This window comes from Lysinibacillus antri (genome assembly GCF_003977595.1).
Lineage (GTDB): Bacteria > Bacillota > Bacilli > Bacillales_A > Planococcaceae > Ureibacillus > Ureibacillus antri.
Genome location: NZ_RYYR01000003.1, coordinates 1 through 57,671, shown reverse-complemented (window position 1 = coordinate 57,671; position 57,671 = coordinate 1). Strand labels below are relative to the sequence as shown.

Genomic DNA, 57,671 nt, shown 5'->3' with positions numbered 1-57,671 from the left:
GGTGATGTATGTAAAATCCATGTTCATTCAGCCAAAAACGGTCATCAAGAAATTTTAGCTGAAGTTGTCGGGTTTAATAATGAATATGTCGTGCTTATGCCTTTTACATCAGTACGTGAGATTTCAATTGGCTGTTTAGTTGAAGGTACTGGTAAACCGCTAGAAATAAAAGTAGGACCAGAATTAATTGGTAAAGTATTAGATTCAATGGGCAACCCATTTGATGGTTCATCACTTCCAAAAGGTCTCGTAACAGTACAAACGGATAAAGAACCACCCAATCCTCTTAAAAGACCACCAATAAGCGATCAGCTTGAAGTAGGCGTAAAGGCAATTGATGGCATGCTTACAGTTGGTAGTGGACAACGTGTTGGGATTTTTGCCGGCTCCGGAGTAGGGAAAAGTACGCTTCTTGGAATGATTGCTCGAAATACCCGCGCAGATCTAAACGTAATTGCATTAATCGGTGAGCGCGGCCGTGAAGTTCGTGAATTTATTGAACGGGATTTAGGTCCAGAAGGATTAAGTCGTTCCATTGTCATTGCTGCTACAGGTGACCAACCTGCACTAATGCGCATTAAAGGTGCGTTTACTGCAACAGCAATTGCGGAGTACTTTAGGGATAAAGGTCTCAATGTGATGTTAATGATGGATTCGGTAACTCGCGTTGCACTTGCCCAACGAGAAATTGGTTTAGCAACAGGTGAACCACCAGCTCAAAAAGGGTTCACACCTTCCGTATTTTCAATTTTGCCAAAGCTATTAGAACGTACTGGGACAAATTTAAAAGGTACGATTACAGCTTTCTATACAGTCTTGGTTGATGGCGACGATATGAACGAACCAATTGCCGATACTGTTCGAGGTATTTTGGATGGTCATATAGTTCTAGATCGAACACTTGCAAATAAAGGGCAATATCCAGCAATTAACGTGTTAAGAAGTGTAAGTCGTTTAATGAATCATATTTCAACACCAGAGCACGTCAAGGCAGCAGAAAGACTACGTGAACTTTATTATACTTACGCAAAATCAGAAGACCTAATCAATATCGGTGCATATAAAAGAGGGACTTCAAAAGAAATTGATGAGGCGATTCACTATGAACCACTGATTACTTCATTTTTAAAACAAGGTTATAAGGATAAAGTTTCGTTACAAGATACTGTAAATGAATTAATAACATTGTCCAATGGTGGTGGTAAATAATGGTTCATTATACATATAGATTTGAGAAAATCCTCACGATTCGTGAACAGGAAAAGCAGCAAACTGAAATTGCCTATAAAGAATCGGTACGTGCTTTTGAAGAAGTAGCAACAAAACTTTACGAAATGTTAAAGAAAAAAGAAGATTTAATTGCTTACCAAAATGAACGGTTAACGATTGGTGCAACAATTGATCGAATTCATCATTTCGCTACATTTATCGATAGTTTGGAAAAAACAATTGCTGAACTACAAACAAAGGTAATTCAGGCTCGTGCGAAAATGCAATGGCATGAACAAAAAATGTTAGAAAAAAGTCTTGAAGTTCGTAAATTTGAAAAAATGAAAGAAAAAGATTTACAAAGTTTTAGAGTGGAACAAGATCGAATCGAATCACTGTATTTAGATGAACTATCGACCTTAATGTATAACAAAAAAGAAATCAGGTGATTTCATGGCAAAAAATAGAATTAAAGAAGAACTGAATATTGAAGAAGTGGCTGAAGGAAAATCACCGGGAATATTTCAAAAGCTTTTCTTTTGGGTATTAATTCCGTTATTATTTGTAATCGCAATTCTACTCGTCATTGCATCTTTTACAAATATTAATGTATTTGAAAAAGCTTCAACTATAACAGATTCCTTACCTTTCATTTCCGATAAATCAGCTAAGGAAGAACCAGCTATTGACTTTGACCAAAAAGTAGTGGAGCTTCAAGCAGAAATAAAAGAAAAAGAAGCTGAAATTGAGCAACTAAAATCCCAGCTTGAAAAAGCAAGTGCGGAAAGTGAAAATAACTTAGCTGTCCAACAAAATTTGAAAAATGAAATAGAAAAACTCCAACAGCAACAAGAAGGAGCGAAAAAGGAATTTGATGATATTTTATCAACCTTTAAACAAATGTCAGCAAAAAGTGCAGCTCCTATCATAATGGAAATGAGTGACGAAGAGGCCGTGAAAATTTTATCCAATATGGATCCTGAAGCCCTTTCAGCAATATTCTCTAAAATGGACCCAGCAACAGCAGCACGTTATACAGAGCTAATTTCACAATAAATCTTGAAGGAGGTGAAAAAAGTGAATATCGGAACTATGCCATTAGCAAACATTCAGCCGAAATCAAATGCAACTACTCAAAGTACACAAACGAATTCAAAAGAAAATAATTTTGGGCATATTTTCAATCAAATTACGACAATTCAAAATAATAGTGTTTCACATATTGAAGAAGCTGCACTTATAGAGGATGCGATTAACTTAAAAGAACTCGAGTCATTATTAAATGCAAGCTCACTTGAGGATGTATTGGATTTATTAGGCGTACCTCATAATGAAGGGCTTTCTCTAATTGGTACTGGTGAAGAGGTCGTTGCTGTTGATGAAGTAATGAATAGTATGAATGAATTATTATTAATCTTAAATATAAAACCAGAAGAACTAGAACAGACAATGAAAGAATTACTTGAGGAAGAGAACATAGAAGTTAACAACATTTGGGATGTCATTCAATCGATTAACGATCAAGCATCTGAGTTGATGTTGTTTGCATTAAACGGAGAACATCATGTAACCCCAAAAGCGGCCGAAAAATTACTTCAAGTATTAAAGTTAGCTCAAGTTATTGGAAATAATACGGATTTGTTAAATGAGCAACAAGACCAATTAATTCAGCTAAAAGAAGTACTGAAATTTATCTCAAATGAATTAACAACTAGTAAAGATAAGTTTCAAACTAAATCAGCCGATAGATTATTGTTTGCAAACATTATTCATGGTCAAATGGTACAGAATAGTAACGGCAAGAAACTTGTGTCAAATAATGAAGAAAAAGCTTCTTTACTTCAAAGTAATATAAATAGTATAACTAATTTAGGCGATATATTAAACACTGGTTCGACCAACGTAACAAAAATCTCGTCTTTTACATTACCAGCTGAAAAGGGTGCACAAGGTGAAGCTCTTGCTAAGGATATACAAAATTTAATAAATCGTAGTCAAATTTCTAATACACAAGGTACAATGAAGCTATTAGTGAAATTATATCCTGAAAACCTTGGTTCGATTCGTATAGAAATTTTCCAAAAAAATGGATTGCTTTCTGCTAGATTACTAGCTTCAACACCTCAAGCTAAAGAATTATTAGATAGTCAAATCCAACAATTAAAATCTACTTTTGCCCAACAAAACATTCAAATGGATCGAATTGACGTGGCACAAAGCTTACAAGAAACAGATCGAAATAACCGCGATCAAAGTCAATTTAATAATTTATTCAAGCAACAGCAATCTGAAAAAGAAGAGGATGAGCATGAAAATCAAGACGATGAAGATGCCATATCCTTTAGTGAATATTTGTTAAATGAGGAGGTGTAGTAATGACAAATACCAATGCTATATCAAATGATTACTATTTATCTAATTATAAAAAAACAACGAAACAAACGGGAACAAATGAGCTGGGAAAGGATGCATTTTTACAAATTTTAATTACCCAACTTCAAAATCAGGACCCAACTCAACCAATGGACGATAAAGAGTTTATCGCACAAATGGCTCAGTTCTCTTCTTTAGAGCAAATGCAAAATATGACAACTGCAATGAAAAATTTACTAGAATCGCAACAACAATCTCAGTTAATGAACTATACAACGTTTGTAGGTAAAGAAGTGAAGTGGCATGAATTGACAGATAAGTTAGATGAAAAAGGGAATCCCATTGTAAATAATGGTACTGGTGTAATTAATGAATTGAAATTTGTGGATGGTGAACCAGTATTTATTCTTGAAGGTGGTAAGGAAATTTCACCTGGGAATATTTCATCTATTCTTAATAGTCCTAGTACATCTCCAACGAACCCTATTCCTGAGAATCCGCTTGTTACAGCAAGTCAATTAATTGGACAAACTGTACAATATCAACTTGATGGAAAGACGGTTCAAGAAGTGATTCAATCTATTAAAACAAATAATAGTTTAATTGAATATATATTAGAGAGTGGAAAGAGCCTAACAAAGGATCAATTCGAATTAATGAGTAAATAAGGTTGGTGATCCACATGCACAGAATTGGAATTGGGCACGTGCCATTGCAACCCACAAGTATTCAATCACAATTAAATAATCGACCAATACAAACAAAACAATCGTTTATTGCCCATTTGCAACAGGCTACAGAAAATCAAGAATTAAAAATTAGTAAACATGCAAATGAAAGAATACTAGAACGGAATATTTCAATTTCCGATCAAGAATGGCAAATTGTGACGGATAAAGTATTTGAAGCACGATCAAAAGGAGTCAATCAACCATTAGTATTAATGGATCAAGCCGCGTTGATTGTGAGTGCTAAAAATGCAACTGTAATTACAGCGATGGAACGCACTGAAGCAAAAGAACAAATTTTCACTAATATTGACGGCACAATTGTGTTATAGGCAGGACCGTATAGGATGCCTTGTATTGCGGAATGAAAGAAGCAATACACTACAAATAATTTTAAGAAGTGAAGGGAGAACGATTAACTATGTTACGTTCAATGTACTCAGGTATTTCAGGCTTAAAAAACCATCAAACTAAATTAGATGTAATCGGGAACAATATCTCAAACGTAAATACCTATGGATTTAAGAAAAGTCGTGTTGTTTTTAAAGATTTAGTATCACAATCGATTTCAGGTGCTTCAGCAGCAACAGCTACTCAAGGGGGGATTAATCCAAAGCAGGTTGGATTAGGGTCTCAAATGGCTGCAATTGATATCATTCACGGAACAGGTTCATTACAAACAACATCTCGTACACTTGACTTAGCTATTTCAGGGGATGGTTTCTTTATGGTAGCAAATTCAACTGAAGCACCTGATGAAGAGGGTAATATTGCAGCTGATAGCGGTTTTTCAAACTATTTATATACAAGAGCTGGAAACTTTTATATGGACAGAAATGGTTATTTAGTTAATACAGATGGTAAATATGTTGTCGGTGTTGCTAACGGAACTTTATATCAGGATGTTGAAGAAGATGCTACTAGTGAAGCAGAAAGTGATAAAATTGATTTAGGTACTGATAATTTATACCAAGAAGGTGCGTTAGAAGCAGACGGTTTAAATCCAATTAAAATCCCTACAAATGCTCAATCTATGAGTATCGGAGCAGATGGTACTGTTAACTATGTTGATGTAAATGGGAAACTTCAATATGCTGGTCAGTTACTACTTGCAAAATTCCCAAATACAGGTGGTCTTGAAAAAACAGGAAGTAACTACTACCAAGTTACGACAAACTCTGGTGATCCAACAGTGCAAGTAGCTACACAGTCTGGTATTGGTAAAATCGAATCAGGCTTCCTAGAAATGTCTAACGTTGACCTTTCAGAAGAATTCACAGAGATGATCGTTGCGCAACGTGGTTTCCAAGCGAACTCTCGTATTATTACAACTTCAGATTCTATTCTTGAAGAACTTGTTAATTTAAAACGTTAATTTTTAATAAAATAGAAATGGTGATATTTGGAATTGGAAATTTTCTTAACTTCAATACTCTGCCCAAAAAATCACAATCTCTTGGATTCAACGGATTGTCGAAGATAGCAGGGTACACAGCTTTTCTTATTCCATAACTTCATTGCAAAGGAGGGTCGGGCCGGCTCTCGAGAGACTCGACCCGGCCCTATTTCAATGATAGAACTTACACGTTTAAACGGTAAATCGTTTTCCTTAAATGCCTTATACATAGAGATTGTTGAGTCCTTTCCAGACACTACCATTACCTTAACGAATGGTCGGAAATATATAGTGTTAGAAAGTGAAAAAGAAGTGCATAAGAGAATTACGCAATTTTATAAAAATATTCAAGTGTTATCAAACCCGCACATTCGAGGTGATGAAGATGAAGAAGAATAAATTATTAACCATTATGCTCATCATTTTAGTTACAATTACATTAATTGGTGTTGTAATTTTTGTATTATTAACACAATTTAATAAACAAGCTTCTACAGATGAACCGTCAATTGACGAAATTCTTGAGGCTTCTGTAGATGTTCCAGAACTTACAACAAATTTAGCTGATAATAATTTTGTGAAATTAACATTAAAAATTCAAACAGATAGTAAAGAAGCTGGAGAAGAATTAGCAAAACGTGATTTCCAAACAAAGAATATTGTCATTGAAGAGCTGTCAGAGATGACAAAAGCTGATTTAGAAGGTAAGCAAGGCAAAATATTGTTTGAATCTACAATTAAGTCGAAGTTAAACGAATTGATGCAAGAGGGTGAAGTACAACAAGTTTACATAACCTCCTACATCATTCAATAAAAGAAACATCTTGAAATGGAGGTGGGCAAATGGCTGGAGATGTATTATCCCAATCCGAGATTGATGCGTTGCTTTCTGCAATCTCAACAGGGGAAATGTCAGCTGACGACATAAAAAAGGAAGACGAAACAAGGAAAGTCAAAGTTTATGACTTTAAACGTGCACTTCGTTTTTCAAAGGATCAAATCCGAAGTTTGACCCGTATACACGAAAATTTTGCTAGATTATTAACAACTTTTTTCTCTGCACAATTAAGAACGTATGTTCAAATTACAGTTGCCTCGGTAGATCAAATACCATTTGAAGAATTTGTACGGTCGATTCCAAATATGACCTTAATAAATGTATTTGAAGTACCGCCATTAGATGGTAATATTTTAATGGAGATTAATCCAAACATTGCCTATTCAATGTTAGACAGATTAATGGGTGGTAGCGGTGCAAGCTATAGCAACGTAGATAATTTAACTGAAATCGAACAGAAAATTATGACAAATTTATTTGAACGTTCATTTGATAATTTACGAGAAGCATGGGACTCAATCGCAGAAATTGACCCAATGCTTGTAGAATTAGAGGTAAATCCACAATTTTTACAAATGATTTCGCCGAATGAAACAGTTGTCGTTATTTCATTAAATACAATAATCGGGGATACTACAGGTATGATTAATATTTGTATCCCGCATGTAGTCCTTGAACCAATTATTCATAATTTATCTGTTCAATATTGGATGCAATCGAATACAAAGGAAGCATCCCCAGAGCAAACAAAAATGTTAGAAAAAAGGGTTAAACAAGCAGAATTACCCATCATTGCACAACTTGGAACGACGGATATTACAATTGAGGACTTCCTATATATGTCCATTGGTGATTGCTTACAATTAGATCAAAAAATTGATGAGCCCCTTATTATTAATGTAGGTGGATTACCTAAGTTTACTGCACAGCCTGGTAAACGTAATAAAAAGATGGCGATTCAGATTATTAACCCTTTGAAAGGAGGAGACGAAGATGAGTGATGATATGCTCTCCCAAGAAGAAATTGAAGCTCTGTTAAGGGGCGAACCATTAGAAGATAGAATCAACCAACTAGAAAATGAATCTGCTGATCACGACGATATTCCTCTTCGTGTTGAAGATTACCTTGATGCTATGGAACAGGATGCATTAGGTGAGGTAGGAAATATTTCATTCGGGAGCTCGGCTACTGCTCTTTCTGCACTTTTAGGTCAGAAGGTAGATATTACAACACCGGTAGTTTCAATGATAAATCGTAATCGATTAGAGGAAGAATTTCCACAACCATATGTTGCAATCCAAGTTGAATATACTACTGGTTTAACTGGAGCGAATTTACTTGTTATTAAGCAATCCGATGCAGCGATTATCGCGGATTTAATGCTTGGGGGGGATGGATTAAATCCTAGTCCCGATTTAGGCGAAATTCAACTAAGCGCTGTACAAGAGGCAATGAATCAAATGATGGGATCCGCGGCAACATCTATGTCAACGATTTTCAATAAAAAAGTAGATATTTCTCCACCTTCCATTGATTTATTAAATATTTCTCAAAATGAAGGTAAAGACAGTATACCGGATGAGGATTTATTAGTTAAAATTTCATTTAGATTAAAAATTGGTGAGTTAATTGACTCAAACTTAATGCAATTATTACCTTTACAGTTTGGTAAAAAAATAGTTAAATCATTGTTAGGTGAGCCGGAAGATGAACCAGCCCTACCTCCTTCTCAACCAGTACAACAACAAGTGCAACAACCAATTGCGCCACAACCTGTAGCACCACCAGTTGCACCTCAACCGGTTATGCAGCAACCTGTGCAACAACCGGTTTATCAACAACAGGCTGCAACAACATATGCGGAACCGCCAATGTATGCTATGCCGCAGTATCAAGCGCCACCACAACCGGTGAATGTACAACAAGCGCAATTTGCATCCTTCGAAAATGCAAATATAACACAGGCAGAAGCACGAAATTTAAATATGTTATTAGACATTCCACTACAGGTAACAGTTGAGCTTGGCAGAACAAAGCATTCTGTTAAAGATATTTTACAGCTAGCTTCTGGTTCTATTATTGAATTGGACAAACTTGCAGGTGAACCGGTGGATATTTTAGTCAATAGTCGACTAATAGCAAAGGGTGAAGTTGTTGTTATTGATGAGAACTTCGGTGTTCGAATTACTGACATCATTAGTAAGGCAGAACGCTTAAATAATTTACGATAGTTAACAATTGGAGGAATCTACCATGTCAAGAAGAATTTTAGTAGTTGACGATGCTGCTTTTATGCGCATGATGATTAAAGATATTCTAACGAAAAATGGATTTGAAGTAGTTGGTGAGGCTGCTGATGGGCTTCAAGCGGTTGAAAAGTATAATGAATTACGCCCAGACTTAGTGACAATGGACATTACGATGCCTGAAATGGATGGTATTGCAGCATTAAAAGCCATTAAATCTACTGATCCGAATGCAACAGTTATTATGTGTTCTGCAATGGGGCAACAAGCAATGGTTATTGATGCAATTCAAGCTGGTGCAAAGGATTTTATTGTTAAACCATTCCAAGCAGATCGTGTAATTGAAGCTATTCAAAAAGCTTTAGGTTGATTAATAAAAATGAATTTAATAAAGTTTGCAAGAATTTCAATTCTTTTGGCATTCATTGTGGCAATGTTGTCTATTACACCAACGAATATTGCTCTTGCAAATATTAAGAGTAATCAAATGATCTCGGAAGATTGCTTGCAAAATCCCGAAACTTGTGAAGATTCCCAGCCCGCTGCCGATGCAGAAAAATCGGCAGCTATTGGATTTGGATTGTGGGATTACATGAAAATGTTCTTTTCTTTAGTATTAGTACTGGCTCTTTTAATTTTGATCCTTAAATTTATTAATAAAAGAAGTACAAGCTATCAACAAAATAGTGTAGTTCGAAATATTGGTGGAATTTCTGTTGGTCCTCAGAAGTCAGTGCAACTACTGCATATTGGAGACACGTTATATATCGTTGGTGTAGGAGAAGATGTGCAGTTAATTAAGGAAATTAAACATCCCGATGAAGTGAAGCAGTTGCTGGAATATTACAATGAAAAACAAACCTTTGTTACATCTACTACACCATACATTGTAGATTTGTTTAATAAAATTAAGTGGAATACGAACACTACGAAAATTGAAGATAATGACTCGAATTTCGGTGATCTTTTAAATAAAAAAATTACTGATATTAAAGCAGAAAGAAAAAGTGAGCTGGAGAAGTGGAAAGAAAAGGAGAGGGATAAGTAATGGAACAATTTATCTCATTCTTTTCTGAAAATGATCCAACAAATGTTTCAACATCAGTAAAATTGTTACTCCTATTAACAGTACTATCATTAGCACCAAGTATACTTATTTTAATGACTTCGTTTGCACGAATAGTTATTGTATTATCCTTTGCACGAACAGCCTTAGCGACAAATCAAATGCCGCCTAATCAAGTTATTATCGGGCTAGCATTATTCCTTACATTTTTTATTATGGCGCCTACTTTACAAGAGGTGAATGAGGATGCTTTACAACCTCTATTTAATGAAGAGATCGGGTTAGAAGAGGCATATTCGAGAGCGTCCTTACCATTTAAAGAATTTATGTCACAACATACGAGGCAAAAGGATTTAGAATTGTTTTTAAATTATAATCAAGCAGAACGGCCTGCATCTATAGAAGAAATTCCTTTGACTATGTTAGTCCCTGCTTTTGCGTTAAGTGAAATTAAAACTGCTTTTCAAATGGGCTTTATGATCTTTATTCCATTTTTAGTGATTGATATGGTTGTAGCAAGTGTCTTGATGTCGATGGGGATGATGATGTTACCACCTGTTATGATTTCACTACCATTTAAAATCTTATTATTTGTATTAGTAGATGGTTGGTATTTAGTAATCAAATCATTACTTTCAAGTTTTTAGGGGATGATACAACATGACACCTGAGATGGTTATTGCGATTGCAGAAAGAGCTATATGGGTTATCCTCGTGGTTTCAGGACCGTTATTACTTGTTGCATTAGTAACAGGTTTGGCTGTAAGTATTTTTCAAGCAACAACTTCAATTCAGGAACAAACATTGGCTTTTGTTCCGAAAATAGTTGCAGTTTTAGTTGCGCTTATATTTTTTGGACCATGGATGATTTCACAAATGATTAATTATGTATCAGATATTTTAGATAATTTAACACGGTATATAGGGTGATTCAATGACTGAACTGATCCCTGAAATATCGATATTATTATTAATCATTGTTCGAGTCTCGGCTTTTTTTGTATCGATCCCCCTTTTTTCTTATAGAACAATTCCTCCTCAATTGAAAATAGGTTTAGCAATTATTTTATCTTGGATGATGTATTATTCCTTAGATGCTCAAGCTATTCCAATTGATGGCAATTACATATTATTAGTATTAAAAGAAGCGATTATTGGATTAATGATTGGGCTAACTGCAAATATTGTCCTCTCTGCAGTGGCGATTGCTGGTGGATTTATCGATTTTGAAATGGGATTTGCCATGGCAAATATTATTGATCCACAAACAGGTACACAAACGCCACTTATGGGTCAGTTCTTTAACTTTTTAATACTGTTCGTATTGCTCGCAATAAATGGACACCATCTCATTCTAGATGGAATATTTTATAGTTATCAATTTATGCCAATCGATCAATTTTCTCCTAAATTTGGTGATCCAAATACAGTAGAATTTATTATCAAATTATTTGCTACTGTTTTTGCAATCGCTTTTCAAATGTCGGCTCCAATCGTTGCAACCTTATTTTTAGTAACCGTTGCATTGGGTATTACAGCTAAAACTGTCCCACAGTTAAACATTTTTGTTATCGGTTTTCCTATCAAAATAGCGGTTGGTTTTCTTGTGTTAATTATTTCAATGGGTGTTATGGTTGAGGTAATGGAAAAATTAATCGAATTGATGATTCTCTCCATGCGAGATTTAATGCAATTATTAGGTGGTGCTTAAGATGAAGTTACTACTAACTCTTGATTTGCAGTTTTTTTCTGGTGATAAGACAGAAAAAGCAACACCTAAAAAACGTACAGATGCCCGGAAGAAAGGACAAGTTTTAAAAAGTCAGGATGTTTCGGCAGCTATCGTTTTATTACTCCTTTTTATGTTTTTGTTTATGTTTGCACCATTTATGCAAGAAGGATTATTTGGGTTTTTGCTACAATCATTTCAAAAGAATATACTAATTGAGACATTGACCGTGGATACCGTAATGAAGATGTATACAGATTCTCTTAAAGAGATGGGATTCATCTTACTACCTATTATGCTTATTGCTGTTGTTGCAGGCGTTGGTGCGAACTTTATGCAATTCGGTTTATTATTTACGACAGAAACAATGAAGTTGGATTTGAAAAAAATGGATCCAATTAAAGGTATAAAAAAAATTATTTCAGTACGTGCTATTGTCAACCTTATAAAATCGTTACTGAAAATTTCATTTATCGGAACTGTAACCTTTGTCATTATTTGGATGAATTTAGAAGAAGTACTTTCTCTTTCATTCCAGAGTCCTTGGGATACACTTTCTACTGTAGCAAGATTAACAGGGATTATGGGTATTGCAGCTGCATTTACCCTTGTATTTATTGCTCTTTTTGATTATATCTATGAAAAATTTGAGTATGAAAAACAATTGAAAATGTCAAAACAAGATATAAAAGATGAGTATAAAAACGCTGAAGGTGACCCGAAGATTAAGTCTAAAATAAAGCAACGTCAGAGAGAAATGGCTATGAGACGTATGATGCAAGAAATTCCGAATGCGGATGTTGTCATTACAAACCCTACCCACTATGCAATTGCTTTAAAATATGATGATCAAAGTATGGATGCACCTAAAGTTATTGCTAAAGGAACCGATTTTATCGCACAAAAGATTAAGTTAATTGCGAAAGAAAATGATGTAGTAATGGTAGAGAATCGTCCGTTAGCAAGAGCGATGTATGACCAAGTTGAAATTGGTCAACAAGTACCAGAAGAATTTTTTAAAGCAATAGCTGAAATTCTTGCTTATGTTTATCGAATTAAACGAAAAATCTAAACCATTAGTAGGAGGGAGCAAACATGAAATTTCGCGATTTAGGGGTTTTAGCTGCAGTTATATTAATTGTGGCCATGCTCATCATCCCTCTACCGACATGGTTATTAAGCTTTTTAATTATCATAAATATTACACTGTCCCTTTTAGTTTTATTAGTAGCAATGAATATGAAAGAAGCGCTAGACTTTGCAATATTTCCTTCAGTTATCTTGCTACTTACATTGTTCCGTTTAGGGTTAAGTATTTCCACTACTCGAGCCATTTTATCACAAGGGGATGCTGGGGATGTCGTTGAAACGTTCGGTCAATTTGTTACGGGCGGAAATGTTTTAGTCGGTTTAGTAATTTTCATGTTATTAGTTATTATAAACTTTATCGTTATTACAAAAGGTTCCGAACGTGTCGCTGAAGTTGCAGCTCGATTTACTTTAGATGCAATGCCAGGGAAACAAATGAGTATAGATGCGGATTTAAACGCAGGGATTATTTCTGAAAAAGATGCAAAAGAACGCCGAGAAAAAGTATCAAGAGAATCAGATTTTTATGGAGCAATGGATGGTGCCACTAAATTTGTAAAAGGTGATGCAATTGCTTCTATCATCATGGTATTTATTAACCTATTATTCGGTATTATTATTGGTATGTTACAACTTGATTATGCTATAGCAGATGCTGCTATGCATTTCTCAACACTAACAGTCGGGGATGGTCTAGTAGCACAAATTCCTGCACTACTAGTATCTACTGCTACTGGTATCGTTGTAACACGTGCAGCTTCAGATGGTAACTTAGGGGAAGATATTACAAGACAATTATTTGCACAATCTAAGTTACTATATATTGCAGGTGGAACAATATTTTTATTAGGATTATTCACGCCAATTCCTGAATGGATTACAATCCCAATAGCTGGTGTTCTGATTGGAGGCGCTTATATGACAAGCCGCAAAGATACAGAAGATCCCGAGGAATTATTGGAGATTGAAGAAGAGGTGGCAACAGATACGATTAAAAGCCCTGAAAATGTTGTTAACTTATTAAATGTTGATCCGATTGAATTTGAGTTTGGTTATGGTTTAATCCCTCTCGTTGATGCTGCACAGGGTGGGGATTTACTGGATCGAGTTGTAATGATCCGGCGCCAACTTGCACTTGAACTTGGCCTTGTTATACCAGTCGTTAGAATTCGAGATAACATTCAATTACAACCAAATGAATACCGAATTAAAGTAAAAGGTAATGAGATGGCAAGAGGTGAACTGTTACTCGATCATTATTTAGCAATGAGCCCTGGTGACGATGACTCCATTGAAGGAATTGATACAATTGAGCCGTCATTTGGTTTACCTGCAAAATGGATAACGGAAAAAACAAAAGAGGATGCAGAAATGCTAGGCTATACAGTAGTTGATCCTCCAAGTGTTGTATCCACTCATTTAACAGAAATTATTCGTGCAAATGCTCATGAGTTGTTAGGTCGACAAGAAACGAAACAATTAATCGATCATTTACACGAGAATTATCCGATTTTGGTTGATGAATTAACACCTACACCACTTTCGATTGGTGAAATTCAAAAAGTTTTAGCAAGATTGCTAAAAGAAAATGTATCAATCCGAAATTTACCAATTATATTTGAAACATTAGCGGATTATTCTAAGTTAACAAGCGATCCTGATATTTTAACTGAGTATGTACGTCAAGCATTAGCTAGACAAATTACTTCTCAATATGTTTCTGGGCAACCTACACTAAAGGTGATTACAATTCCCGGGAAATTGGAAAAGATAATTGCGGATAGTGTACAACAAACAGATCATGGAAATTATTTAGCTATGAACCCTCAAGATTCTCAATCTGTTCTTGAGGCCATTGCAAAGGAAGTTGAGAGAGTTTCATTTATGGAACAGTCACCAATTATACTTTGCTCTCCAGGTATACGTATGTATTTAAGGCAGTTAACCGAACGTTATTTTCCACAAATTCCAATTTTGTCCTATAATGAATTAGACGCTAATGTTGAAATCCAAAGTGTTGGGGTGGTGAATGTAGAATGAAGATGAAAAAGTATATTGCACCTTCGATAGCAGAAGCAATGAAACAAATCCGTGCTGAACTTGGGGAAGATGCTGTCATCATTAATTCGAAAGTTGTTATTACAAAAAAATTATTCGGTTTAATTAAACATAAAAATTTTGAAGTGCTTGCAGGAGTAGATCGTGTGGAGACAGCTAGCATGTCTCCACAATTTACTGACATGCTGGCTAATTCTGTTGTGACTGCTCCTAAAATCGAGCAACAGCAATCAGAAGTACATAATGTAGAATTAACAAATGAATTGAAAAGTGAATTAGCTGATTTAAAATCAATGTTGCAGTCGATGCAAAGACATAATATTCAATCCGAATTACCAAAAGAAATAGTACCTTTTATTGATTTCTTGAGACGTCAGGAGCTTAATGAAGAGCTCATCACGGCAATAAGTGATGAGCTTTTTGTGCATTATAAAAATACTGAAGAGTCAATATCTTTGATTAAAATAAAAGAAATTGCTAGCAAAGTGTTAAAAGAAGCACTTTTTAACTATCCAATGGGTGGTCTTTCATATCATAAAAAATATATTAATGTATTAGGACCAACAGGAGTAGGGAAAACAACGACTATTGCCAAGATGGCTGCGCGATCTGTATTGGAGAAAAAGAAAAAAATAGGGTTTATTACTACCGATACTTACCGGATTGCTGCTATTGAACAATTGAAAACATATGCCAATTTATTGCAAGCACCTGTTGAAATTGTTTATAGCGCAGATGACTATAAAAATGCATTAAATAAGTTTGAACATTTAGATTTAATTTTTATTGATACTGCCGGCAGAAATTATAAAGAAGCAAAGTATGTTGACGATTTAAAAAAGATCATTAATTTTGATGAGGATGTCGAATCTTTTTTAGTTTTATCTCTAACTTCGAAAGAACAAGATATGGAAGCGATTATTCAACAATTTAATGAAATTCCGATCGAAAAATTTATCTTTACAAAGGTAGATGAAACAAATTCTATTGGCACGATGTATAATTTAATGATTAAATATAATAAAGGACTTGCTTACTATACGAATGGACAAGAAGTACCAGAAGATATAGAAGAAGCAAATTTAGATAAAGTAATTGAATTGTTCTTTCAAGGAGAATTTCAATGAGAGATCAAGCTGAAAATTTAAGAATGAAAATGTTGAAAAATCAGGGTTCATTGGGTAGATCGATTGCAGTAGTTAGTGGTAAAGGTGGCGTTGGCAAAAGTAATTTTACAACCAACTTTGCCATTAATTTAGCTAAACTCGGAAAAAGAGTTGTTGTGTTAGATATGGATATTGGAATGGGAAATGTTCATATATTAATAGGAAAAACTGCCCAATTTAGTTTGAAGGACTATTTAGCAGGTGAGGTTACTTTAAAAGAAGTAATGTATGATGGACCGAATAATTTGCAATATATTTCAGGAGGCTCCGGGCTATCTTCTGTAATGGAATGGTCAAAACAAATGTTTGACTTGTTAATACAAGCATTTGAAGAGTTACAAAAGTCGTTTGATTATATTTTATTCGATATGGGGGCAGGTGCAGCAAATTGGTCACTTGATTTACTCACTTCCATAGATGAAATCATTGTCATTTCAACTGCCGAACCAACCTCTATAACGGATGCTTATTCCATGATGAAGTATATTCACATGAGAGATCAAGGAAAAGCCTTTTATTTATTGTGTAACAGAGCGTATACAAAAGAAGAAGGGCAAGAAACTTTAGACCGACTAAAAAACACAATGGTAAAATTTTTAGCTAAAGATGTGACGCTTTTAGGTTCACTACCGGAAGATCCTGTTGTCAGGAATGCTGTTCGGGAACAAGTACCTTTTTCGATTGCGTATCCCGAGGCACCAATTTCTAAAACATTAAAAGTAATTGTTAACAACTTTATACATCATGATATAGAAGAAGTACATGCAGATACTAATACAAATACATTTTTAAGTAAATTAAGAAGAATTTTTTCGAAAGGGCGTGGTTAGTTGGAGTTCTCAAAAAAAAGCAAGCTATTAATAGTGGATGATTCTGCTTTTATGAGAAAGCTGATTAGTGACTTTTTTGAAGGAAATTCATATGTAGAAGTAATCGGTACAGCGAGAAATGGTAAAGATGCAATTTCTAAGATTCAACAACTGGAACCCGACGTTGTAACAATGGATGTTGAAATGCCTGAAATGAATGGTTTAGAGGCGTTAAAAAGGATCATGGAGATTTGTCCAGTGCCGGTTATTATGTTGTCTAGTACGACAGTTAGTGGTGCTGAAAATACGTTAAGTGCAATGGAAAGCGGTGCAGTAGATTTTGTTGCCAAGCCGAGTGGAACAATTTCTCTTGATTTACACAAAATCAAAGAAGAATTAGTACATAAAGTGAAGCATGCTGCCAAAGTTCCTGTATCAAAACTTAAGCGTGTAGAACAAGCTGTCAAACAACCTACAAAAATAACGAATTTTAGTTCGATTAAACGTGAAACTATTTCAACAAACCACAAATTATTTCAACATAGATCTAACAAGGAGAGCAGTGAAATCAATATATCTAAAAGAAATTGGAGTAATACCTCTAAGAAAATTGTATTAATAGGAACTTCTACAGGAGGTCCTCGTGCATTACAAGAAGTGATTACAAAACTACCAAAAACGATAAAAGCACCTATTTTAATTGTTCAACATATGCCTGCTGGATTTACAAAATCTCTTGCAGACCGATTAAATCAGCTAAGTAAAATAGATGTGAAAGAAGCTGAGCATGGCGATATACTTCAAGATGGAAAAGCGTATATCGCACCTGGTGGCAGCCATTTAAAAATAAAGAAAGTAAATATGAATTTTCAAGTAGTATTAGATCAAACAGAACCACCTCGTTCAGGACATCGCCCAGCAGTTGATGTACTTTTTGAAAATGTAAGTACTTTTAATGATTTTGATAAAATTGCTGTTATTATGACCGGAATGGGGTACGATGGTTCAAAAGGTTTGAAAAATTTGAAAGAAAATGGAAATGTCATTGCAATTGCAGAATCAGCTGATACATGTATTGTCTATGGAATGCCTAAAGCCGCTGTTGAAACTCAACTGGTTGATGAAGTAGTAGATGTTGACGACATAGCGCAAACGATTATGAAATATTTGCCTTGAAAAGGAGTGTTGTCGTATGGAAGTGAACCAATATTTAGAAATGTTCATTGAGGAAAGTAAAGAACATTTACAAAGCTGTAGCGATAATCTATTAGAACTTGAAAAGAACCCTACTGATCTAGCCATCGTAAATGAAATTTTCCGTTCAGCTCATACGTTAAAAGGTATGTCTGCAACGATGGGATATGAAGATTTAGCTGATTTGACTCATAAAATGGAAAATGTTCTTGATGCAATTCGGAATGATAAAATTCATGTATCTCCAGAAATACTTGACGTTGTATTTGAATCAGTAGATCACCTAGAAGAGATGGTAATGGATATTGCGGATGGTGGAGATGGAAAAAGAAATGTATCGGAAACAGTAGCTAAATTAAAACGCATCGAATCAGGAGAACCAATACAAGCAGCTACAACCGTACAGATGGCTGAAAGTGAAGTAGCTGCAGGTGTTGCAGAACTTTCTTCAAATTTAGAATACGATGATTTTGAAAAAACAATTTTACTTCAATCAAGTGAACAAGGTTTTAATGCATTTGAAATAGCGATTACATTAAGAGCAGATTGTTTATTGAAAGCTGCGCGTGTTTATATGGTCTTTGATATTTTGGAGAAGAATGGTGATGTTGTTAAATCATCGCCTACAGTTGATCGTTTAGAAGAAGAACAATTTGATCAAGATTTCCAAGTTGCATATATTACAAAAATTCCAGCCGAAGAACTTCAAAGTAAAATTATGAAAGTTTCAGAGGTGGATAGAGTTATAATTACACAGCTTTCAAAAGAACAATTTATTCAATCTACTACGCAAGAAACTGTGAATCCAACCGTTGTAACTGTAGTTGAACCAGAACAAGTAGAGGCACAATTGCCGGTAGCAAAGCCAACTGAAGAAGTAGCAAATCAAAAATCAACTTCATCTAAACAAGCACATGCAGCTAGTAAAACGATACGTGTAAGTATTGAACGTTTAGATATACTCATGAACTTATTTGAAGAACTTGTCATTGATCGTGGTAGACTACAATCCATTGCAACAGAAGTAAATCATGGCGAATTGAATGAAACAGTTGAAAGAATGAGTCGTACAATGGGCGACTTGCAAAATATTGTACTAACAATGCGTATGATACCAATTGAAACGGTATTTAATCGATTCCCGAAAATGGTTCGAACGTTATCACGTGATTTAAAGAAAAAAATTAACCTTGAAATTATTGGAGCAGAAACAGAGTTAGATCGAACGGTTATTGATGAAATTGGTGACCCACTTGTCCATTTAATTCGAAATTCTGTGGATCATGGTATTGAAAATCCAGATGTTCGTCGCCAAAAAGGAAAACCTGAAGAAGGAAATGTTGTTTTACGCGCGTACCATAGCGGTAATTACGTATTTATTGAAATTGAAGATGACGGTGCAGGTATCAACCGAGAAAAAGTACTGAAAAAAGCTATTTCAAAAGGTATTGTGACGAAAGAATCAGCCCTTTCATTGTCAGATAAACAAATCAATGAGTTAATTTTAGCATCAGGTTTTTCAACTGCAGATGTCGTTTCAGATATTTCAGGACGTGGTGTAGGACTAGATGTTGTAAAAACAACAATTGAGTCGTTAGGTGGAAATATTTCCATTGACTCAACTGAAGGTGTAGGTTCTATCTTCTCCATTCAATTACCATTAACATTATCGATCATATCTGTCATGTTGGTAGAAATTGAAGAAGAAATATATGCAATTCCTCTATCATCGATTATAGAGACTTCTATCATTAAAAATAGTGAAATTTTAAACGCACACAATCAAAAAGTAATTGATTTCCGTGGAAAAGTTGTACCGTTGATCTTCTTAGAGGAAATTTTTGAAGTGCCTAGAAAAGAACGTATAGATGATGAGTTCCATTCTGTTGTGATTGTTCGAAAAGGCGAAAAACTTGCAGGATTAGTTGTAGATTCATTTATAGGCCAACAAGAAATCGTTTTAAAATCATTAGGAAATTATCTAACAAATATTTTTGCGATCTCTGGTGCAACAATTCTAGGAAATGGTAAAGTAGCTCTAATTGTGGATTGTAACGCGTTAATGAAGTAAAAAATCTAAGATGAAAGAGGTGTAGTAAATGAACGCACTTGAACAAGAATATTTAAAAGTTATTGTTTTTCAATTAGCTGATAAAGAGTATGCGATTCCTGTTTCAAATGTCCAAGGAATTGAAAAATTAATGCATATTACGCGCGTACCGAAAACGCAAAGGTATGTTAAAGGTGTTATTAATTTGCGTGGGGTAGTTACACCAATTATAGATTTACGTGAGCGTTTTAATATACCGATATCAGTTAATGAGGAGTCAACACGAATTATTATTATTACGCTCGACGAAATGGAAGTTGGATTTGTAGTAGACTCAGCTAATGACGTAATTGATATACCTGTTAATTCAATTGAACAACAACCAGAAATTGTTGGGTCTAATGAAGAAGAATTCATTTCTGGTGTGGCGAAATTGGATAGAAGATTACTGATATTATTGCATTTAGATAAAGTGTTAAATCCAGTAGAATAAACATTTCTCTTATCGGAAATGGTAAAAGTAGGGATTTAGTTATGATGAATAATCAGAAAATTACTTCTTTACACCTCGATGTATTGAAGGAAATAGGAAATATTGGTGCCGCCCATGCTGCAACTGCGCTATCGGATTTGTTAAATAAAAAAATCGATATGCGTGTACCAAAAGTTGAAATGGTTTCGTTTCATGAGATGATGGAACTTGCAGGTGGTTCTGAAAAAGTAGTAGTCGGTATTTATCTTCGTATTGAAGGTGATACGGAAGGTAGTATGTTCTTCATACTGCCGGTCGAACAAGCAAATCGTTTCATTCAACGACTAATAAGTGATGAATCCTTTAATTTTAACGATAATCCTGTTTCTGAGCTCGGACTATCGGCAATGCAAGAGATGGGCAACATATTATCTGGTTCGTACTTATCTGCGTTATCAGATTTTACGGGATTGAAAATTTATCCAACTGTTCCCGGAATAAGTGTTGATATGTTCGGTGCAATAATTAGTATAGGTCTTATAGAAATTTCACAAGTTAGTGATAACGTCATTGTCATAAATACATCCATCTTTGAAGAAGGCGTGGAAGACTCTGAAGAAGTAAGAGGTCATTTTTTCTTATTGCCAGATCCTGATTCATTTGAATCTATATTTAAAGCATTAGGAGTATCATAATGATGATCATGTCGAAGAATAACAACGTCATTAAAGTTGGAATTGCTCAGATGGATGTAGTAAAAATACCGAATACAATTCGAACTTCGGGTTTAGGTTCATGTGTTGGGGTTGTGTTATATGATGAAATGAAAAAGATTGCTGGAATGGTCCATATCATGTTACCCGAATCCACTTTAAGTAGAACAGAAACTGTAAATGTTGCAAAGTTTGCAGATACTGGGATAAATGCATTAATTGAGATGTTAAAACTTGAAGGGGTTCAAGCATTTCGTTTAAAGGCGAAAATAGCTGGTGGTGCACAGATGTTTAAGTTCACATCAGATAAAGATTCAATGCGCATTGGACCACGTAATGTAGAAGCAGTAAAGAAAGAGCTTCGAAAAAATGGTATTCCAATTGTCGCAGAGGATACAGGTGGAAATAGTGGCAGAACGATTGAATTTAACCCTGCTACTTGTAAACTGAGTATTCGAACGGTGAATCAAGGAGAGAGTGAAATATAATGTTTGGTTCAATATTTTATAATTGTTGGGGTGCGTTAATAGCTTTTTCAATGTATTTCTTCGTAACGCTTTCACAATCATATATGCCAACTCATATTCTAATAGGTTCTTCCATATGTGCTGTTATAGCTTTTGTTGCTATGTACATTGTGCGTTATGTTCTTTTTTATATATTTTATACGCCTGAGGATAAAATGTTTGATGAATTCAAAAAAGAAAATGACGAAAAGAATGAGCAACGGGCGAGTGAAAACAATACTAACTCTCATACAACTGTACAATATAATGATGAAAGTTCAGAGGAAATCGCAAAAGTCGTGCGAACAATGATGAATCAGGAAGAGCCAGTACGAAATTAGATAATTTTTTAAGAGCTATAAAAGGCTCTTTTTTTTTAGTTTTTTCGCAGCTGATCGAGCTACTTTCGCTTTTCGATGTTACAAATATAGGATTGTTAGGTAATATATTTAGTCTAATAGAAGCGTGTGATTTTCTCTCTTAATTTGTTATAATGTTTGATAGAAAAGGCAATTTAGAGAGGTGGATTCGGGTGGTACAAATAAAGCTAGATGAAGAGCAAAAACTTTGGAATAGCTGGATAAATGATCGAGATCCGCATGCAGGTGATTTATTAGTACAAAAATATAAACCGCTCGTAACTTATCATGTAGGTCGTATTGGTGCGGGTCTACCTAAAAATGTTTCCCGTGATGATTTGCTTAGTCTAGGTATGATGGGATTATTTGATGCATTAAATAAATTTGATATAAATAGAGATTTAAAATTTGATACATATGCCTCTTTTCGTGTGCGTGGGGCTATTATTGATGGGTTAAGAAAAGAAGATTGGTTACCGCGTTCAGCAAGGGAAAAAGCGAAAAAATTGGAAGTACAGATTGAACAACTTGAACAAAAATTAATGCGACATGCGACACCCGAAGAACTAGCAGAATATATGAATCTATCTGTAGATGAAGTATATCAAACAGTGCAAGAACACTTCTTTTCCAATATATTGTCAATTAATGAACAACAAGATCAGGAAGAAGCAGAGGGGAAAGCTTTTGTTATACGAGATGACAACACAAGAACGCCAGAACAGGAAGCTCTACACGCAGAACTGGTTGTTGATCTTGAAGAAAATATAAAGAAGTTAAATGAAAAGGAACAACTCGTTTTAAGTTTATTTTATACTGAAGAGATGACACTTACGGAAATTGGTGAACTTTTAGAACTATCAACGTCACGTATATCACAGATACATTCCAAAGCGTTATTTAAACTAAGAAAACTACTTTCAACTGAAATGACGATCTAAACATATAATTCATAACATTCATAGTGGACTTGTCTTGTGCCTTTATAATAAATGGGCACTTCAGGCAAGTCCTTTCAGTGCATAATCAGAATGTGATTTTGGTGTACTTATACCTTTAATTGGTAGTTGAATGAATCTGTCTATAAAAAGTTGATGACTACTATACCTTTATTTTTTACTAAAGTCATCTTCAATCGAGGAATAGAGATAAATTGGGGAGGAATTTCATGAGTTTAAAGGGGGTAGAATTGCAAATTGCAATTCCGAAAACATTTGATGCTGGAAAAGCAGTTGAACAGCATCAGCAAAATGTTATTCAACAACAACACAATGCGAATGAAGCACTTAATAAGGAGATTGAAAGAAAGCAACTTACGGTGATGGACACTGAAAAAACAGAACAGATTAATGATGAAGAACATGGCAATAGTAATCATAATGAAAATTCATCGAAAAAGAACAAGCAAGAAAAACAAAATGAAAAACAAGCAAAACATCCTTTTAAGGGAAATTTTATTGATTTTAGTGGATAGGGGTAAGTAAATGACATCATTTTTAATAATCATTCTCATTATTGCGCAGCTTATCTCCTTTTATTTAATCATCTTGTTAAATACGAAAATTGCGAAATTTAAACAGTTGGAAATCAAACAAGATAAGTTAATTAGGGAAATGGATGATGCGATTAGTGCATATCTAATTGAAATGCGAGAGGAAAATGATCGGTTAATTAAAGAACTATCGAATGTTAAAAAGACAGAAATAAAACAGCCTATTGAAAATGAAGATAAGCTCGTGACACTGGATAGGGAAACTGTAAATCATTCTATACCATCACCAAAAGAAGATTTTCCTATCGCAGACTTTGGATATCAGTCGAGACAAATTTTACCGAAAAGTATGGTTAAGAAAGCTTATCAGCAACAAAATCCTACTGTTGAGAATACACCAACAATCGATGTATCGCCCGCAAAGCAAAAAGATATTTCAACACTATCTACTTTTGAACAAAAAGTAATTCAACTTCATAACGAGGGAAATACAATAGAGCAAATCGCCAAAATTACACAAAAAGGTAAAACAGAAATAGAGTTACTATTAAAATTCCACTCATAAATTTGTTGCAGCTTATAAAATATTGTGATATATTATCAATTGGTGTTAATTACACACGTATTTTGATGTAGTAAGTGGTGCTTTTTGAATAAAAAGTTGCTTGTTACAAATGAAAAATGCGGAGGAAAAAAACCAAAATATTAGGAGGAAAAATTCATGTCAGTAATTTCAATGAAACAATTACTTGAAGCTGGTGTACATTTCGGTCACCAAACTCGCCGTTGGAACCCAAAAATGAAAAAATACATTTTTGTTGAGCGTAACGGTATCTACATTATCGATTTACAAAAAACAGTTAAAAAATTAGAGGAAGCTTACGACTTCATGCGCCAAGTTGGTCAAGATGGCGGTAAAGTACTTTTCGTAGGTACTAAAAAACAAGCACAAGAAGCGATTCAAGAAGAAGCTGAACGTTCTGGTAACTACTTCATTAACCAACGTTGGTTAGGCGGTACTTTAACAAACTTCGGTACAATTCAAAAACGCGTTGCTCGTATGAAAGCAATCGAAAAAATGGAAGAAGACGGTACTTTTGACGTACTTCCTAAAAAAGAAGTAATTCAACTTAAAAAAGAACACGAACGTCTTGTTAAATTCTTAGGCGGAATTCGTGATATGACTGATATTCCTGATGTAATGTTCGTGGTTGACCCACGTAAAGAGCGTATTGCTGTTGCAGAAGCTCGCAAATTAAATATTCCTATCGTAGGTATTGTTGATACAAACTGTGATCCAGATGAAATCGACTACGTAATCCCTGCAAATGACGATGCTATCCGCGCTGTTAAATTATTAACTGCAAAAATGGCTGATGCTTTAATCGAGTCAAAACAAGGTGAATCTGAAGCTCCAGCTGAAGAAGCAGTAGTTGCTGAGTAATTCACTATTTAAATTGACTTATTGCTAGGCTATTAGTGATAAGCTCTAGCCTGCACTTATGCAAATAAGAAAGTTACAAGCTTTCTTATCTGCCTACAAAAAAGGTGATAAGTGGATGAACCCCTTATCACCTTTTTTTAAAGTGTAAAGCTTTCGGCGCTAGCTTATTCACTTTTCTAGTAATGAACTTGAAATATTTGCTAATACTAAATTTAATATTCATTTAACTCAAGGAGGAACTTCAAATGGCAATTACTGCACAATTAGTAAAAGAACTTCGTGAAAAAACAGGCGCAGGTATGATGGACTGTAAAAAAGCATTAGTACAAACTGAGGGGAACTTAGAAGCTGCGATCGATTTCCTACGTGAAAAAGGTCTTTCATCAGCTGCTAAAAAAGCGGACCGTATCGCTGCAGAAGGTACTACTTACATTTTAGCTGAAGGAAATGAAGCAGTTATTCTTGAAGTAAATGCTGAAACAGACTTCGTAGCAAAAAATGATAAATTCCAAGTTTTAGTTTCAAATTTAGCACAACAACTTTTAGCTTCAAAACCAGAATCAACTGAAGCTGCATTAGAATTAAAAAATGAAGAAGGCGTATCAATTGCAGATCAAATCTCTACTGCAGTTGCTACAATTGGTGAAAAAATCACTCTTCGTCGTTTTGAAATCAAAGCTAAAACTGATGCTGATGCTTTCGGTGCTTACTTACACATGGGCGGTCGTATTGGAGTTTTAGTAGTTCTTGAAGGATCAGCTGATGAAGCTGCTGCAAAAGACGTAGCAATGCACATCGCTGCAATTAATCCTCAATATGTTTCACGTGATGAAGTTTCTGAAGAAGAAGTTGCTCGTGAGCGTAAAGTATTAACAGAACAAGCATTAAACGAAGGTAAACCAGAAAATATCGTTGCGAAAATGGTAGAAGGTCGTCTTGGTAAATATTTCGAAGACATCTGTTTATTAGATCAAACTTTCGTTAAAAATTCAGATCAAAAAGTTCGTGATTTCGTTAAATCAACTGGTGGTAATGTAACTTCATTCGTACGTTATGCTGTTGGTGAAGGTATTGAAAAACGCGAAGATAACTTTGCTGAAGAAGTAATGAACCAAGTAAAAGGTAACTAATACAATCAAATAGTTGATTGTGTTTAAAACACAATATACAGAGGTAGGGAGCACAATTAGAGTGTCTCCCTATTTTTCAAGGTATTGTTTTTAATTTTTTTGAAAATGAAACAATGTGTAGTAGTTTGAGCAGTTAGCTACTCTCGCTTTTCTTGGTGAGTTATAAATTTATGTGACGGAGGTTTCCTATGAGTGTGCCACAATACAAACGAGTAGTGATTAAAATTAGCGGGGAAGCATTAGCAGGAGAAGCTGGCTTCGGATTATCACCTAAAATTATTAAATCTGTTGCGGAAGATATTAAACAAGTAGTTGAACTTGGTGTTGAAGTAGCAGTTGTAGTAGGTGGGGGTAATATTTGGCGCGGTAAAGTCGGCAGTGAAATGGGCATGGATCGTGCATCGGCAGATTACATGGGAATGCTTGCTACAGTAATGAATTCATTAGCATTACAAGATTCATTAGAAAAATTAAATATTGAAACACGTGTTCAATCTTCAATCGTTATGACACAAGTAGCAGAGCCTTACATACGTAGAAAAGCGGTGCGTCATTTAGAGAAAAAACGCGTTGTTATTTTTGCGGCTGGGACAGGTAACCCATTCTTCTCAACAGATACAACGGCTGCTTTACGTGCTGCCGAAATTGATGCAGATGCGATTTTAATGGCAAAAAATAATGTGGATGGTGTTTATTCTGCAGATCCAAAAACAGATAGTACTGCTGTTAAGTATGACACACTCACATATTTAGATGTAATTCAACAAGGGTTACAAGTTATGGATTCTACTGCTTCCACTTTATGTATGGACAACGATATACCTTTAATAGTATTCTCAATTATGGATAAAGGAAATATTAAACGTGCCGTACTAGGTGATAAAATCGGTACAGTTGTAAGGAGGAATTTATAATGCCTAAACAAGTATTAGCTCAAACAAAAGATAAAATGGAAAAATCGATTTCTGCATTTAGTCGTGAATTAGCTTCTATTCGTGCAGGTCGTGCTAACGCATCCCTTTTAGACAGAATCTCAGTGGATTATTATGGAGCACCAACGCCAATTAATCAATTAGCTGGTGTCGCTGTACCTGAAGCACGCTTACTTGTCATTACACCTTATGATAAATCAATTTTAGGTGAAATTGAAAAAGCGATTATGAAATCCGATATTGGAATTACGCCGACGAATGATGGTAATGTAATTCGCTTAACAATTCCAGCGCTAACAGAAGAGCGTCGTAAAGAGCTTGTAAAAGTAGTGAAAAAAGAAGCAGAAGAAGCGAAAGTGGCAGTTCGTAATGTTCGTCGTGATGCGAATGATGATTTGAAAAAATTAGAAAAAAATGGCGAAATTACGGAAGATGATTTACGCGGATTTGGCGATGATATTCAAAAGTTAACAGATGAATATATCGTAAAAGTAGATCAACTAGCAAAAGAAAAAGAAAAAGAAATCTTGTCAGTATAATAAAACAAGAACTAAAAGGTGGATTAGGACGTCCTTATCATTAGGGCGTCTTTTTCTTTCAATTGGTATTGTCATGTTTGTAGTGCTTTATACATAAAAACCAATAAGTACAAATTATGCAAAACTTTAAGAAAAAACGGACACATACTTTCGTTTTTGATATGATAAGAAAGAATACGTCCAAAATGTTGGCAGGTGGGGGAAAATAATGTTCAAAAGAATATTTGGAAAGTCAAAAATAGAGAAGAGTTTATTGGAGGAACAAAAGAATCTTTCAAAAAATGACTTGATTCCAACACATATTGCAATCATTATGGACGGAAACGGACGATGGGCTAAAAAAAGAGCAATGCCAAGAATTGCTGGACATCATGAAGGAATGAAAACCGTTCGAAAAATTGCTCGATGTGCGGATGATGTAGGAATAAAAATCTTAACACTATATGCCTTTTCAACAGAAAATTGGAAAAGACCAAAACAAGAAGTAGACTTTTTAATGAGTTTACCACAACAATTTTTAAAATCTTTTATGCCTGAAATTATGGAACGTAATATACGTGTCCAATTAATAGGTGAAAAAGATGAATTACCTCAAACGACAAAGGCTGTATTAAATGAGGCAATGGAAAAAACAAAAGATAATACGGGTTTAATATTAAATTTTGCAATGAATTATGGTAGTCGAGCTGAAATAGTTAAAGCAATGAAGGATATAATGATAGAAGTAAGAGATGGTAAATTAACTATTGACGATATTAATGAAGAAACCATCAATGATTATTTAATGACATCGCAGCTTCCAGAACCCGATTTGCTCATTCGTACGAGTGGAGAAGTTCGACTAAGTAATTTTATGTTATGGCAACTCGCCTATACGGAGTTTTGGTTTACGGATACGCTTTGGCCAGATTTTGATGAACAATGTTTTATGGAAGCGATATTGGATTATCAAAAGCGTAATCGTCGCTACGGTGGGTTGAAAGGGGAAGAAATGAATTGAAGCAACGAATCATCACTGCAATAATTGCTGCAGCACTATTTATTCCATTTGTACTAATAGGGAAACTACCATTTACAATTTTAGTTTATATAATTGCAGCAGTAGGAATATATGAACTTTTACGTATGAAAAATATTTCTATACGATCTATTCCAGGAATCATTGGTTTACTAACGGTATTTACGATGCTTCTTCCTGAGATGTATACAACTGAGCTTATAAAGTTAACTAGCTTTTCAAAGTTAGAATTATTAATGATTGGTGTTATTTTACTTTTAATTTATTCGGTAGTCGTGAAAAATCATTTTACCTTCGATGACGTTGGCTTTATTTTAATAAGTGCTCTTTATGTAGGAATTGGCTTTTATTATCTGATCGAAACAAGAAATGAAGGCTTGCATTTTATTATTTTTGCACTTCTTATTGTTTGGACAACGGATTCAGGGGCTTATTTTATTGGAAGAAAACTTGGAAAGAAAAAGCTCTGGCCAGAAATTTCACCAAATAAAACTGTTGAAGGCTTTATAGGCGGAATTATTACGGCTGTTGTATTTGCATCTATTATGCAAATGGTATATCCAATATCTGATTCATGGTTAGCACTGATTGTTATATCAATTGTTGCTTCTATTTTTGGCCAGTTAGGAGATTTAGTTGAATCTGCTATCAAACGACATTATAACGTGAAAGATTCAGGTACGATCTTGCCTGGTCATGGTGGAATATTAGATCGTTTTGATAGTTTATTGTTTGTATTACCATTACTACATTTTTTACAATTTGTTAGTTAGGTGAAGGGATGAAACGTTTTGAAAAAAATTAGTTTATTAGGTGCAACGGGTTCTATAGGATGGCAAACCTATGATATTTTACGTAGTCATCCGGAAAAATTTAAACTGGTTGCGTTTTCAGCAGGTGCAAATATTGAAAAGACACGTCAAATTATTGAACATTTACAACCTGAGCTCGTTTCGGTAAAAGCAGAACAAGATGCGATTACACTAAAAAAAGATTACCCACATATTGAATTTGCATATGGTGAAAAGGGATTAGTGGATGTAGCTACACACCCAGACTCTACCGTGTTAGTAAATGCTGTGTTAGGAAGTGTTGGGTTAGAATCAACACTGGCTGCAATTCGTATGGGGAAAACGATTGCCATTGCCAATAAGGAAACACTCGTGACAGCAGGACATCTAGTCATGTCAGAAGCGAGAAAATATAATGTACCAATATTACCAGTTGATAGTGAACACTCGGCTGTTTTCCAATCGATGAATGGGGAAAATCCAAAGCAAATTGAACGGATTATTTTAACGGCATCAGGTGGTTCTTTCCGAGATCAATCACGAGAAGAGTTGAAAAATGTTACAGTAAAAGATGCGCTAAATCATCCAAATTGGTCGATGGGCGCTAAAATTACAATCGATTCTGCTACCATGATGAATAAAGGGTTAGAGGTAATCGAAGCACACGTATTATTTAATATGCCTTTTGAAAAAATTGACGTTTTATTACATAGAGAAAGTATTATTCATTCATTAGTTGAGTATGATGATACAAGTGTCATTGCTCAACTAGGTACGCCAGATATGCGTGTACCAATTCAATATGCTCTTAGTTACCCAGACCGGTTACCACTAGTAGGGGGCAAGCGTTTAAACTTAGCACAAATTGGACAACTCCACTTTAAAGAAGTAGATTTTGACCGTTATCGTGCATTGAAGCTTGCTTATGATGCAGGTCAAGCTGGCGGTACTGTTTTAACTGCTATGAACGCAGCAAATGAAGCAGCAGTCGCTTTATTTTTACAGGAAAAAATTACGTTTTTACAAATTGAAGAAATCATTGAACAAATTATGAATGACCATAACAATATCTTATTACCCGATTTAGAAACAATACTACATGTTGATAGCGAAACAAGAAAAACAGTAGAAGGCATGGTAAAATAGATAGAGTGAGCATAGACTAAGAAAACTTGCTCTTTAAAGGTGGGATCGTATGCAAACCGTTATAGCATTTATCATCGTTTTCGGATCATTAGTCTTTTTCCATGAACTTGGGCACTTTATTTTTGCAAAACGAGCTGGCATTATGGTACGTGAATTTGCAATCGGTATGGGTCCAAAAATATTTGGAATGACAAAAGGTGAGACGTTATATACCATTCGCTTATTACCGCTTGGTGGATATGTGCGAATGGCAGGAGAAGATATTGATAAAATTGAACTTCAGCCAGGTTATCGAGTAGGGATTATTTTAAACCGTGATAACGTTGCAGAAAAAATTTATTTAAATCAAAAAGTTCAAAATCCCAATGTATTATTTATGGAGGTTGAACGGGCGGATTTAGAAGCGGGCTTATGGATTGAAGGGTACGATGAGGAAGATCAATTTATTCGAATCGACGTTTCAAGAACAGCAAAAATCGTTGAAAATGGAACTGAAACAATTATTGCACCACTTGACCGTCAATTTAATTCAAAAACAGTTGGTCAACGTGCGATGGCAATTTTTGCAGGACCATTGTTTAATTTCATTTTAGCCTTTGCTATTTTTATCGTCCTTGCTTTACTAACGGGTATTCCAACAACGGACCCACTCATCAAGGGAATTGTGGATGATTCGCCAGCACAACAAGCTGGGTTACAAGATGGCGATTTAGTAAAATCCATTGATGGAGTAGCTGTCCAAGATTGGCAAGGAATTGTGAATATTGTTCAAGAAAACCCTGGCGAAAAATTAACGTTTACAATTGATCGAGATGGACAAGCACAACAATTTACGGTTATTCCAAAAGCATTTGAAAATGAGCAGGGTGTCGTTGTTGGTCAGATTGGTGTGTATAGTCCAATAGAAGATGCCAATATATTAGATGCTATTGTATTTGGAGCTCAAAAAACATTAGAATTTTCAACGTTAATCTTTACATTGCTCTATGAATTAATTGTGATTAATTTTGACATAGATGCTCTATCAGGCCCAGTTGGAATTTATAAAGCCACAGAAGAAGTAGCTCAATATGGCATTTATAATTTAATGAATTGGGCAGCAGTACTGAGTATAAACCTTGGTATTATGAATTTACTACCTTTACCAGCATTGGACGGTGGTCGACTTCTATTCTTTGGTTTAGAAGCGTTACGTGGTAAACCAGTGGATCGTCAAAAAGAAGGTCTAGTCCATTTTGTAGGGATTGTTTTATTAATGATTCTTATGGTCATTGTCACTTGGAAAGACATTAAACTGTTCTTCTTCTAATAGGAACGATACAAACAGTCGGAGTTTAAACAGTGTGTAGCTCTTTCGCTTTTCTTAATTGAAACTCGAAACTTTTCCTAAACCTTATTCATTTATGGTAAAATCCAAAATGAATAAGGTTTATCTTTTTAAAAAGATAAGTAATATTTCTCCATTAATCCTCAGATTGGAGAACATTATTTGTATTTCTATCGTATCTAGCTACTTTCGCTTTTTGTGTAAAAGTAATTGAAAAAGGTGGAGCACTTATGAAACAAAGCAAAACATTAATTCCAACAATGCGAGAAGTGCCTTCAGATATTGAAGTGAAATCTTATAAAATGCTATTGAAAGCCGGTTTTTTAAGACCGAGCACGTCGGGTGTGTATTCCTATTTACCATTATCAAAAAGAGTACTAAATAAAATAGAGAAAATTGTTCGAGAGGAAATTGAGGCAGTAGGGGCTATTGAAATTTCAATGGCCACACTTCAACCACGTACAGTATGGGAGCAATCGAATCGACTTCAATATTTTGGTGATGAATTATTCAATTTAACTGACCGTTCGAATCGAGATGTAGTACTTGCACCAACAAACGAAGAAGTTGTGACAATGTTAGTCAGCGATGAGGTCCAATCTTATAAAAAGCTACCCTTAATGTTCTATCAAATTCAAACAAAATATAGAGATGAAAAGAAGTATAGAAAAGGTCTTTTACGTAGCCGTGAATTTTTAATGAATGATACGTATTCATTTCATGCAAGTGAAGAAAGTTTAGAGAATACATATCATGAAGTTACTCAGGCTTATACGAATATTTTGAACCGTCTTCGATTAAGTTTTCTCCTAGTCGAATCAGATACACAAGTTGTTGGTGGCATTGCAGCAAAGGAATTTATTATTCCTTCTAACGAGGGCGATACGATTATTGCTAGTTCTAATCAATCAAACTATGCTGCAAATATAGAATTCGCTAAAGTTATAAATATTGATGAAGAAACAAAAGGCACACTAAAGGAATTAGAAAAGGTGCCAACACCAAATATTAAGACCATTGATGACGTATGTACATTTTTTAATATTGAACCTTCAAGTTGTATAAAAACATTGATTTATTCAATGAACGATGAGTTTGTTATTGTGTTAGTACGAGGAGATCATCAAATAAATGAAGTGAAATTAAAAAATGTGTGTAAAACGCCCTCCTTACGTTTAGCAACGGAAGAGGAAATTTATTCGTTACTTAATTGTTCTACTGGATCAATTGGGCCAATCAAACTACCAATTAATACAAAGGTCATCGCAGATTTTTCAATTAAAGCGTTGCAAAATGTAGTAGCGGGTTCAAACGAAGATGGCTACCACTATCAAAATGTGAATCCAGAAAGAGATTTTGCCGTTAATTCCTATGAAGATATACGCTATATTCAAGAGGGAGATATTTCGCCAGATGGTAATGGTATAACTCAATTGATAAAGGGATTTGAAGTTGGGCATATTCGTAAAGTAGGTACATACTACTCCGAAAAATGCAATGCAAGTTTTATTGATGAAAATGATATACCCAATGCACTTATAATGGGCAGTTATCAGCTTGGGATATCACGATTATTTGCCATTCTTGCCGAAAAATATCAGGATGAAAATGGCTTTGTATGGCCAACACATTTATCCCCATATGATATTCATCTTATTCCTGTAAATCGAGAAGATGAAGGGCAATGGAACCTGGCTAATGAACTATATAACATCTTAACTTTTTACCATTTTGCCGTATTGTTTGATGATCGATATGAGCGAGCGGGAGTTAAATTTACAGATTCTGATTTAATTGGTTTACCTGTTCGTGTCACGATTGGTAAAAAAGCAAATGAAGGAATTGTGGAAGTTAAAATTAGAAGTACCGGTGAAACTTTTGAATGGGCGAAGGAAGAATTAATTGATCGCTTAAATGAGTTTTTCCGAACGGATTCATATCACTAAACGATTAGGAAGTACAACGGTGTACTTCCTTTCTATCATTTTATAACCAAGGTGGTGAGTTTAATGTCAGAAGTTCAAGAAGCGAGAGAAAGATTTCTAACATTATTACAACAATTACAACTTACGGAAGATGTCTACATGTCATTTTTTGAACATGGAGAACTCACGCGATTAACCGTACATCAAAAAAGAAGAGTCTGGAGTTTCCACATTAAACTCCAAAATGTATTACCGTTTCAGCTTTATCAGCTTTTTCGAACAAGGCTTGCGGAACAGTTTTCACATATCGCACAAGTGGTGTTTACGATTGAAACAAGAGAACCCCAAATAAATGAACAATTAATAACAGATTATTGGCTAACGGCAATTGAATATGTAGATACATCTCCACCTATTAAAGAGCGATTAATTACTCAAATGCCACAATGGACAGGTAATAAATTAATAGTGTCATGTATGGCAGAGATGGAACAATTAACGTTAAAGTCAAAATATACAAATAAAATTGTTGAAAGCTACCAAAGTTTAGGGTTCCCAGCAATATCCGTTGATTTTCAATTAGTTGAAGCAACAGATGAAATGAAAGAGGCTCAAGCCATCTATATGGAGCAACGGCAAATGGAAGAAGCCCAATTAGCAAGACAAGCGATGGAGGATTTCCAAAGTCGTGAAAAAGTAAAAAGTGAGACACCCGATGCAATACCGACTGGGCCATTTCAATTGGGGAGTCATATTAAAGACATTGAAATTCGAGAAATACGTGGAATCTTTGAGGAAGAGCGTCGTGTCGTGATCGAAGGATTTGTCTTTGCCGTTGACATTAAAGAATTAAAGAGTGGTCGTTCCTTATTAGAGCTGAAAATGACAGACTACACAGATTCAATTTTAGTCAAAATGTTTTCGCGTGATAAAGAAGACGCAGAAATTATGACGAGATTAAAAAAGGGCATGTGGATCAAAGTACGAGGATCAGTTCAAAATGATACGTTTGTGCGTGATTTAGTCATTATGGCTCAAGATATAAATGAGATTCATAAAGAATCAAAAAAAGACCTTGCACCAGAAGGCGAAAAACGTGTCGAATTGCATCTTCATACACCGATGAGTCAAATGGATGCAGTAACACCAATTGATCAATTAGTGGCCCAAGCGGCAAAATGGGGACATTCTGCAATTGCAATAACTGACCATGCCGTAGCACAAGGATTTCCCGATGCTTTTGCTGCAGGAAAAAAACATGGGATTAAAATCATTTACGGTGTTGAAGCGAATTTAGTAGATGATGGTGCACAAATTGCTTATGCAGAACAACATATTCATTTAGACGATGCGACATTTGTCGTATTTGACGTTGAGACGACAGGTTTATCAACTGCTTACGATACGATTATCGAACTGGCTGCTGTTAAAATTAGGGAAGGAAAAGTCATTGAGAAATTTGAACGCTTTGCAAACCCCCATAAACCTTTATCAGCAAAAATTATTGAGTTAACCCATATTACAGATGATATGTTACGCGATGCACCTGAAGTCGATCAGGTTGTTTCTGAGTTTAAAGAATTTATTGGAGACGCAATTGTCGTTGCCCATAATGCATCCTTTGATATTGGGTTCTTATATACAGCCTATGAAAAAGCCGGGATTCAAGGAGTTATTCATCCTGTTATTGATACGTTAGAATTATCGCGTTTTTTAAATCCAACATTAAAAAGCCATCGTTTAAATACATTGTGTAAACGTTACGGAATCGAATTAACCCAACATCACCGTGCTATTTATGATACAGAAGCTACTGGTGAATTAATGCTCCATTTACTAAAGGAAGCAAAAGATCGTGGAGTCCAATACCATGATGAGTTTAATCAGCAAATTAATAAAAACGAAAGCTATAAATCCGCTAGACCATATCATTGTTCGATTTTAGCGGTTGATAATGATGGATTGAAAAATTTATTTAAGCTGATTTCGATGGCACATACGCAAACCTATCATCGTGTGCCACGTATACGTCGATCCGATTTAATAAAACTACGACAAGGTTTATTAATCGGCTCTGGTTGTAATAATGGTGAATTATTCGAAACGATGATGAATAAATCTCCTGAAGAAGCTGAAAAGGTAGCGCGGTTTTATGATTATATTGAAGTGCATCCAAAACCTGTCTATTCGCAATTAATTGAGGGTGGAGTTATCCATGATGAGTGGAATTTAGAAGATATTATTCGGAAATTAGTGAAGCTTGGTAAAAAAATAGGAAAACCAGTCGTTGCAACAGGGAATGTTCACTATCTTCATGAAAATGATGCCGTATTTAGACAGATTTTAGTCGGATCGCAAGGTGGGGCGAACCCATTAAATCGGTACAAGTTACCAGCTGTCCATTTCCGCACAACAGACGAGATGCTAAAAGAATTTGATTTCTTAGGTCCTGATTTAGCAAAAGAAATCGTTGTAACGAATACACAAAAAGTAGCAAATATGATTAGTGAAGTAAAACCAATAAAAGATGATTTATATACACCAAAAATTGAAGGCTCTGATGAAGAGGTTACAAATTTAACTTATGAAATGGCTCATAGAATTTATGGTGAAGACTTACCTGAAATTGTAAAGGCTCGAATTGAGAAAGAGCTTAAATCGATTTTAGGAAACGGATTCGGGGTAATCTATTTAATCTCTGCAAAACTGGTGAAAAAATCGTTGGCAGATGGTTACTTAGTAGGGTCAAGGGGGTCTGTTGGATCTTCCCTAGTAGCAACATTTATGGAAATTACGGAGGTTAATCCACTACCACCTCATTATGTTTGCCCTAGTTGTAAAAATGTTGAGTTTTTCGATGATGGATCGGTCGGAAGTGGTTTCGACTTACCGAACAAAGATTGTCCGAAATGCGGGACAAATTACAAAAAAGATGGACAAGACATACCGTTTGAAACGTTCCTAGGATTTAAAGGAGATAAGGTACCTGATATCGATTTGAGTGCGACACGTTGCTAATTGAAAAGATTAGCCACTAGCTTTTGCTAGGAGAACTGCTATTTCGAAGTGTGGAATGACGGAGTAACGCCCTGAAACACACTCACTGAAGCTACGACATGCGAATGAATGACTGCAAAACTGAAATTCGTATGAAGCTCGTTAAAGTAGGCCGAAGTTCACCCAAACAGTTTAGCTGTGGAAAGAGGGGCAAAAGCAACTTGTGAATGATAGGTCTGGTGTCTATAAAATTCCCATGGTTAGAAGCGGTAGAACAACCGAGACGAACCCTCGACTGACTTTTCGTGAATGTCACGTAGTAGAAATGCTACGGGGTCCAAATTAGGACTTCTGAGTGTGGATGAGTAAGCGTTTGGTTATGAAAATCCATATTGTGTTACAGGCATAATCAAGCTCAGCGGAATTTAGGGGGAACCTAAAGGAATATGTACAGATAGAAATAGCGGAACGTGTGAAACTCTCGACGTAAGAGGAGGTTGTAATCCTATGACGACGGTGTATGGAAAGGCAATTTCATTTTGCTATAACATGCTTTGCGAGAGTGGCAGTAGTGCCGTAGTACCGAAGAAGAAATGCCAGTGATGACTGAATAGCCAATAAGTCGGAGGAGAAAACATTTCAGAGGGAAGGGCACAAGTCGTTAACGTTGAAACTAAACCTACAAAAAGTCAGATTCGTGTATGACTAAAGAGAACGAAAACTTCGTAAAGGAGTGATTAGTTGGCTGACTTAATGATTCAAAAACTGAGGAATAATGAATATTTTGGCTTACAACCAATTTTCGATAATCTTTATGAGCAGAGTAAAAGGGGTCGCTACTTTACAGACATTTATAAGTTGATTATTTCTAGAGAAAATATTTTATTAGCCTTTCGAAACTTAAAAAGCAATACAGGTAGTAAAACGAAAGGAACGAACGGACACACAATTAAACATTTAAATAAAATGGATGCCGATAAACTAGTGAGATTAACAAGAAAAAGACTTAAAAACTACTCACCACATGCAGTTAGAAGGTTGTTTATTCCAAAGCCAAATGGCGAGATGAGACCAATTGGAATTCCAACAATTGAAGATAGATTAATACAGCAAATGTTTTTACAAGTGCTTGAACCAATTGTAGAAGCCAGATTTCATCCTCAAAGCTACGGATTTAGACCTAAGAGAAGTACACACGATGCATTAGCAAGATGCTATCATATGGTTAATCATAGTCATCAGCATTTTGTGGTTGATGTAGATATCAAAGGATTTTTCGATAATGTAAATCATAAAAAGTTAATGAGACAACTATGGACGATTGGAATAAGGGAAAAGAGAGTTTTATCTATTATTAAAAAGATGCTTAAAGCTGAAATTACAGGTGAGGGCATTTCGTTAAAAGGGACTCCACAGGGCGGTATTTTATCACCATTACTTGCTAATGTAGTACTAAATGAACTAGATTGGTGGGTTTCTAATCAGTGGGAAACAAAGCCGACTAGAGTACCTTATAAATTGAAACGAAATAAAACGGATGCACTGAAAAAGACGAGTCTAAAGCCAATGTATCTTGTTAGATATGCAGATGATTTTAAAATATTCACAAACTCCTTTAAAAACGCTAGGAAGATTAAAATAGCGGTGGAAAAATGGCTAAAAGAAAGATTAGGGCTTGAGATAAGTGAAGAAAAAAGTAAAATCACTAATTTACGAAAAAATGGTACAGACTTTTTAGGTATCCGATTTAGAGCAGTTCAAAAAGGAAATGCCAAAACAGGTTATATTGTAAATTCAAAAATGGACCCTAAATCAAAACAAAAAGTACTAGGGGTCATAAGGCATCAGTTAGTAAAATTTCGAAAATGTCCTACCCCAGAAAAAGTGATGAATTTTAATTCAAATATCCTTGGGTTGCAGAACTATTACAAGATTGCCACAAGGATATCTCAGGACTTCAATGAGATAAGACACAAAGTCCATCCAAATATCAAATCGTTGATGTTTAGAAATATTTTCGTAAAAACGAAAGAAACAAACAATATCATTGATAAATTTTATGGGGATTATAATTGTCCAAGATTTAAAAGCAATGGATTGCTGGTATATCCTATTGAAGCGATTCGACATGATATACGAGGACAGAGAAAACCTGAATTTACGATTTACAACGAGAATCACAGGTCCTCAATTCATAAAGATTTAAAACAAGTGTCTGTTCGTGAAATTGAAATGTTTCGTAAGGGAATATATAAAGCAAAAAGTATCTTATATGAAAACAATCGCCTAAGCAAATATGTCGCTCAAAAAGGATGTTGTGGTATTACAGGGGAACGATTGACCCCACATAATGCAATCTGTCACCACATTAAGCCGACAGCACTAGGCGGAAGTGATGAATATGAAAACTTGATTATTATTAACAAGAACTATCACATGCTCATTCATGCTAAAGATCCAACTGCGACTAAAGAGTACGGAAAATTATTAGCTAAATTCGTAAATCAAGCAATGACAAAGCTAAACAAGCTAAGAACGGAAGTAGGAAATCCAATACTTAGCTAAACTTCAACAATGTTAACGATGGAACGCCGTGTGAGTGTGAAAGCCTCATGCACGGTGTGGGATGGGGGAAAAGCTAGAGATAACTTTCAAAGGCTTACCTATCATCATACTTTTCCGGTGAATATCAGCCACAAGCTCATAACTATACGAAGGTACTCTTTGGTGAGGATTATGTATTCCGCGCGGGTACAATTGGTACGGTTGCAGAAAAGACGGCCTATGGGTATGTAAAAGGGTACGCAAATGACCATAATATTACATATCGTGGCGCAGAGGTAGATCGATTAGTTCAAGGATGTACTGGGGTAAAAAGAACAACAGGACAACACCCGGGTGGGATTATCGTTGTGCCAGATTATATGGATATTTACGATTTTACACCTGTACAATTCCCAGCAGACGCGCAAGATGCAGAGTGGAAAACGACTCATTTTGATTTCCATTCTATCCATGATAACGTCTTAAAACTAGATATTCTTGGACACGATGATCCGACTGTTATTCGTATGTTACAAGATTTATCGGGTATCGATCCGAAAACAGTCCCAACCGATGATCCAGAAGTAATGAAAATCTTCTCAACACCAGAATCACTTGGAGTAACAGAGGAACAAATTGGGTGTAAAACGGGGACACTAGGAATACCCGAGTTTGGTACCCGCTTTGTACGACAAATGTTAGAAGAAACAAAGCCATCCACATTTAGTGAGCTTGTCCAAATCTCCGGGCTTTCACATGGTACCGACGTTTGGTTAGGGAATGCCCAAGAACTAATTAATAGTGGAACGTGTGTATTATCCGAAGTAATCGGTTGTCGTGATGACATCATGGTCTATTTAATCTATCAAGGATTAGAGCCGAGTTTTGCCTTTAAAATTATGGAGTCTGTTCGTAAAGGAAAAGGTTTATCGGAAGACATGGAAGCAGAAATGCGTGCTCAAAACGTACCAGAATGGTATATCGATTCTTGTAAAAAAATAAAATACATGTTTCCCAAGGCGCATGCCGCAGCTTATGTTTTAATGGCTGTACGTATAGCTTGGTTTAAAGTGCACCATCCTATATTATACTATGCTGCATATTTTACAGTACGAGCTAGTGATTTTGATTTAATTGCGATGACACAAGGTTCTGCTGTAATTCGTTCAAGAATTGATGAAATTAATGCAAAAGGTTTAGAAGCTTCGAAAAAAGAGAAAGATTTACTTACAGTGTTAGAAATTGCGCTTGAAATGTGTGAGCGAGGAATGAGTCTGAAGAAAATCGATTTATATCGTTCACAAGCAAGTGAATTTATTATTGATGGAAATTCATTAATTCCTCCATTTGATGCGATTCCTGGTTTAGGTACAAACGTTGCTAAAGCCATCGTAGCAGCCAGAGAGGAAAAAGAATTTCTATCAAAAGAAGATTTACAACAACGAGGTCGCGTTTCTAAGACGATTATTGAGTATATGGACACGTTAGGTTGTCTTGAAGGCCTGCCAGATGCAAATCAACTTTCTTTATTTTAAGATTTAACTTTATTCGAGTTGAATGAAGTTAAAGCCCAGCGGATACCTTAGATGTTATCGAGTAAGCCGACAACATCTAAGGTGCTATTACCGCCAAGGCGCATTTAATTTTACTACCATTTAAACGGCAAAATTGCGTAAATTTGCAATAACTAAAATTTTGTGCTATTGTAATGGTAATAATTTGTTGATAGTTTTGCAGCAAAGAGTGGGTCCATTCCCGCTCTTTTCTGTTGTTATGCTTATCCAAATTTTACCCATTGAACAATAGAGGTTGAACGAAAATTTCACCATGCCTTGGTGGAATTTCATTTTTTACTAAGATAAGCGAAAGATTCACTCCAATAACAACTGTCGAAGAGTTAGCAATCTTAGCTAGACAATAAGTAAGCAAATATTATTACCAGTAACCTTTAAATGAATAAGCGCAAGATTACGCCAGGGAGGATACTATGAGTAAAGTAACGTCTGTAATTGAAGAGCTTGTTACACCAATATTAGATGAGCTAAACCTTGAATTAGTCGATATAGAATTTTTAAAAGAAGGTCGCAACTGGTTTCTTCGAGTTTACATCGATACTCCAGAAGGCGGAATTGATATCGAACAATGTGCCATCGTTAGTGAACGATTGAGCCTCGTATTGGATGAAAAGGATCCGATCGAGCAAAACTATTATTTAGAAGTTTCTTCACCTGGAGCAGAGCGTCCTTTGAAGAAAGAATCCGATTTTGAAAAAGCAGTAGGTAAATTTATTTATGTGAAATCATATGAGCCAATAAAAGATATGAAAGAATTCCAAGGCTATTTAAAAGCATATACTGAACAAGGTTTAGAGCTAGAAGTTCGTATAAAAACACGTAAATTAAATATTTTTATCGAAAAGGAAAAAATCGCTAAAGCACGATACGCAATCGATTTTTCTTCATAATTGAATACTAGGAGTGAAAATAAAATGAGTAGTGATTTACTTGATGCTTTAACTGCTCTGGAGCAACAAAAAGGAATTTCCCGAGATATTATCGTTGAAGCAATCGAAGCTGCATTAGTAACTGCATATAAACGTAATTTTAATCAAGCACAAAATGTTCGTGTAGATTTAAACTTAGAAAATGGTTCAATGGTCGTTTATTCACGTAAAGATGTAGTGGAAGAAGTAGAAGATGATCGCCTTCAAATTTCGATTGAGGACGCAAAAGATATTAACCCTGCTTATGAAGTTGGCGATGTATTAGAACAAGAAGTAACGCCTCGTAACTTCGGAAGAATTGCAGCACAAACGGCAAAACAAGTGGTGACACAAAGAGTTCGTGAAGCAGAGCGCGGAATCATCTATGAAGAATTTGTTGATCGTACAGATGATATCGTCAATGGGCTTATCGAACGACAGGATTCTCGTAATATTTATGTAAGCCTCGGTAAAGTAGAAGCTGCATTGCCAGTAAATGAGCAAATTCAAGGTGAGGTTTATAAGCCACAATCGCGTATTCGTGTTTACATTACAAAAGTAGAGCGAACAACTCGTGGACCTCAAGTGATTGTTTCTCGAACTCACCCTGGATTACTACGTCGACTATTTGAAATGGAAGTTCCTGAAATCTATGAAGGAATTGTTGAAATTAAATCCATTGCCCGTGAAGCTGGCGATCGTTCAAAAATTTCAGTATATGCACACAATGAAGAAGTCGATGCTGTAGGCGCATGTGTTGGTGCAAAAGGTGCGCGTGTCCAAACAATTGTCAATGAATTAAACGGTGAAAAAATTGATATTGTTGAATGGTCAGAAGATCCAATCGTATTTGTTGCAAATGCTTTAAGCCCTTCAAAGGTTTTAGATGTAATTGTTAATGAAGAAGAAAAATCCACAACTGTAGTGGTTCCTGATTATCAACTTTCCCTTGCAATTGGTAAACGTGGTCAAAATGCAAGACTTGCAGCGAAATTAACAGGCTGGAAAATTGATATAAAGAGTGAAACAGATGCTCGTGAAATGGGTATTTATCCTTCTGAATCTAGTCGTTTCATTCAAGAACAAGAATCCGATAACTCGTTTTATGATGATGAAGAAATCGAATATGATTTATACCAAGACGAAGAAGAGTAGTAACAACCAAATGAATAAAAGATTTGCTTTTTTATTAGGGAAGGTGAAATTCTCATGTCGACTAAAAGAAAAGTACCGTTACGCAAATGTGTTGTAACTGGTGAGAGCTTGCCTAAAAAATCAATGATACGAATTGTCCGATCAAAAGAAGGCGAAGTATCAGTAGATGTAACAGGAAAAAAGTCGGGACGTGGTGCATATATTTCAAAGTCCGAGGAAGCCGTCGAATTGGCTAGGAAAAAGAATATACTCGAACGTCAATTAGAAGTAAAAATCCCAGATGAAGTTTACGACGAACTAATACGACTGATTCGTAGGGAGTCTATTTTATGAGTGAAAGATTATTTCAGTTATTAGGTTTAGCAGCAAGAGCCAGAAAAATAGTCACGGGTGAAGAGTTAGTAGTGAAAGAAGTACGAACGGGTAAGGCAAAACTCGTACTACTAGCTAACGATGCCGCTCATAATTCAAGTAAGAAAATTCAAGATAAGTGTACGTTTTACAACGTTGAGTACCGTGTGTTTGGTGATCGCTACCAGCTAGGACATGCTATTGGAAAAGAAGCACGTGTCGTAATCGCTATTACTGATAGTGGTTTTGCGAAAAAGATGTCTAGTCTACTCAACGAAATATAATCGGGGGTGAGCAGATGACCAAAATCAGAGTTCATGAATATGCCAGAAAAGTAAATAAATCAAGTAAAGAAGTTATCGAAGAATTAAGTAAGTTAAAGATTAGTGTAACAAACCATATGTCGATGCTAGAAGGAGATGCAGTTTCGAAATTAGATACTGTGTATAACACTGTAACGTCAACAACTAGCAACACTTCTTCAAATCAACATAAATCAGCAAGTGTTACGCCTAAATCAAAAAATACATCGCAGCAACAACCAATGAAGAAGAAAAATCCAACGAGCGCAAATAACCAATCTTCTCAGGGAAATAACGATAAGTCAAAAAATAAAGGTAACCATAATAAAAGTATGGATAACAATAATAACAGCAAAACTAAAGGTGGATTTAATCAACGTAAAAAGCCAGGGATCCATGGTGGGAAACGTAGACATCCAAAAACACATCAACCAACAATTGCTGCTGCACCAAAAGAACTTCCAGAAAAAATTACTTTCTATGAATCTTTAACGGTTGCAGAGTTAGCAAAAAAATTACACCGTGAACCATCTGAATTAATTAAAAAATTGTTTATGCTTGGTGTAATGGCAACAATTAACCAAGAGTTAGATAAGGATGCAATTGAGTTAATTTGTGCAGATTATGGCGTAGAAGTAGAAGAAGAAGTGCGTGTCGATATTACGGACTTAGAAGTTTACTTCGAACAAGAAGAGTCAAATGACGGTGAACTACAAGAACGTCCACCAGTAGTTACAATTATGGGACACGTTGACCATGGTAAAACAACATTGCTTGACTCAATCCGTCATACAAAAGTTACAGCTGGTGAAGCAGGCGGTATTACACAACATATTGGTGCTTACCAAGTAGTTGTAAATGATAAAAAAATTACGTTTTTAGATACACCAGGGCATGCTGCATTTACAACAATGCGTGCGCGCGGTGCAAAAATTACCGATTTAGCCATTATCGTTGTAGCTGCAGATGATGGTGTAATGCCTCAAACAGTAGAAGCAATTAACCATGCAAAAGCGGCTGAAGTACCAATTATCGTAGCAGTAAACAAAATGGATAAACCTTCTGCGAATCCTGACCGTGTTATGCAAGAATTAACGGAACATGGCTTAGTTCCTGAAGATTGGGGCGGCGATACAATCTTTGTACCAATTTCAGCCTTAAAAGGTGAAGGTATTGATACGCTATTAGAGATGATACTATTGGTATCCGAAGTAGCAGAATTAAAAGCAACACCAAATCGTTCTGCTATCGGTACAGTAATTGAAGCTCAACTCGATAAAGGTAGAGGTTCGGTTGCTACATTATTAGTACAAGATGGAACTTTACGTATTGGTGATTCCATCGTTGTAGGTCATGCTTATGGACGTGTCCGCGCTATGGTGAATGATATCGGCCGTCGTGTAAAAGAAGCAGGTCCAGCAACACCTGTTGAAATTACAGGTATTAATGAAGTACCACAAGCAGGGGATCGCTTTGTAGTCTTTGAAGATGAAAAAACAGCGCGTTCTGTTGGGGAATCTCGTGCAATGACTGCAATTCAAGCAAGCCGTTCTGAAAAGCAACGTGTAACATTGGATAATCTATTTGAACAAATGTCTCAAGGTGACGTAAAAGAGCTTAACTTAATCGTTAAAGCGGACGTTCAAGGTACTGTTGAGGCAATGGCTGCGTCATTAATGAAAATTGATGTAGAAGGCGTTAACGTAAAAATTATCCATACAGGTGCAGGTGCAATTACGGAATCGGATATCTCTTTAGCTGCTGCATCAAATGCAATTGTTATTGGGTTTAATGTACGTCCAGATGTTAATGCAAAACGTGCAGCTGAAGAAGAAGGGGTAGATATTCGTCTACACCGTATTATCTACAAAGTAATTGAAGAAATCGAAGCTGCGATGAAAGGTATGCTTGATCCAGAATATGAAGAAAAAATTATTGGTCAAGCGGAAGTTCGTCAAACAATTAAAGTTTCAAAAGTTGGTACAATCGCTGGATCTTATATAACAGAGGGTAAAGTTACTCGCGATTCAGGCGTTCGCGTTATTCGTGATGGTATCGTTGTATTTGAAGGTGAGCTAGATTCATTAAAACGTTTCAAAGACGATGCGAAAGAAGTAGCGAAAGGGTATGAGTGTGGTATTACGATTAAAAACTTCAACGACATTAAAGAAGGCGACATAATTGAAGCCTTTATTATGGAAGAAATTAAACGATAGTGATTGTTTACGTAGAAGTTGAATTTCAAATACCCGACGCCCATTCGTTAAAAGAAAAACGTGCAGTTCTCCAGCGAATGATTACTCGTACGAAACAAAAGTTTAATGTTTCCGTAGCGGAAATTGATCATCAAAATGTGTGGCAACGAACAAGAATCGCACTTGTGTGTGTATCTTCTTCAAGAGCCAGTGCAGATCGAGAAATCAATAATGCACTTCATTTTTTACAATCCAATCCTGCTTGGGAACAACTTGAAGTTTTACGAGATTATTTTTAATTTGAATTAGTAGGTCAAAGCAATAATTGTTTTGAACTAAATATGCTAAGACACATTTGATTTTCTTCAACTAGAAATAACGAAAATATTTAAGTGATGAATTGAACGCAATCGCGGTTATTTGGTTAGCAAATAGGATTCATCACTTTTATAAAGAGGTGACTCATCATGTCATTACGTTCCAATCGTATTGCTGAACAAATGAAAAAAGAGTTAGGCGATATTATTACTCGTAAATTAAAAGATCCACGTGTCGGCTTCGTAACAATTACGGATGTAGCAGTTACTGGTGATCTTCAACAAGCAACTGTTTATATTTCTTCTCTTGGAAGTGAGCGCGAACGTGAGGATACACTAAAAGCATTAGTGAAAGCATCCGGTTTCATTCGCACTGAAATTGGACATCGTATTCGCTTGCGTCGTACGCCTGAGATTACTTTTGAATTTGATTCAGCTGTTGAATACGGAAATAAAATTGATGCACTATTACGTTCTCTAAATAACAATGATTAAGAGAAGGTAACTATTTAATGAGAACAGTCTACATCTGCATACATTTGTGCAATGTAGGCTTTTTCTTTTTTATAAAGGAGATTGAATCAGAAATGAACGGCATTTTACCTCTTTGGAAAGAACAAGGCATGACAAGTCACGATTGCGTGTTTAAATTACGAAAAATATTAAAAACAAAACGAGTAGGTCATACAGGCACATTGGATCCAGAAGTGACAGGAGTACTTCCGATTTGCATAGGCCAAGCTACTAGAATAGCAGAATATTTAACGGATGCAGGGAAAACGTATGAAGCAGTAATTTCCATTGGAGTATCAACCACGACAGAAGATGCACAAGGGGAAACCGTTGAAAGAGATACGAGCTTTAAAACATTAACACGACAAGATGTATTGCAAGCTCTTTTAAGTCTAACTGGGGAAATTGAACAAACTCCTCCAATGTATTCTGCCGTAAAAGTAAATGGAAAAAAACTATATGAATATGCTCGAAAAGGTCAAACAGTTGAAAGACCTACTCGAAAAGTATCAATCTACTCATTAGATCTTTTAGAGGGTGTACAAAAGTTTGAAGGAGAAGAAATCACTTTTCGTGTTAGAATTGCATGCAGTAAAGGTACATACATTCGTACACTTGCTGTTCAAATTGGTGAAAAATTAGGATTCCCAGCACATATGGCATTTCTGACACGGGTTACGTCGGGAACATTTTCGAAAGACGATTGTGTTACATTAGAACAAGTTGAAAAATTAGTTTCAGAAGGGAAAATTGATGAAGTGATTCGTCCAGTTGAATATGCATTATCCACTTATCCTTTTATTGAAATCGATGAGTCCAATGAAAAACAAATTTTAAATGGACAAGTTCTTCCTGCACATGCATTTTTGAAAAAAAGTGATAAAATAATATTTAGTAAAGAGGGTAAGGTTTTAGCGGTTTATGTTCAACATCCAACGAAAGAAGGATTGATGAAACCTGAAAAAATGTTCCCGCAAGTCTAAGGAGGAAAAATATTTGTATGAATGTTGTACATTTAAAATACCCGCATGAGTTAAATCCACTGCAACAATCTTCTGCCTATTCCTTAGCAGTCGGTTTTTTTGATGGCGTGCATAAGGGGCATCAAGCGGTAATAAAAGCAGCAATGGAAAAAGCGCAGGAATTAAATATTGAAAGCGCAGTCATGACCTTTGATCCACATCCATCGATTGTACTTGGTGGAAGAAAGGAACAAATCTTTTATATAACACCCCTTCAACAAAAAATTGCCATTTTAGAAGGATTAGGTGTAGAGAACGTATTTGTTGTAAACTTTACATCGGATTTTGCCAAACTATCACCAGAGGAATTTATTCAGTACTTTATTCGTGATTTAAATGTAAAACATGTGACGGCTGGATTTGACTTTTCATTTGGCAAATTTGGTCAAGGGAACATGGATACGATGAAGGAATTAAGTAATGGTGATTATGGTGTAACAGTAATTGATAAACAAGCTGATGATGTCGAAAAAATTAGCTCTACAAGAATTCGCGAGTATTTAAAGGCTGGTGATATGGAGGGTGCAGCTAAGCTACTAGGAAGAGCTTTTAAAGTTCCTGGTATCGTTATTCAAGGCGATAAACGTGGACGCACAATTGGGTTCCCTACTGCTAATATTCAACCACATGAAGGATCCTTTATACCAAGAACAGGTGTTTATGCCGTACGTTTAAAAGTTCAAAATAAATGGTACAATGGGGTGTGCAATGTCGGCTATAGACCAACGTTTAAAAACCCTGATGATAAACAATTGTCCATTGAAGTACATATTTTAGATTTTAACAAAAACATTTATGGTGAAGATGTAACCATTGGATGGGAAAAACATCTTCGGAACGAACAAAAGTTTGATGGTATCGATTCTTTAAAAGCACAAATTGAAAAAGATAAAAATGAAGCAATCGAATATTTCCAGAACTTATCGTAAAAGTTGCTACATTTTTTAAAGTATGGTACTATTCATTAAGTGTTATTAACACGCGTCCTTAGCTCGGCTACTCGATTCTCCAACGATCGCTGTGCTAATGGTGTAAACATAATTATTTAGGAGGTCCATTCTAATGGCAATTACAAAAGAACGTAAAAACGAAATTATCGCTGAGTACCGCACTCACGAAGGGGACACTGGTTCTCCAGAAGTACAAATCGCAGTATTAACTGCAGAAATCAATGCTTTAAACGATCACTTAGGCACTCATAAAAAAGACTTCCACTCTCAACGTGGTCTTCTTAAAAAAGTTGGTCGTCGTCGTCACTTATTAAAATATCTTCGTGAAAATGACGTACAACGTTACCGTGAACTAATCCAACGTCTTGGATTACGTCGTTAATCACAGCTTACTAAAAAGCGGGAATGTTCCCGCTTTTTATTTATGCAAAATTTGATTGGCCAAATGTAGCAAATTTGGACTAACATGTGTGTATTTGCGTAAATTTGGACAAGTTAACAGTAGTGTTTTAACAAAAAAATTTATGTTTTAAGACAAAAATAAGTATTCTCCTAAATAATTTGTAAAAAATATACGAAATAGCCATAATTATAGTGAAAACATTTAGCATAGAAATTGCTTTTTTGATACACTAACTAGTGAATATATATTGTTAGTTCTGTGTTTCAATGAGAAAGGGGTTCATTTAATGACCGAAAAAAAAATCTTTTCATATGAATGGGCAGGCCGTCCGTTAGTAGTAGAAGTTGGACAGCTAGCTAAACAAGCAAATGGGGCAGCATTAGTACGCTATGGTGAATCCGCAGTACTAGCAACTGCAACAATGTCAAAAACACCAAAGCCTTTAGATTTCTTCCCATTAACAGTAAACTATGAAGAACGTCTATATGCTGCAGGGAAAATTCCAGGAGGCTTTATTAAACGTGAAGGTCGTCCATCTGAGCATGCAATTTTAGTTTCTCGTTTAATTGACCGTCCAATCCGACCAAGTTTCCCAGACGGCTTCCGTAACGAAGTACAAGTTATTTCGATAGTCATGTCTTCTGATCCGGATTGTCCGACTGATATGGCTGCTATGTTTGGTTCTTCTTTAGCATTATCCATCTCAGACATTCCATTTAACGGACCAATTGCTGGTGTTCATGTAGGGTATATTGATGGTGAATTCATCGTCAATCCAAATGTGGAACAAGCTGAAAAAAGTACAATCCACTTAACGGTTGCAGGGAATAAAGATGCAATTAACATGGTAGAAGCAGGTGCTCTAGAAGTACCAGAAGAAATTATGCTTGAAGCAATTATGTTTGGTCATGAAGAAATTAAAAAATTAATTGCCTTCCAAGAACAAATTGTTGCAGAAGTCGCGAAAGAAAAAATCGAAGTACAGTTATTTGAGCTGGACGCAGAACTGACTTCAAAAATTAAAGCAATGTGTGAAGAAGATATGAATGCGGCGATTCAAACAGTTGAAAAGCATGCAAGAGAAGATGCGATTTCAGCAGTAAAAGAACGCGTTATGTTATCTTTTGAAGAGCAAGAAGTAGATGAAGATACGTTAAAACAAGTGAAAACAATTTTAGATAAAATGGTGAAAGATGAAGTTCGCCGTCTAATTACAGAAGAAAAAATTCGCCCAGATGGACGTAAAGTTGACGAAATTCGTCCTCTTTCTTCAGAAGTTGGGTTATTACAACGTGCGCATGGCTCTGGTTTATTTACGCGTGGACAAACTCAAGCTCTTTCAATTTGTACATTAGGACCACTTGGTGATGTTCAAATTATTGACGGGCTAGGTCTTGAAGAGTCAAAACGCTTTATGCACCATTATAACTTCCCGCAATTCTCGGTTGGGGAAACAGGACCAATGCGCGGACCAGGTCGTCGTGAAATTGGGCATGGTGCTTTAGGAGAACGTGCATTACTTGCTGTTATTCCAGATGAGAAAGACTTCCCATATGCAATTCGTTGTGTATCAGAAGTATTAGAATCAAACGGTTCTACTTCACAAGCGTCAATCTGTGCATCAACGCTTGCCATGATGGATGCTGGTGTACCGATTAAAGCACCTGTTGCTGGGATTGCGATGGGACTTGTGAAAAAAGGCGAACATTATTCTGTATTAACGGATATTCAAGGTATGGAAGACCACCTTGGGGATATGGACTTTAAAGTAGCTGGTACGGCAAAAGGTGTAACGGCACTTCAAATGGATATTAAAATTGATGGTTTATCACGCGAAATTTTAGAAGAAGCATTACAACAAGCGAAAATTGGTCGTATGGTTATTTTAGAATCAATGTTAGCAACGTTAGACCAACCACGTGAACAACTATCAAAATATGCACCAAAAATTGAAGTGATTCGTATTAACCCAGACAAAATCCGTGATGTGATCGGATCAGGTGGTAAAACGATTAACAAAATTATTGAAGAAACTGGCGTAAAAATTGATACAGAACAAGATGGTACAATTTATATTTCTTCTGCAAACCAAGAAATGAATATTCGTGCGAAAGAAATCATTGAATCCATCGTACGTGAAGCGAAAGTTGGCGAGTATTACTTGGCAACAGTAAAACGTATCGAAAAATTCGGTGCATTCTGTGAAATCTTCCAAGGTAAAGATGGTTTATTACACATTTCTGAAATCCAAGAAGAACGTACAAACAAAGTGGAAGATGTATTAAAAATTGGCGATCAATTAATGGTGAAGGTCATTGAAATTGATAACCAAGGCCGAGTAAATCTATCACGTAAAGTCGTTATTAAAGAAGAAAAAGAACGAGCAGAACAACAATAATCTTATATGTAATGTAAAACAGGAGCGAGATTTTTAACTCACTCCTGTTTTTATCTTTTAGTCGAAAAAATTCGTTAAGGATTGTTCCAAAGTTGAATTATTGTTAATGTTTAGCATATGATTACTTAATACAAGATTTTAATTTGATAGGTGAGGATATGATTGGTTAAAATTTATACGTGTCAAAATGGTGTTCGAATCGTTTCAGAGCATATCCCCCATGTTCGATCTATTTCAGTCGGCGTTTGGGTAGGTGCTGGGTCACGATTTGAATTGCCAGAAGAAAATGGAATTACGCATTTTATTGAGCATATGCTCTTTAAAGGGACGACGACAAAAACCGCAAGACAAATTGCAGAAGAATTCGACCGTATCGGTGGAGAAATCAATGCATTTACATCGAAGGAAAATACATGCTATTATGCAAAAGTTTTAGATCATCATGGTGAACTAGCAATTTCCATTTTAGCGGATATGTTTTTTAACTCGACATTTGCAAAACAAGAGCTTGAAAAAGAACGACAAGTGGTGTTAGAAGAAATATTAATGAGTGAAGATGCACCAGATGATGATGTGCATGAAGCGTTATGGCGTGTCATGTACCCAAATGATGCATTAGGTCTTCCAATTTTGGGCACAAGTCAAACATTATCCACTTTTAATAAAGAAACAATTGAACACTATATGGAAAAGCATTATTATCCTGAAAATATTGTAATATCTGTAGCAGGAAACATTACAAAAGAGTTATTGCAACATATCGAAAAGCTTTTCTCGAAGCTAGAACGTTCTCCTAAAGTAATGGAAACGGTTCTTACGTATCCAACACTTAGTTCAGGGAGAATTGTAAAAGAACGAGATGTTGAGCAATCGCACATTGCAATTTCCTACCCTGCAGTAGGTACAAAAGACCCGAATTTATATAGTTTTATTGCCCTTAACAATATTATCGGCGGAAATATGTCATCAAGACTTTTCCAAGAAGTTAGGGAAGAACGTGGACTAGCTTATTCGATTTTTTCGTATCAATCATGTTATCAAGATATTGGTGCGTTTACGATTTATGGAAGTACCAATAACCAGCAATTAGCATTATTACAAAAAACAATTGACGATTCTTTAAGTAAAATCCAAACGCAAGGAATTACAGAAACAGAACTGTCGAATGCGAAAGAGCAGCTTAAAGGCAGTTTCGTTTTAGGTCTTGAAAGTACAAATTCACGGATGAGTCGAAATGGTCGAAACGAACTAAATGCGAAGCGACATAAATCCATTGACGAAACCATCGCGGATATTGATGCAGTATCGATGAAAAAAGTAGATGAGATGATTGATTACATATTAAGCGCAGAACCAGCCATTTCAATCATTGGTCAAGGTGTAAAATAACAGGTGTTTCCCAGAAATGGGGAGCACCTATTTTTTATTGTTTTAAGCAAGTTCCAAAATAAATCGCTACCGAATTGAATAGTAATAGTAGTATCGACTCGATTATTAGTTATTAGAATGGTACGAAACTTAAACAGAAAAAGCACCTTCAATTCTGACTTTGCATATAGTATCAATAAGCTCATGGAGGAGGGAAAAAATGCTGCTATCGGAGCTTGCAGAAAAAGAACTTATTGAGATGGAACATGGTGTAAGGTACGGCTATTTATCTGATACAGAATGCTTGTTTGATCCAAAAACGGGAAAAATTTATGGATTTGAATTAAACGATCAATCAGGTAAATTACCATTCCAAAAAAAGAAATCCACTGCACCATTGTTTATACCGTGGGAAGAGATTCATCTAATTGGTGAAGATCGAATTTTGTTCCGCAAAACATCACATAAAAGACGGCAGTTTGATTCATGAATGATGAGAAATGGTTAGTAGTTGGAACCGATGCAAGAATGAAAGTGTTAGCAAAGCGATTAAGCGATGGAAAGAGAACAGTCTATTATAAAAATGTAAATGAATGGGATGAAGAACTAAACAAAACTGTTTTAGCATTTCATCCTCATTTTGTTGTGTTACCAATCCACCCTTTAGAAATAAAAGTCCAAAATGTCTTAGGGCTTTCCGATGCAATTATATTTTCTGGAAAGTTAAATGATTCATGGGAAAAAATTTTGAATGACAATGAGCTCCATTTTTACTTGGAGGATGAATCGTTTATTTGGTATAACGCTGTATTAACAGCAGAAGCGTTTGTTTCCACATTTTACAATACAAAAAGAGCGATTCAAGGTAAGAAATTTATTATCACAGGCTTTGGTCGTGTAGCAAAAATGACAGCTAATATATTAAGAAATATCGGTGCAGAGGTTAGCATCGCTGTGCGTTCAAATGTACAACTTAACGAGGCAAAAGCCTTTCGATACGAAGCAATAGACCTAAAAGATGTAGGGGATATTGAAGGGGATTTTTTCATCAATACAATACCCGCGAAATGGTTAGATGAACAATTTAATAAGAAAATTTCAATGCCAATCTATGATTTAGCCTCCTATCCAGGGTGTTTACAAGATGGTGTTCATAGAAATAATTATGAATTTTTACCGGCGCTACCAGGAAAATTTTTCCCTGAAGATGCAGGGAATGTACTATATGAATCAATTGTTGGACAGTTAAGGAGGAGAAATTCTTGTTAGAAGGAAAAAGAATAGGACTAGGTATTACGGCATCCCATTGCACATATGAAGATGTCATTCCAAAAATTATGAACTTCCGCAATGCAGGTGCTACTGTAGTTCCTATTATTACCCATTCAGTATTAACGGCTGCAACTCGGTTTGGAACTGGAGAAGAATGGATACAAAAAATAGAAGCATTATCTGGTGAAAAGGTGGTTTCATCCATAGTAGAGGCAGAGCCTTTTGGACCAAAAAACCCACTCGATTGTATGGTGATTGCCCCAATGACTGGTAATTCCATTAGTAAGTTTGCCAATGCGTCGACAGATAGTCCGGTATTAATGGCAGCAAAAGCAACTCTTCGGAATGGTTCACCCGTTGTATTGGGAATTTCGACAAATGATGCTTTAGGCCTAAATGGAGTTAATATTATGAAACTATTAAATTCTAAGAATATTTATTTTATCCCATTTGGCCAAGATGACCCTTATAATAAACCTAACTCCCTTATTTCTGACTTTACAAAAATGGTCGATACAGTCGCTCATGCCATTGAGCATAAGAAACAATTACAACCATTATTTATACAATATTTGAAATAATCGAATTTTCCAACACAAATTGATATTTTTATGATACAATTTTCAACATTATATGTTACTAGTTTTTGAGGAGAGATGAGAAATGTCTAAACAATTAACAGTTGCAATTGTTGGAGCAACAGGTGCAGTTGGAAGCAAAATGAAAGAACAACTAATTAAACGCAATTTTCCTATTAAAAATATAAAATTTTTAGCTTCAGCTAGATCAGCAGGAAAAGAAATCGAATTTAACGGGCAAAACTACACAATCGAAGAAGCAACTCCGGAAGCCTTTGAAGGTGTAGATGTTGCCTTATTCTCTGCAGGTGGTTCGGTTTCTGCAAAGTTAGCACCTGAAGCAGCGAAACGTGGCGCGGTTGTTATTGACAACACAAGTCACTTCCGTATGCATCCAGATGTACCATTAGTCGTGCCTGAAGTAAATAGAGAAGACTTGGCAAAACATAATGGTATTATCGCAAATCCAAACTGTTCAACAATTCAAATGGTTGCTGCCCTTCAACCTATCCGTGAAAAATTTGGTTTAACAAAAGTGATTGTTTCAACTTATCAAGCGGTTTCGGGTTCAGGTATTGCAGCGATTGAAGAATTACGCGCGCAAAGTGCACAGTGGGAAGCGGGTAAAAATGTAGAAGCAAACATTTTACCAGCAAAATCAGACAAAAAGCATTATCCAATTGCACGTAACGTCATTCCGCAAATCGATGTATTTACGGACAATGGCTTTACATACGAGGAAATGAAAATGATTAATGAAACGAAAAAGATTATGCACATGCCAGAACTAGCAGTAGCTGCAACTTGTGTACGTGTACCAGTCGTTTCGGGACATTCTGAATCTGTTTATATTGAAGTAGAACAAGACGCTTCATTACAAGATATTTTTGAAGTGTTAAAAAATGCTCCTGGTATTGTCTTACAAGATGATATTACATCACAGGAATATCCGATGCCTCTATTTGTAGAAGGGGAAGATCCAGTATACGTTGGACGTATTCGACAAGACCTATCAATCAAAAAAGGATTCCATTTATGGATAGTGTCAGATAACTTGCTAAAAGGTGCTGCATTAAACTCTATTCAGATTGCAGAAACGATGTTAGAGGATAACTTACTATAAGAGGTGTGAAAATGGATTTAGGTCGTATAGCTACTGCGATGATCACCCCATTTAATGAAGATGGGATCGATTATGAAACAGTAGAACGGATAATTGAACATTTAATTGCAAATGGGACGGATACGATTGTCGTTTGTGGTACAACAGGTGAATCTCCAACGATTTCTGAAGAGGATAAACTAAAGTTAATTGACTTTACAGTGAAAAAAGTAAATAAACGTATCCCTGTCATCGCAGGAACAGGGGATAATGAAACAGAATTTTCGATTGAATTGACGAAAAAAGCGGAAAATTTAGGTGTTGACGGTGTAATGTTAGTAGCACCGTATTATAATAAGCCAAATCAACGTGGCATATTCGCGCACTTTGAAGCGATCGCCAAATCAACGACACTGCCAATCATTATTTATAATATTCCTGGTCGAACAGGTATTAATATACTTCCACAAACAATTGTTTCTTTAAGTAAACTTCCGAATGTTCGGATTGTGAAAGAAGCAAGTGGAAATTTAGATCAAATGACCGAAATTTTAGCGAATGTGTCAGAAGATACGTATGTTTATAGTGGGGATGACGGCTTAACTTTACCGCTTTTAGCAATTGGTGGTCGTGGTGTTATTTCAGTAGCAGCTCATGTCGTTGGTAACGAAATGCAAGCAATGATTCGCGCGTTTGAAGAAGGTCGTCATCAAGAGGCTGCGCAGATTCATCAAGCATTGTTACCGTTAGTTCAACAATTATTCGCAAACCCAAATCCAGTTCCAGTGAAATATGCAATGAGCAAATTTGGCTTTAACGTAGAAAAAGTAAGACTTCCATTAGTGGAATTAATGGATGAAGATAAAGTTAAATTTGATCAAGTTTGGAATGAATTCCAAGAGAAGATGAAAAAAGCAAACGTTTAGGCGTTTGCTTCAGACTGTAGACAAACTCGATAAATTTCGAGTTTGCCTACAGTCTTTTTTCTTTTACAATAAACTTAAGAAATTTCTAAAAGTAAAATGAAAACTGCTAGAGGTGATAGATATGATGACTAAAAATCAAAATTATGAACGCAATCAAATTGAGATGATTACGATTGACCAACTTGTACCACAAAACCATCTTGTAAGAAAGCTCGAAGCGGCCATTGATTTTTCTTTCATCTATCCACTGGTAGAACCACTATATTCTACATTAGGTAGACCAAGTATTGACCCGGTCGTTTTAATTAAAATGACCTTTGTTCAATATGTATTTGGGATTCGTTCGATGCGTCAAACTATCAAAGAAATTGAGACAAATATGGCTTATCGTTGGTTTTTAGGATTTGGCTTCCATACAGAAGTACCTCACTTTTCAACCTTCGGGAAAAACTATGTCCGTCGTTTCCAAGACACAGATATCTTTGAACAGATTTTCTATCGAATCCTCAAAGAAATTGCGGATAAAGGCTTGTTGAGTCCGGACCATGTTTTCGTTGATTCTACTCATGTGAAGGCGAGTGCGAATAAACGCAAATTCGAAAAGAAAATGGTCCGTAAAGAAACGCGTGCGTATGAGGCGAAGTTACAAGAAGAAATCAACCAAGACCGTGTGAATCATGGGAAAAAGCCGTTCCCTCCAGAAAAGTTTGAAAAAGAAGAAATGAAGGAAATCAAAGAAAGCACAACCGATCCAGAGAGTGGTTACTATGTGAAAGATGAACGAACAAAACAGTTTGCGTATTCTTTTCATGCTGCTGCGGATCGTTATGGATTTATACTTGGAACGATTGTAACACCTGGTAATGTTCACGATAGTCATATGCTACAACCTCTTGTTGAAAAGGTAATAGAAAAAGTGAAAAAACCACTTGCCGTTGCGGCTGATGCTGCTTATAAAACACCAGCTATTACGAAATTCTTATTTGAACAGGATATTCAACCAGCACTTCCTTATACACGACCAAAAACGAAAGACGGATTTTTGCGCAA

At 35.7% G+C, this 57,671-nt stretch carries 57 protein-coding genes and 2 pseudogenes (1 of these 59 running past the window's edge); all 59 read left to right on the top strand.

The window, feature by feature from the left end; all coding sequences use genetic code 11:
- Window positions 1-1,209, top strand: the 3' portion of a protein-coding gene (gene fliI, locus EK386_RS03045) for a flagellar protein export ATPase FliI (protein ID WP_126657553.1). Its footprint begins 117 nt before the window's first position; the window shows 1,209 of its 1,326 coding nt (coding positions 118-1,326); its start codon lies beyond the left edge, outside the window; its stop codon occupies window positions 1,207-1,209.
- On the top strand, window positions 1,209-1,658 hold the full coding sequence (gene fliJ / locus EK386_RS03040; RefSeq protein ID WP_126657552.1) for a flagellar export protein FliJ: 450 nt from the start codon (window positions 1,209-1,211) through the stop codon (window positions 1,656-1,658). Before fliI ends, fliJ begins: the two co-directional genes overlap by 1 nt.
- 4 nt (window positions 1,659-1,662) lie before the next feature.
- Window positions 1,663-2,265 (top strand): MotE family protein, encoded by a 603-nt coding sequence (locus EK386_RS03035; protein ID WP_126657551.1) that lies wholly within the window; start codon window positions 1,663-1,665, stop codon window positions 2,263-2,265.
- Between the two features lie 21 nt (window positions 2,266-2,286).
- Complete coding sequence (locus tag EK386_RS03030) at window positions 2,287-3,582, top strand: flagellar hook-length control protein FliK (protein ID WP_126657550.1); 1,296 nt, start codon at window positions 2,287-2,289, stop codon at window positions 3,580-3,582.
- Between the two features lie 2 nt (window positions 3,583-3,584).
- Window positions 3,585-4,250 (top strand): flagellar hook assembly protein FlgD, encoded by a 666-nt coding sequence (flgD, locus tag EK386_RS03025; protein ID WP_126657549.1) that lies wholly within the window; start codon window positions 3,585-3,587, stop codon window positions 4,248-4,250.
- 14 nt (window positions 4,251-4,264) lie between these two features.
- A complete protein-coding gene (locus tag EK386_RS03020; RefSeq protein WP_126657548.1) occupies window positions 4,265-4,642 on the top strand; it encodes a TIGR02530 family flagellar biosynthesis protein in 378 nt (125 codons plus the stop codon).
- 89 nt (window positions 4,643-4,731) lie between these two features.
- Window positions 4,732-5,685 carry a flagellar basal body rod protein FlgG gene (gene flgG, locus EK386_RS03015; RefSeq protein ID WP_126657547.1) on the top strand — a complete coding sequence of 318 codons (954 nt, stop codon included), beginning with the start codon at window positions 4,732-4,734 and terminating at the stop codon, window positions 5,683-5,685.
- Window positions 5,686-5,880: 195 nt separating this feature from the next.
- The gene (locus tag EK386_RS03010; RefSeq protein ID WP_126657546.1) at window positions 5,881-6,105 is read left to right on the top strand and encodes a flagellar FlbD family protein; all 225 of its coding nucleotides are present in this window, start codon (window positions 5,881-5,883) and stop codon (window positions 6,103-6,105) included.
- Window positions 6,092-6,520 carry a flagellar basal body-associated protein FliL gene (gene fliL, locus EK386_RS03005; protein WP_126657545.1) on the top strand — a complete coding sequence of 143 codons (429 nt, stop codon included), beginning with the start codon at window positions 6,092-6,094 and terminating at the stop codon, window positions 6,518-6,520. Before EK386_RS03010 ends, fliL begins: the two co-directional genes overlap by 14 nt.
- 29 nt (window positions 6,521-6,549) lie before the next feature.
- Window positions 6,550-7,545: a flagellar motor switch protein FliM gene (gene fliM, locus EK386_RS03000; RefSeq protein ID WP_126657544.1), complete on the top strand. Its 996-nt coding sequence runs from the start codon at window positions 6,550-6,552 to the stop codon at window positions 7,543-7,545.
- The gene (gene fliY, locus EK386_RS02995; protein WP_126657543.1) at window positions 7,538-8,776 is read left to right on the top strand and encodes a flagellar motor switch phosphatase FliY; all 1,239 of its coding nucleotides are present in this window, start codon (window positions 7,538-7,540) and stop codon (window positions 8,774-8,776) included. The genes fliM and fliY overlap by 8 nt, the downstream gene beginning before the upstream one ends.
- Window positions 8,777-8,798: 22 nt before the next feature.
- Window positions 8,799-9,161 carry a response regulator gene (locus EK386_RS02990; protein WP_126657542.1) on the top strand — a complete coding sequence of 121 codons (363 nt, stop codon included), beginning with the start codon at window positions 8,799-8,801 and terminating at the stop codon, window positions 9,159-9,161.
- Window positions 9,162-9,170: 9 nt separating this feature from the next.
- Window positions 9,171-9,839, top strand: a complete 669-nt coding sequence (locus EK386_RS02985; protein ID WP_126657541.1) for a flagellar biosynthetic protein FliO — start codon at window positions 9,171-9,173, stop codon at window positions 9,837-9,839.
- Window positions 9,839-10,504: a flagellar type III secretion system pore protein FliP gene (gene fliP / locus EK386_RS02980; RefSeq protein ID WP_126657540.1), complete on the top strand. Its 666-nt coding sequence runs from the start codon at window positions 9,839-9,841 to the stop codon at window positions 10,502-10,504. Before EK386_RS02985 ends, fliP begins: the two co-directional genes overlap by 1 nt.
- A gap of 13 nt (window positions 10,505-10,517) precedes the next feature.
- Window positions 10,518-10,787, top strand: a complete 270-nt coding sequence (fliQ, locus tag EK386_RS02975; RefSeq protein ID WP_126657539.1) for a flagellar biosynthesis protein FliQ — start codon at window positions 10,518-10,520, stop codon at window positions 10,785-10,787.
- A 4-nt stretch (window positions 10,788-10,791) separates the two neighbouring features.
- A complete protein-coding gene (gene fliR, locus EK386_RS02970; RefSeq protein WP_126657538.1) occupies window positions 10,792-11,568 on the top strand; it encodes a flagellar biosynthetic protein FliR in 777 nt (258 codons plus the stop codon).
- Between the two features lies 1 nt (window position 11,569).
- Window positions 11,570-12,658, top strand: coding sequence for a flagellar biosynthesis protein FlhB (gene flhB, locus EK386_RS02965; RefSeq protein ID WP_126657537.1), 1,089 nt, complete (start codon window positions 11,570-11,572; stop codon window positions 12,656-12,658).
- 23 nt (window positions 12,659-12,681) lie between these two features.
- Window positions 12,682-14,715, top strand: coding sequence for a flagellar biosynthesis protein FlhA (gene flhA, locus EK386_RS02960; RefSeq protein ID WP_126657536.1), 2,034 nt, complete (start codon window positions 12,682-12,684; stop codon window positions 14,713-14,715).
- Window positions 14,712-15,860 carry a flagellar biosynthesis GTPase FlhF gene (flhF, locus tag EK386_RS02955; protein WP_126657535.1) on the top strand — a complete coding sequence of 383 codons (1,149 nt, stop codon included), beginning with the start codon at window positions 14,712-14,714 and terminating at the stop codon, window positions 15,858-15,860. Before flhA ends, flhF begins: the two co-directional genes overlap by 4 nt.
- Window positions 15,857-16,729 carry a MinD/ParA family protein gene (locus EK386_RS02950; protein ID WP_126657534.1) on the top strand — a complete coding sequence of 291 codons (873 nt, stop codon included), beginning with the start codon at window positions 15,857-15,859 and terminating at the stop codon, window positions 16,727-16,729. Before flhF ends, EK386_RS02950 begins: the two co-directional genes overlap by 4 nt.
- On the top strand, window positions 16,730-17,884 hold the full coding sequence (locus tag EK386_RS02945) for a protein-glutamate methylesterase/protein-glutamine glutaminase (protein ID WP_126657533.1): 1,155 nt from the start codon (window positions 16,730-16,732) through the stop codon (window positions 17,882-17,884).
- Between the two features lie 16 nt (window positions 17,885-17,900).
- The gene (locus tag EK386_RS02940) at window positions 17,901-19,973 is read left to right on the top strand and encodes a chemotaxis protein CheA (RefSeq protein ID WP_126657532.1); all 2,073 of its coding nucleotides are present in this window, start codon (window positions 17,901-17,903) and stop codon (window positions 19,971-19,973) included.
- Window positions 19,974-20,001: 28 nt separating this feature from the next.
- The gene (locus EK386_RS02935; RefSeq protein WP_126657531.1) at window positions 20,002-20,445 is read left to right on the top strand and encodes a chemotaxis protein CheW; all 444 of its coding nucleotides are present in this window, start codon (window positions 20,002-20,004) and stop codon (window positions 20,443-20,445) included.
- Window positions 20,446-20,486: 41 nt separating this feature from the next.
- Window positions 20,487-21,119, top strand: a complete 633-nt coding sequence (locus EK386_RS02930) for a chemotaxis protein CheC (protein WP_126657530.1) — start codon at window positions 20,487-20,489, stop codon at window positions 21,117-21,119.
- Between the two features lie 8 nt (window positions 21,120-21,127).
- Window positions 21,128-21,625, top strand: coding sequence for a chemotaxis protein CheD (locus EK386_RS02925; RefSeq protein ID WP_370511971.1), 498 nt, complete (start codon window positions 21,128-21,130; stop codon window positions 21,623-21,625).
- Window positions 21,625-21,984 (top strand): hypothetical protein, encoded by a 360-nt coding sequence (locus tag EK386_RS02920; protein ID WP_126657529.1) that lies wholly within the window; start codon window positions 21,625-21,627, stop codon window positions 21,982-21,984. Before EK386_RS02925 ends, EK386_RS02920 begins: the two co-directional genes overlap by 1 nt.
- A 191-nt stretch (window positions 21,985-22,175) precedes the next feature.
- Window positions 22,176-22,943 carry a FliA/WhiG family RNA polymerase sigma factor gene (locus EK386_RS02915; protein WP_246027562.1) on the top strand — a complete coding sequence of 256 codons (768 nt, stop codon included), beginning with the start codon at window positions 22,176-22,178 and terminating at the stop codon, window positions 22,941-22,943.
- Between the two features lie 227 nt (window positions 22,944-23,170).
- A complete protein-coding gene (locus EK386_RS02910; RefSeq protein ID WP_126657527.1) occupies window positions 23,171-23,476 on the top strand; it encodes an RNA polymerase subunit sigma in 306 nt (101 codons plus the stop codon).
- Window positions 23,477-23,486: 10 nt separating this feature from the next.
- The gene (locus EK386_RS02905) at window positions 23,487-24,059 is read left to right on the top strand and encodes a hypothetical protein (RefSeq protein ID WP_126657526.1); all 573 of its coding nucleotides are present in this window, start codon (window positions 23,487-23,489) and stop codon (window positions 24,057-24,059) included.
- 156 nt (window positions 24,060-24,215) lie between these two features.
- Window positions 24,216-24,938, top strand: a complete 723-nt coding sequence (gene rpsB, locus EK386_RS02900; RefSeq protein WP_126657525.1) for a 30S ribosomal protein S2 — start codon at window positions 24,216-24,218, stop codon at window positions 24,936-24,938.
- 245 nt (window positions 24,939-25,183) lie between these two features.
- Complete coding sequence (tsf, locus tag EK386_RS02895; RefSeq protein WP_126657524.1) at window positions 25,184-26,068, top strand: translation elongation factor Ts; 885 nt, start codon at window positions 25,184-25,186, stop codon at window positions 26,066-26,068.
- A 188-nt stretch (window positions 26,069-26,256) separates the two neighbouring features.
- The gene (gene pyrH / locus EK386_RS02890; protein ID WP_126657523.1) at window positions 26,257-26,982 is read left to right on the top strand and encodes a UMP kinase; all 726 of its coding nucleotides are present in this window, start codon (window positions 26,257-26,259) and stop codon (window positions 26,980-26,982) included.
- Window positions 26,982-27,539, top strand: a complete 558-nt coding sequence (frr, locus tag EK386_RS02885; protein WP_126657522.1) for a ribosome recycling factor — start codon at window positions 26,982-26,984, stop codon at window positions 27,537-27,539. Before pyrH ends, frr begins: the two co-directional genes overlap by 1 nt.
- 208 nt (window positions 27,540-27,747) lie before the next feature.
- Complete coding sequence (gene uppS / locus EK386_RS02880) at window positions 27,748-28,539, top strand: undecaprenyl pyrophosphate synthase (RefSeq protein ID WP_126657521.1); 792 nt, start codon at window positions 27,748-27,750, stop codon at window positions 28,537-28,539.
- Window positions 28,536-29,330: a phosphatidate cytidylyltransferase gene (locus EK386_RS02875; RefSeq protein ID WP_126657520.1), complete on the top strand. Its 795-nt coding sequence runs from the start codon at window positions 28,536-28,538 to the stop codon at window positions 29,328-29,330. The genes uppS and EK386_RS02875 overlap by 4 nt, the downstream gene beginning before the upstream one ends.
- An 18-nt stretch (window positions 29,331-29,348) precedes the next feature.
- Window positions 29,349-30,494: a 1-deoxy-D-xylulose-5-phosphate reductoisomerase gene (gene dxr, locus EK386_RS02870; RefSeq protein WP_126657519.1), complete on the top strand. Its 1,146-nt coding sequence runs from the start codon at window positions 29,349-29,351 to the stop codon at window positions 30,492-30,494.
- Window positions 30,495-30,543: 49 nt separating this feature from the next.
- Window positions 30,544-31,803, top strand: coding sequence for an RIP metalloprotease RseP (gene rseP / locus EK386_RS02865; protein ID WP_126657518.1), 1,260 nt, complete (start codon window positions 30,544-30,546; stop codon window positions 31,801-31,803).
- 248 nt (window positions 31,804-32,051) lie between these two features.
- Window positions 32,052-33,767 carry a proline--tRNA ligase gene (locus tag EK386_RS02860; protein ID WP_126657517.1) on the top strand — a complete coding sequence of 572 codons (1,716 nt, stop codon included), beginning with the start codon at window positions 32,052-32,054 and terminating at the stop codon, window positions 33,765-33,767.
- 63 nt (window positions 33,768-33,830) lie between these two features.
- Window positions 33,831-36,749 (top strand): annotated as a pseudogene (locus EK386_RS02855) (PolC-type DNA polymerase III); the annotation flags it as partial.
- A 735-nt stretch (window positions 36,750-37,484) separates the two neighbouring features.
- The gene (gene ltrA, locus EK386_RS02845) at window positions 37,485-39,308 is read left to right on the top strand and encodes a group II intron reverse transcriptase/maturase (protein ID WP_126657515.1); all 1,824 of its coding nucleotides are present in this window, start codon (window positions 37,485-37,487) and stop codon (window positions 39,306-39,308) included.
- A 110-nt stretch (window positions 39,309-39,418) separates the two neighbouring features.
- Window positions 39,419-40,822, top strand: a pseudogene (locus EK386_RS02840) (PolC-type DNA polymerase III); the annotation flags it as partial.
- 452 nt (window positions 40,823-41,274) lie between these two features.
- On the top strand, window positions 41,275-41,751 hold the full coding sequence (gene rimP / locus EK386_RS02835; protein ID WP_126657514.1) for a ribosome maturation factor RimP: 477 nt from the start codon (window positions 41,275-41,277) through the stop codon (window positions 41,749-41,751).
- Between the two features lie 24 nt (window positions 41,752-41,775).
- The gene (nusA, locus tag EK386_RS02830) at window positions 41,776-42,924 is read left to right on the top strand and encodes a transcription termination factor NusA (protein WP_126657513.1); all 1,149 of its coding nucleotides are present in this window, start codon (window positions 41,776-41,778) and stop codon (window positions 42,922-42,924) included.
- 54 nt (window positions 42,925-42,978) lie between these two features.
- The gene (rnpM, locus tag EK386_RS02825) at window positions 42,979-43,257 is read left to right on the top strand and encodes an RNase P modulator RnpM (protein ID WP_126657512.1); all 279 of its coding nucleotides are present in this window, start codon (window positions 42,979-42,981) and stop codon (window positions 43,255-43,257) included.
- Window positions 43,254-43,559, top strand: coding sequence for a YlxQ family RNA-binding protein (locus EK386_RS02820; protein WP_126657511.1), 306 nt, complete (start codon window positions 43,254-43,256; stop codon window positions 43,557-43,559). The genes rnpM and EK386_RS02820 overlap by 4 nt, the downstream gene beginning before the upstream one ends.
- Before the next feature lie 14 nt (window positions 43,560-43,573).
- On the top strand, window positions 43,574-45,793 hold the full coding sequence (gene infB / locus EK386_RS02815) for a translation initiation factor IF-2 (RefSeq protein ID WP_126657510.1): 2,220 nt from the start codon (window positions 43,574-43,576) through the stop codon (window positions 45,791-45,793).
- Window positions 45,793-46,071: a DUF503 domain-containing protein gene (locus tag EK386_RS02810; protein WP_126657509.1), complete on the top strand. Its 279-nt coding sequence runs from the start codon at window positions 45,793-45,795 to the stop codon at window positions 46,069-46,071. The genes infB and EK386_RS02810 overlap by 1 nt, the downstream gene beginning before the upstream one ends.
- Window positions 46,072-46,239: 168 nt before the next feature.
- The gene (gene rbfA, locus EK386_RS02805) at window positions 46,240-46,584 is read left to right on the top strand and encodes a 30S ribosome-binding factor RbfA (RefSeq protein WP_126657508.1); all 345 of its coding nucleotides are present in this window, start codon (window positions 46,240-46,242) and stop codon (window positions 46,582-46,584) included.
- Window positions 46,585-46,676: 92 nt separating this feature from the next.
- A complete protein-coding gene (truB, locus tag EK386_RS02800) occupies window positions 46,677-47,585 on the top strand; it encodes a tRNA pseudouridine(55) synthase TruB (RefSeq protein ID WP_126657507.1) in 909 nt (302 codons plus the stop codon).
- Window positions 47,586-47,602: 17 nt separating this feature from the next.
- The gene (gene ribF, locus EK386_RS02795; protein WP_126657506.1) at window positions 47,603-48,553 is read left to right on the top strand and encodes a riboflavin biosynthesis protein RibF; all 951 of its coding nucleotides are present in this window, start codon (window positions 47,603-47,605) and stop codon (window positions 48,551-48,553) included.
- Between the two features lie 133 nt (window positions 48,554-48,686).
- On the top strand, window positions 48,687-48,956 hold the full coding sequence (gene rpsO / locus EK386_RS02790) for a 30S ribosomal protein S15 (RefSeq protein WP_126657505.1): 270 nt from the start codon (window positions 48,687-48,689) through the stop codon (window positions 48,954-48,956).
- 307 nt (window positions 48,957-49,263) lie between these two features.
- The gene (gene pnp, locus EK386_RS02785; RefSeq protein WP_126657504.1) at window positions 49,264-51,375 is read left to right on the top strand and encodes a polyribonucleotide nucleotidyltransferase; all 2,112 of its coding nucleotides are present in this window, start codon (window positions 49,264-49,266) and stop codon (window positions 51,373-51,375) included.
- Between the two features lie 162 nt (window positions 51,376-51,537).
- Complete coding sequence (locus EK386_RS02780) at window positions 51,538-52,764, top strand: M16 family metallopeptidase (protein ID WP_126657503.1); 1,227 nt, start codon at window positions 51,538-51,540, stop codon at window positions 52,762-52,764.
- Window positions 52,765-52,963: 199 nt separating this feature from the next.
- Window positions 52,964-53,233: a YlmC/YmxH family sporulation protein gene (locus EK386_RS02775; protein WP_126657502.1), complete on the top strand. Its 270-nt coding sequence runs from the start codon at window positions 52,964-52,966 to the stop codon at window positions 53,231-53,233.
- Window positions 53,230-54,012, top strand: a complete 783-nt coding sequence (locus EK386_RS02770) for a dipicolinate synthase subunit A (RefSeq protein ID WP_126657501.1) — start codon at window positions 53,230-53,232, stop codon at window positions 54,010-54,012. The genes EK386_RS02775 and EK386_RS02770 overlap by 4 nt, the downstream gene beginning before the upstream one ends.
- Window positions 54,006-54,596 (top strand): dipicolinate synthase subunit B, encoded by a 591-nt coding sequence (locus EK386_RS02765; RefSeq protein WP_126657500.1) that lies wholly within the window; start codon window positions 54,006-54,008, stop codon window positions 54,594-54,596. The genes EK386_RS02770 and EK386_RS02765 overlap by 7 nt, the downstream gene beginning before the upstream one ends.
- 82 nt (window positions 54,597-54,678) lie before the next feature.
- A complete protein-coding gene (locus EK386_RS02760) occupies window positions 54,679-55,716 on the top strand; it encodes an aspartate-semialdehyde dehydrogenase (protein WP_126657499.1) in 1,038 nt (345 codons plus the stop codon).
- An 11-nt stretch (window positions 55,717-55,727) separates the two neighbouring features.
- Window positions 55,728-56,621 carry a 4-hydroxy-tetrahydrodipicolinate synthase gene (gene dapA, locus EK386_RS02755; RefSeq protein ID WP_126657498.1) on the top strand — a complete coding sequence of 298 codons (894 nt, stop codon included), beginning with the start codon at window positions 55,728-55,730 and terminating at the stop codon, window positions 56,619-56,621.
- Between the two features lie 121 nt (window positions 56,622-56,742).
- On the top strand, window positions 56,743-57,671 hold a 929-nt coding region (locus tag EK386_RS02750), incomplete at its 3' end, for an IS1182 family transposase (RefSeq protein WP_126657497.1).

What these genes read in the sequence shown, in the direction of transcription:
- fliP (WP_126657540.1), top strand. Translation starts at nt 9,839, where the DNA reads ATGGAACAATTTATCTCATTCTTTTCTGAAAATGATCCAACAAATGTT.
- EK386_RS02820 (WP_126657511.1), top strand. Translation starts at nt 43,254, where the DNA reads ATGAGTGAAAGATTATTTCAGTTATTAGGTTTAGCAGCAAGAGCCAGA.
- infB (WP_126657510.1), top strand. Translation starts at nt 43,574, where the DNA reads ATGACCAAAATCAGAGTTCATGAATATGCCAGAAAAGTAAATAAATCA.
- fliQ (WP_126657539.1), top strand. Translation starts at nt 10,518, where the DNA reads ATGACACCTGAGATGGTTATTGCGATTGCAGAAAGAGCTATATGGGTT.
- fliY (WP_126657543.1), top strand. Translation starts at nt 7,538, where the DNA reads ATGAGTGATGATATGCTCTCCCAAGAAGAAATTGAAGCTCTGTTAAGG.
- EK386_RS02990 (WP_126657542.1), top strand. Translation starts at nt 8,799, where the DNA reads ATGTCAAGAAGAATTTTAGTAGTTGACGATGCTGCTTTTATGCGCATG.
- flgG (WP_126657547.1), top strand. Translation starts at nt 4,732, where the DNA reads ATGTTACGTTCAATGTACTCAGGTATTTCAGGCTTAAAAAACCATCAA.
- frr (WP_126657522.1), top strand. Translation starts at nt 26,982, where the DNA reads ATGCCTAAACAAGTATTAGCTCAAACAAAAGATAAAATGGAAAAATCG.
- EK386_RS03010 (WP_126657546.1), top strand. Translation starts at nt 5,881, where the DNA reads ATGATAGAACTTACACGTTTAAACGGTAAATCGTTTTCCTTAAATGCC.
- rpsO (WP_126657505.1), top strand. Translation starts at nt 48,687, where the DNA reads ATGGCAATTACAAAAGAACGTAAAAACGAAATTATCGCTGAGTACCGC.
- fliR (WP_126657538.1), top strand. Translation starts at nt 10,792, where the DNA reads ATGACTGAACTGATCCCTGAAATATCGATATTATTATTAATCATTGTT.
- fliL (WP_126657545.1), top strand. Translation starts at nt 6,092, where the DNA reads ATGAAGAAGAATAAATTATTAACCATTATGCTCATCATTTTAGTTACA.
- flhB (WP_126657537.1), top strand. Translation starts at nt 11,570, where the DNA reads ATGAAGTTACTACTAACTCTTGATTTGCAGTTTTTTTCTGGTGATAAG.
- EK386_RS02920 (WP_126657529.1), top strand. Translation starts at nt 21,625, where the DNA reads ATGTTTGGTTCAATATTTTATAATTGTTGGGGTGCGTTAATAGCTTTT.
- flgD (WP_126657549.1), top strand. Translation starts at nt 3,585, where the DNA reads ATGACAAATACCAATGCTATATCAAATGATTACTATTTATCTAATTAT.
- pyrH (WP_126657523.1), top strand. Translation starts at nt 26,257, where the DNA reads ATGAGTGTGCCACAATACAAACGAGTAGTGATTAAAATTAGCGGGGAA.
- EK386_RS02925 (WP_370511971.1), top strand. Translation starts at nt 21,128, where the DNA reads ATGTCGAAGAATAACAACGTCATTAAAGTTGGAATTGCTCAGATGGAT.
- dapA (WP_126657498.1), top strand. Translation starts at nt 55,728, where the DNA reads ATGGATTTAGGTCGTATAGCTACTGCGATGATCACCCCATTTAATGAA.
- rimP (WP_126657514.1), top strand. Translation starts at nt 41,275, where the DNA reads ATGAGTAAAGTAACGTCTGTAATTGAAGAGCTTGTTACACCAATATTA.
- rbfA (WP_126657508.1), top strand. Translation starts at nt 46,240, where the DNA reads ATGTCATTACGTTCCAATCGTATTGCTGAACAAATGAAAAAAGAGTTA.
- uppS (WP_126657521.1), top strand. Translation starts at nt 27,748, where the DNA reads ATGTTCAAAAGAATATTTGGAAAGTCAAAAATAGAGAAGAGTTTATTG.
- rnpM (WP_126657512.1), top strand. Translation starts at nt 42,979, where the DNA reads ATGTCGACTAAAAGAAAAGTACCGTTACGCAAATGTGTTGTAACTGGT.
- nusA (WP_126657513.1), top strand. Translation starts at nt 41,776, where the DNA reads ATGAGTAGTGATTTACTTGATGCTTTAACTGCTCTGGAGCAACAAAAA.
- EK386_RS02930 (WP_126657530.1), top strand. Translation starts at nt 20,487, where the DNA reads ATGATGAATAATCAGAAAATTACTTCTTTACACCTCGATGTATTGAAG.
- EK386_RS02770 (WP_126657501.1), top strand. Translation starts at nt 53,230, where the DNA reads ATGAATGATGAGAAATGGTTAGTAGTTGGAACCGATGCAAGAATGAAA.
- EK386_RS02760 (WP_126657499.1), top strand. Translation starts at nt 54,679, where the DNA reads ATGTCTAAACAATTAACAGTTGCAATTGTTGGAGCAACAGGTGCAGTT.
- fliM (WP_126657544.1), top strand. Translation starts at nt 6,550, where the DNA reads ATGGCTGGAGATGTATTATCCCAATCCGAGATTGATGCGTTGCTTTCT.
- EK386_RS02905 (WP_126657526.1), top strand. Translation starts at nt 23,487, where the DNA reads ATGACATCATTTTTAATAATCATTCTCATTATTGCGCAGCTTATCTCC.
- rpsB (WP_126657525.1), top strand. Translation starts at nt 24,216, where the DNA reads ATGTCAGTAATTTCAATGAAACAATTACTTGAAGCTGGTGTACATTTC.
- EK386_RS02935 (WP_126657531.1), top strand. Translation starts at nt 20,002, where the DNA reads ATGAACGCACTTGAACAAGAATATTTAAAAGTTATTGTTTTTCAATTA.
- EK386_RS02910 (WP_126657527.1), top strand. Translation starts at nt 23,171, where the DNA reads ATGAGTTTAAAGGGGGTAGAATTGCAAATTGCAATTCCGAAAACATTT.
- tsf (WP_126657524.1), top strand. Translation starts at nt 25,184, where the DNA reads ATGGCAATTACTGCACAATTAGTAAAAGAACTTCGTGAAAAAACAGGC.
- truB (WP_126657507.1), top strand. Translation starts at nt 46,677, where the DNA reads ATGAACGGCATTTTACCTCTTTGGAAAGAACAAGGCATGACAAGTCAC.
- EK386_RS02985 (WP_126657541.1), top strand. Translation starts at nt 9,171, where the DNA reads ATGAATTTAATAAAGTTTGCAAGAATTTCAATTCTTTTGGCATTCATT.
- ribF (WP_126657506.1), top strand. Translation starts at nt 47,603, where the DNA reads ATGAATGTTGTACATTTAAAATACCCGCATGAGTTAAATCCACTGCAA.
- fliJ (WP_126657552.1), top strand. Translation starts at nt 1,209, where the DNA reads ATGGTTCATTATACATATAGATTTGAGAAAATCCTCACGATTCGTGAA.
- flhF (WP_126657535.1), top strand. Translation starts at nt 14,712, where the DNA reads ATGAAGATGAAAAAGTATATTGCACCTTCGATAGCAGAAGCAATGAAA.
- EK386_RS02940 (WP_126657532.1), top strand. Translation starts at nt 17,901, where the DNA reads ATGGAAGTGAACCAATATTTAGAAATGTTCATTGAGGAAAGTAAAGAA.
- EK386_RS02860 (WP_126657517.1), top strand. Translation starts at nt 32,052, where the DNA reads ATGAAACAAAGCAAAACATTAATTCCAACAATGCGAGAAGTGCCTTCA.
- EK386_RS02950 (WP_126657534.1), top strand. Translation starts at nt 15,857, where the DNA reads ATGAGAGATCAAGCTGAAAATTTAAGAATGAAAATGTTGAAAAATCAG.
- rseP (WP_126657518.1), top strand. Translation starts at nt 30,544, where the DNA reads ATGCAAACCGTTATAGCATTTATCATCGTTTTCGGATCATTAGTCTTT.
- EK386_RS03035 (WP_126657551.1), top strand. Translation starts at nt 1,663, where the DNA reads ATGGCAAAAAATAGAATTAAAGAAGAACTGAATATTGAAGAAGTGGCT.
- EK386_RS03020 (WP_126657548.1), top strand. Translation starts at nt 4,265, where the DNA reads ATGCACAGAATTGGAATTGGGCACGTGCCATTGCAACCCACAAGTATT.
- flhA (WP_126657536.1), top strand. Translation starts at nt 12,682, where the DNA reads ATGAAATTTCGCGATTTAGGGGTTTTAGCTGCAGTTATATTAATTGTG.
- EK386_RS02775 (WP_126657502.1), top strand. Translation starts at nt 52,964, where the DNA reads ATGCTGCTATCGGAGCTTGCAGAAAAAGAACTTATTGAGATGGAACAT.
- pnp (WP_126657504.1), top strand. Translation starts at nt 49,264, where the DNA reads ATGACCGAAAAAAAAATCTTTTCATATGAATGGGCAGGCCGTCCGTTA.